General features: G+C 48.8%; 54 protein-coding genes (2 of these 54 running past the window's edge). 10 read left to right on the top strand and 44 right to left on the bottom strand.

The genetic code is table 11. The annotated features are described in order from the left end of the window. The 10 genes from AC1DF0_RS13465 to pdhA form a co-directional block, all read right to left on the bottom strand. Window positions 1–659, bottom strand: partial view of a hypothetical protein gene (locus AC1DF0_RS13465; RefSeq protein WP_477574336.1) — the 5' portion only. The gene continues 463 nt to the left of window position 1, outside the view; 659 of the gene's 1122 nt are visible here — the first part of the coding sequence; its start codon is at window positions 657–659; the stop codon falls past the left edge of the window. 50 nt (window positions 660–709) lie between these two features. Further along, window positions 710–1030 (bottom strand): hypothetical protein, encoded by a 321-nt coding sequence (locus AC1DF0_RS13460; RefSeq protein ID WP_477574335.1) that lies wholly within the window; start codon window positions 1028–1030, stop codon window positions 710–712. A gap of 107 nt (window positions 1031–1137) precedes the next feature. Then, window positions 1138–2625: a glutamate synthase subunit beta gene (locus AC1DF0_RS13455; protein WP_477574334.1), complete on the bottom strand. Its 1488-nt coding sequence runs from the start codon at window positions 2623–2625 to the stop codon at window positions 1138–1140. A 228-nt stretch (window positions 2626–2853) separates the two neighbouring features. After that, the gene (locus tag AC1DF0_RS13450) at window positions 2854–3342 is read right to left on the bottom strand and encodes a dihydrofolate reductase (protein WP_442049745.1); all 489 of its coding nucleotides are present in this window, start codon (window positions 3340–3342) and stop codon (window positions 2854–2856) included. 51 nt (window positions 3343–3393) lie between these two features. After that, window positions 3394–4350 (bottom strand): thymidylate synthase, encoded by a 957-nt coding sequence (locus tag AC1DF0_RS13445; protein ID WP_477574333.1) that lies wholly within the window; start codon window positions 4348–4350, stop codon window positions 3394–3396. Window positions 4351–4403: 53 nt separating this feature from the next. After that, window positions 4404–4847 (bottom strand): acyl-CoA thioesterase, encoded by a 444-nt coding sequence (locus AC1DF0_RS13440; protein ID WP_442049747.1) that lies wholly within the window; start codon window positions 4845–4847, stop codon window positions 4404–4406. Between the two features lie 159 nt (window positions 4848–5006). Further along, complete coding sequence (gene lpdA, locus AC1DF0_RS13435; RefSeq protein ID WP_477574332.1) at window positions 5007–6422, bottom strand: dihydrolipoyl dehydrogenase; 1416 nt, start codon at window positions 6420–6422, stop codon at window positions 5007–5009. Between the two features lie 3 nt (window positions 6423–6425). Continuing rightward, window positions 6426–7748, bottom strand: coding sequence for a dihydrolipoamide acetyltransferase family protein (locus tag AC1DF0_RS13430; RefSeq protein ID WP_477574331.1), 1323 nt, complete (start codon window positions 7746–7748; stop codon window positions 6426–6428). Between the two features lie 58 nt (window positions 7749–7806). Continuing rightward, complete coding sequence (locus AC1DF0_RS13425) at window positions 7807–8784, bottom strand: alpha-ketoacid dehydrogenase subunit beta (protein ID WP_442049750.1); 978 nt, start codon at window positions 8782–8784, stop codon at window positions 7807–7809. A gap of 20 nt (window positions 8785–8804) precedes the next feature. After that, window positions 8805–9872, bottom strand: coding sequence for a pyruvate dehydrogenase (acetyl-transferring) E1 component subunit alpha (pdhA, locus tag AC1DF0_RS13420; protein WP_442049751.1), 1068 nt, complete (start codon window positions 9870–9872; stop codon window positions 8805–8807). A 307-nt stretch (window positions 9873–10179) separates the two neighbouring features. On the opposite strand from pdhA, the gene AC1DF0_RS13415 reads away from it, so the two are divergent. Beyond that, window positions 10180–10920, top strand: coding sequence for an alpha/beta hydrolase (locus AC1DF0_RS13415; protein WP_442049752.1), 741 nt, complete (start codon window positions 10180–10182; stop codon window positions 10918–10920). 305 nt (window positions 10921–11225) lie between these two features. Here the strand turns inward: AC1DF0_RS13415 and AC1DF0_RS13410 are convergent, their stop codons facing one another. Next, complete coding sequence (locus tag AC1DF0_RS13410) at window positions 11226–11717, bottom strand: low molecular weight protein-tyrosine-phosphatase (protein WP_477574330.1); 492 nt, start codon at window positions 11715–11717, stop codon at window positions 11226–11228. Continuing rightward, window positions 11704–12342: a trimeric intracellular cation channel family protein gene (locus AC1DF0_RS13405; RefSeq protein ID WP_337101497.1), complete on the bottom strand. Its 639-nt coding sequence runs from the start codon at window positions 12340–12342 to the stop codon at window positions 11704–11706. Before AC1DF0_RS13405 ends, AC1DF0_RS13410 begins: the two co-directional genes overlap by 14 nt. Window positions 12343–12570: 228 nt before the next feature. Between AC1DF0_RS13405 and AC1DF0_RS13400 the strand changes: the two genes are divergently transcribed. The 5 genes from AC1DF0_RS13400 to AC1DF0_RS13380 all read left to right on the top strand — a co-directional run bounded on the left by AC1DF0_RS13400 (window position 12571) and on the right by AC1DF0_RS13380 (window position 17153). Next, window positions 12571–13209: a thiamine diphosphokinase gene (locus AC1DF0_RS13400; RefSeq protein WP_477574329.1), complete on the top strand. Its 639-nt coding sequence runs from the start codon at window positions 12571–12573 to the stop codon at window positions 13207–13209. A gap of 158 nt (window positions 13210–13367) precedes the next feature. Next, window positions 13368–14951, top strand: coding sequence for a plastocyanin/azurin family copper-binding protein (locus AC1DF0_RS13395; RefSeq protein ID WP_477574328.1), 1584 nt, complete (start codon window positions 13368–13370; stop codon window positions 14949–14951). A gap of 17 nt (window positions 14952–14968) precedes the next feature. Continuing rightward, window positions 14969–15655: a cupredoxin domain-containing protein gene (locus AC1DF0_RS13390; RefSeq protein WP_477574327.1), complete on the top strand. Its 687-nt coding sequence runs from the start codon at window positions 14969–14971 to the stop codon at window positions 15653–15655. A gap of 183 nt (window positions 15656–15838) precedes the next feature. Further along, a complete protein-coding gene (locus AC1DF0_RS13385) occupies window positions 15839–16417 on the top strand; it encodes a sigma-70 family RNA polymerase sigma factor (RefSeq protein ID WP_442049757.1) in 579 nt (192 codons plus the stop codon). Continuing rightward, window positions 16407–17153, top strand: a complete 747-nt coding sequence (locus tag AC1DF0_RS13380) for an anti-sigma factor (RefSeq protein ID WP_477574396.1) — start codon at window positions 16407–16409, stop codon at window positions 17151–17153. The genes AC1DF0_RS13385 and AC1DF0_RS13380 overlap by 11 nt, the downstream gene beginning before the upstream one ends. Before the next feature lie 78 nt (window positions 17154–17231). On the opposite strand, the gene AC1DF0_RS13375 is transcribed toward AC1DF0_RS13380, so the two are convergent. The 20 genes from AC1DF0_RS13375 to AC1DF0_RS13280 all read right to left on the bottom strand — a co-directional run bounded on the left by AC1DF0_RS13375 (window position 17232) and on the right by AC1DF0_RS13280 (window position 41860). Continuing rightward, window positions 17232–19217 carry an endonuclease MutS2 gene (locus tag AC1DF0_RS13375; protein ID WP_477574326.1) on the bottom strand — a complete coding sequence of 662 codons (1986 nt, stop codon included), beginning with the start codon at window positions 19215–19217 and terminating at the stop codon, window positions 17232–17234. Window positions 19218–19647: 430 nt separating this feature from the next. Beyond that, window positions 19648–20424, bottom strand: a complete 777-nt coding sequence (locus AC1DF0_RS13370; RefSeq protein ID WP_477574325.1) for an MBL fold metallo-hydrolase — start codon at window positions 20422–20424, stop codon at window positions 19648–19650. Continuing rightward, on the bottom strand, window positions 20421–21095 hold the full coding sequence (locus AC1DF0_RS13365) for a GNAT family N-acetyltransferase (protein WP_442049760.1): 675 nt from the start codon (window positions 21093–21095) through the stop codon (window positions 20421–20423). The genes AC1DF0_RS13370 and AC1DF0_RS13365 overlap by 4 nt, the downstream gene beginning before the upstream one ends. Window positions 21096–21116: 21 nt before the next feature. Beyond that, a complete protein-coding gene (locus AC1DF0_RS13360; protein ID WP_477574395.1) occupies window positions 21117–21752 on the bottom strand; it encodes a GNAT family N-acetyltransferase in 636 nt (211 codons plus the stop codon). 51 nt (window positions 21753–21803) lie between these two features. Next, on the bottom strand, window positions 21804–22664 hold the full coding sequence (locus AC1DF0_RS13355) for a carbon-nitrogen hydrolase family protein (RefSeq protein WP_477574324.1): 861 nt from the start codon (window positions 22662–22664) through the stop codon (window positions 21804–21806). Between the two features lie 73 nt (window positions 22665–22737). Continuing rightward, window positions 22738–24093 carry a sensor histidine kinase gene (locus AC1DF0_RS13350; RefSeq protein ID WP_477574323.1) on the bottom strand — a complete coding sequence of 452 codons (1356 nt, stop codon included), beginning with the start codon at window positions 24091–24093 and terminating at the stop codon, window positions 22738–22740. Beyond that, window positions 24090–24788, bottom strand: coding sequence for a response regulator transcription factor (locus AC1DF0_RS13345; protein WP_337101403.1), 699 nt, complete (start codon window positions 24786–24788; stop codon window positions 24090–24092). Before AC1DF0_RS13345 ends, AC1DF0_RS13350 begins: the two co-directional genes overlap by 4 nt. Window positions 24789–24869: 81 nt before the next feature. Beyond that, on the bottom strand, window positions 24870–26420 hold the full coding sequence (locus AC1DF0_RS13340) for an ABC-F family ATP-binding cassette domain-containing protein (protein ID WP_337101404.1): 1551 nt from the start codon (window positions 26418–26420) through the stop codon (window positions 24870–24872). Window positions 26421–26508: 88 nt separating this feature from the next. Further along, on the bottom strand, window positions 26509–28128 hold the full coding sequence (locus AC1DF0_RS13335; RefSeq protein ID WP_477574322.1) for a serine/threonine protein kinase: 1620 nt from the start codon (window positions 28126–28128) through the stop codon (window positions 26509–26511). Window positions 28129–28286: 158 nt separating this feature from the next. Then, window positions 28287–29123 carry a carbohydrate ABC transporter permease gene (locus AC1DF0_RS13330; protein ID WP_442049764.1) on the bottom strand — a complete coding sequence of 279 codons (837 nt, stop codon included), beginning with the start codon at window positions 29121–29123 and terminating at the stop codon, window positions 28287–28289. 4 nt (window positions 29124–29127) lie between these two features. Further along, a complete protein-coding gene (locus AC1DF0_RS13325; protein ID WP_442049765.1) occupies window positions 29128–30027 on the bottom strand; it encodes a carbohydrate ABC transporter permease in 900 nt (299 codons plus the stop codon). Window positions 30028–30142: 115 nt separating this feature from the next. Further along, window positions 30143–31486: an ABC transporter substrate-binding protein gene (locus AC1DF0_RS13320; protein ID WP_477574321.1), complete on the bottom strand. Its 1344-nt coding sequence runs from the start codon at window positions 31484–31486 to the stop codon at window positions 30143–30145. A 115-nt stretch (window positions 31487–31601) separates the two neighbouring features. After that, a complete protein-coding gene (locus AC1DF0_RS13315) occupies window positions 31602–33158 on the bottom strand; it encodes a response regulator transcription factor (protein WP_477574320.1) in 1557 nt (518 codons plus the stop codon). Further along, window positions 33151–34917, bottom strand: coding sequence for a sensor histidine kinase (locus tag AC1DF0_RS13310; RefSeq protein WP_477574319.1), 1767 nt, complete (start codon window positions 34915–34917; stop codon window positions 33151–33153). The genes AC1DF0_RS13315 and AC1DF0_RS13310 overlap by 8 nt, the downstream gene beginning before the upstream one ends. A gap of 78 nt (window positions 34918–34995) precedes the next feature. Further along, window positions 34996–36012 (bottom strand): SAM-dependent methyltransferase, encoded by a 1017-nt coding sequence (locus AC1DF0_RS13305; protein WP_477574318.1) that lies wholly within the window; start codon window positions 36010–36012, stop codon window positions 34996–34998. 126 nt (window positions 36013–36138) lie between these two features. Next, window positions 36139–36471, bottom strand: coding sequence for a cyclic-phosphate processing receiver domain-containing protein (locus AC1DF0_RS13300; protein WP_442049770.1), 333 nt, complete (start codon window positions 36469–36471; stop codon window positions 36139–36141). Between the two features lie 42 nt (window positions 36472–36513). After that, a complete protein-coding gene (locus AC1DF0_RS13295) occupies window positions 36514–37329 on the bottom strand; it encodes an Fpg/Nei family DNA glycosylase (RefSeq protein ID WP_477574317.1) in 816 nt (271 codons plus the stop codon). A gap of 38 nt (window positions 37330–37367) precedes the next feature. Beyond that, window positions 37368–38180: a TIGR01457 family HAD-type hydrolase gene (locus AC1DF0_RS13290; protein ID WP_477574316.1), complete on the bottom strand. Its 813-nt coding sequence runs from the start codon at window positions 38178–38180 to the stop codon at window positions 37368–37370. A 51-nt stretch (window positions 38181–38231) separates the two neighbouring features. Continuing rightward, entirely contained in the window at window positions 38232–39578 is a 1347-nt protein-coding gene (locus tag AC1DF0_RS13285; protein WP_477574315.1) for a ribonuclease H-like domain-containing protein, read from the bottom strand. Further along, window positions 39575–41860 carry a DEAD/DEAH box helicase gene (locus tag AC1DF0_RS13280; protein ID WP_477574314.1) on the bottom strand — a complete coding sequence of 762 codons (2286 nt, stop codon included), beginning with the start codon at window positions 41858–41860 and terminating at the stop codon, window positions 39575–39577. The genes AC1DF0_RS13285 and AC1DF0_RS13280 overlap by 4 nt, the downstream gene beginning before the upstream one ends. A gap of 200 nt (window positions 41861–42060) precedes the next feature. On the opposite strand from AC1DF0_RS13280, the gene AC1DF0_RS13275 reads away from it, so the two are divergent. Together AC1DF0_RS13275 and AC1DF0_RS13270 are read left to right on the top strand one after the other, a co-directional pair. Continuing rightward, window positions 42061–42339 (top strand): autorepressor SdpR family transcription factor, encoded by a 279-nt coding sequence (locus tag AC1DF0_RS13275; protein ID WP_442049775.1) that lies wholly within the window; start codon window positions 42061–42063, stop codon window positions 42337–42339. A gap of 5 nt (window positions 42340–42344) precedes the next feature. Continuing rightward, window positions 42345–42983, top strand: coding sequence for an SdpI family protein (locus AC1DF0_RS13270; RefSeq protein WP_477574313.1), 639 nt, complete (start codon window positions 42345–42347; stop codon window positions 42981–42983). 89 nt (window positions 42984–43072) lie between these two features. Here AC1DF0_RS13270 and rnz read toward each other — a convergent pair whose 3' ends face one another. Together rnz and metH are read right to left on the bottom strand one after the other, a co-directional pair. Beyond that, on the bottom strand, window positions 43073–44011 hold the full coding sequence (rnz, locus tag AC1DF0_RS13265) for a ribonuclease Z (RefSeq protein ID WP_442049777.1): 939 nt from the start codon (window positions 44009–44011) through the stop codon (window positions 43073–43075). A 115-nt stretch (window positions 44012–44126) separates the two neighbouring features. Next, complete coding sequence (gene metH / locus AC1DF0_RS13260; protein WP_477574394.1) at window positions 44127–47543, bottom strand: methionine synthase; 3417 nt, start codon at window positions 47541–47543, stop codon at window positions 44127–44129. 164 nt (window positions 47544–47707) lie between these two features. Here metH and AC1DF0_RS13255 point away from each other — a divergent pair, with 164 nt between their 5' ends. Then, window positions 47708–48256 carry a 1,2-dihydroxy-3-keto-5-methylthiopentene dioxygenase gene (locus tag AC1DF0_RS13255; protein WP_477574312.1) on the top strand — a complete coding sequence of 183 codons (549 nt, stop codon included), beginning with the start codon at window positions 47708–47710 and terminating at the stop codon, window positions 48254–48256. A 78-nt stretch (window positions 48257–48334) separates the two neighbouring features. On the opposite strand, the gene AC1DF0_RS13250 is transcribed toward AC1DF0_RS13255, so the two are convergent. The 5 genes from AC1DF0_RS13250 to AC1DF0_RS13230 all read right to left on the bottom strand — a co-directional run bounded on the left by AC1DF0_RS13250 (window position 48335) and on the right by AC1DF0_RS13230 (window position 51450). After that, a complete protein-coding gene (locus AC1DF0_RS13250; protein WP_442049780.1) occupies window positions 48335–49123 on the bottom strand; it encodes an HAD family hydrolase in 789 nt (262 codons plus the stop codon). 24 nt (window positions 49124–49147) lie between these two features. Then, complete coding sequence (locus AC1DF0_RS13245) at window positions 49148–49654, bottom strand: hypothetical protein (RefSeq protein ID WP_337101420.1); 507 nt, start codon at window positions 49652–49654, stop codon at window positions 49148–49150. A 60-nt stretch (window positions 49655–49714) separates the two neighbouring features. Next, window positions 49715–50704 carry an aldo/keto reductase gene (locus AC1DF0_RS13240; protein WP_477574311.1) on the bottom strand — a complete coding sequence of 330 codons (990 nt, stop codon included), beginning with the start codon at window positions 50702–50704 and terminating at the stop codon, window positions 49715–49717. An 89-nt stretch (window positions 50705–50793) separates the two neighbouring features. Next, entirely contained in the window at window positions 50794–50991 is a 198-nt protein-coding gene (locus AC1DF0_RS13235; RefSeq protein ID WP_477574310.1) for a DUF896 domain-containing protein, read from the bottom strand. Window positions 50992–51162: 171 nt separating this feature from the next. After that, window positions 51163–51450 carry a LysM peptidoglycan-binding domain-containing protein gene (locus tag AC1DF0_RS13230; protein WP_477574309.1) on the bottom strand — a complete coding sequence of 96 codons (288 nt, stop codon included), beginning with the start codon at window positions 51448–51450 and terminating at the stop codon, window positions 51163–51165. 246 nt (window positions 51451–51696) lie between these two features. Here AC1DF0_RS13230 and lexA point away from each other — a divergent pair, with 246 nt between their 5' ends. Then, window positions 51697–52317, top strand: a complete 621-nt coding sequence (gene lexA / locus AC1DF0_RS13225) for a transcriptional repressor LexA (RefSeq protein WP_307201327.1) — start codon at window positions 51697–51699, stop codon at window positions 52315–52317. A gap of 559 nt (window positions 52318–52876) precedes the next feature. Here the strand turns inward: lexA and glnA are convergent. The 5 genes from glnA to AC1DF0_RS13200 form a co-directional block, all read right to left on the bottom strand. Beyond that, window positions 52877–54205: a type I glutamate--ammonia ligase gene (gene glnA, locus AC1DF0_RS13220; RefSeq protein ID WP_337101423.1), complete on the bottom strand. Its 1329-nt coding sequence runs from the start codon at window positions 54203–54205 to the stop codon at window positions 52877–52879. Window positions 54206–54255: 50 nt separating this feature from the next. Continuing rightward, window positions 54256–54669, bottom strand: coding sequence for a MerR family transcriptional regulator (locus AC1DF0_RS13215; protein WP_337101424.1), 414 nt, complete (start codon window positions 54667–54669; stop codon window positions 54256–54258). Window positions 54670–54730: 61 nt separating this feature from the next. Continuing rightward, window positions 54731–56026: a methionine gamma-lyase family protein gene (locus AC1DF0_RS13210; protein ID WP_477574308.1), complete on the bottom strand. Its 1296-nt coding sequence runs from the start codon at window positions 56024–56026 to the stop codon at window positions 54731–54733. 38 nt (window positions 56027–56064) lie between these two features. Further along, window positions 56065–57360, bottom strand: coding sequence for a GTPase HflX (hflX, locus tag AC1DF0_RS13205; RefSeq protein ID WP_477574393.1), 1296 nt, complete (start codon window positions 57358–57360; stop codon window positions 56065–56067). A gap of 26 nt (window positions 57361–57386) precedes the next feature. Further along, window positions 57387–57671, bottom strand: the final stretch of a protein-coding gene (locus AC1DF0_RS13200) for an AAA family ATPase (protein WP_477574307.1). The gene runs 702 nt beyond the window's last position; the window shows 285 of its 987 coding nt (coding positions 703–987); its start codon lies beyond the right edge, outside the window; it ends in the stop codon at window positions 57387–57389.

Raw genomic sequence — 57671 nt, 5'->3', positions numbered from 1 at the left:
GAATTCGTCGCAACCGGCGGCAGCATCTGACCAACTGACGGCCTTGACAATGACCAAGCGTACAATACGGACGTTACAGCTAAAATGATACAAAGCGATAAATACATCAGATTGCGTCGTTCAATCCGTTTCTTGATCAGCTCGAACGCTGAACTCGGAAGCGAGATCACCTCAGCCGGTTCAATCGTCTCCGCAATTTGATGCTGCCTCAACGAATGCGTGGCAAGTTCGGCCCTTAACTGAGTCCATAAGCTGTCTGCGTGCGTATCGCTCTCCATGCTTGGATGAGCAAGCTTGTCCAACACACGCCCCATTACTTCCGAATCGCATTGAACGTTCAATTGATGCTCTATCCACTCGTGGAATGGCCCCGCTATGGCGGCAACGTTGCGATCCAATGCCAAGCAAGCGTCGAAAATATCATCTGCCTTAACCGGTCGTCCCTGTTCCATAACGGCGCTTCGAATCAACTCGGAAGTAATCAATCGTTTGACCGACTCTTCGAATGCAGGCAACTGCTTATGTATGATACGAGTAACGGCATCAGCAACGATCTCCGCCCGTTGCTCCTGCGGCATTGAAGAATACTTATGTTGAACATAGCTGCGAATGTTTCTAACATCAGTCGGAGAAACAACCAAAGCTTCCTCGGCCGGCATCGTTAATCGCTCCTTCGCATCAACTCATACCGATTTTACCACAACTTTCCTTACGATGGGGAGCTTAGTTTTTGAATGAGCCCTTGAATATCCGTGCGGTTTACAAAATTCGTTATTTGCTCCTTCTCCCCTACCGTGAATTGATATTCACAGTCGCAGCCTTMGTCTTGCGGTACGATCTGCGCAATAGCACCGCTATGCGTGCAGATAACCAGTGCTGTGAAATCGATCAGATCATCAGGAATAGGTGTAGTAGCTTCAAGCTCGAAGCGAAGCGTAATATCGATCCACTGATCATCCCGGCGTTCAATCATCGGCTTAATCGTATGAAAACGCAGCTCCGTCACTCGATCCAATCCATACTTAATCACATTAATTACCCCGCAATCTAACTTAATTGGCATGTCCAGCTGTTGCCCTGCAAGAGAAAAAGCGCCCGAAGGCGCTTATCTGTATACATGATATCACAAGCCTCTTATTAAGGAAGCATCGATGATCCCATCAAATATTTGTCAACCTCGCGAGCCGCTTCGCGACCCTCGTTGATTGCCCATACGACCAAGCTTTGGCCGCGGCGCATATCGCCGGCTGCGAACACTTTGTCCACATTTGTTTTGTATTTGCCGTAAGTTGCTTTCACATTCGTGCGACGGTCTTGCTCAACGCCGAGCTGCTCGATTACCGGCTTCTCTGGACCTTCGAAGCCGACTGCGATGAATACGAGATCAGCAGGCCATACTTTCTCGGTGCCAGGTATTTCGCTATATATTTTGCGGCCAGTCTCATCAACCGTACGCTCGATTTGAACCGTGTGAAGTTCTTTCAATTGGCCATTCTCGTCGCCAACGAATTTTTTCGTCAAGACGGAGAATGCGCGCGGATCTTCGCCGAACAACGCTTTCGCTTCCTCATGCGCGTAATCAAGCGTATAGACGTTCGGGAATTGCGGCCAAGGGTTATTGATCTGATCACGCTCAAGCGGAGCTTTCGCATGCGTGCCGAATTGCGTTACTGACTTGCAGCCGTGGCGAAGAGCTGTTGCTACGCAGTCTGAACCCGTGTCGCCGCCGCCAATGACGATAACGTCCTTGTCTTTGGCCGAAATGTAGTTGCCATCTTCCAGGTTCGAATCCAAGTAGCTCTTGATCGTGCCGTTCAAATAGTCCATTGCCATATGAACGCCGTTCAAATCGCGGCCTTCGATCTCAACGTCGCGAGCGCGAGTCGATCCGCCGCACAATACGACAGCATCAAAGTTCTCCACAAGCTCGTTGGCGGTAATATCTTTGCCGATCTCCGTGTTCGTTACGAATTCAACGCCTTCCGCTTCCATCAAATCAACGCGGCGTTGAACGACATGTTTCTCAAGCTTCATGGTAGGAATACCGTAAGTGAGCAATCCGCCGATGCGGTCTGCGCGCTCGTATACCGTTACGGTGTGACCCGCTTTGTTCAATTGTGCGGCAGTCGCCATACCGGCAGGGCCGGAACCAACGACAGCTACGCGTTTGCCCGTACGCATCTTCGGAGGCTGCGGTACGACCCAGCCTTCTTCGAAGCCGCGGTCAATGATAGCTTGTTCGATCGTCTTAATCGTTACAGCGTCGCCAATAAGGCCGACTGTACAGGAACCTTCGCAAGGCGCTGGACATACGCGGCCTGTGAACTCGGGGAAATTGTTCGTTTTATGCAGGCGGTCAAGCGCTTCACGCCATAGGCCACGATAAATGAGGTTATTCCATTCTGGAATGAGATTGTTAACCGGACAGCCCGATACGGAGCCCGCCAGTTCCATTCCCGTATGGCAATAAGGCGTGCCGCAATCCATGCAGCGCGAGCCTTGCGTCTTCAACTGCTCATCCGAGAAATGCTTATGAAATTCCTGCCAATCCTTGATGCGCTCCAGCGGGTCGCGATCGGCCGGCAATTCGCGTTGATATTCCATAAAACCAGTAGGTGTAGACATGATCGCATTTCCTCCATCCAAATTTCCGTTTACCATCTTAACAATTCTCTTTAAAACTATATCGGGAAATAATCAAATATTCAACTACAAACTTTTTAGTGTGCTTATATACTATTGTAAAACATCCTAGCATTTCTGTCACAAGGACGTTAATGGATTATACGCACAATCATTTGCACTATCTTACATAACGTTCGTAAAAAGTATACGTGATCCCGATAAAAATTGCTACTGCTTACGTAAATAAGTACAAAATGTGAAGTTATACGTATTGTGCTCATCCTTCTGTTTATGTTCGCCTTTGGTCATTTGCCACTCTGTTTCATCGAACGACGGGAAGTAAGCATCGGCTCCTTCGATGTCAGCTTCGACGTCCGTTAGTAGCAGCTTGTCCGCAAATGGAAGGAACTGCTCATAAATATCGGCACCGCCCATAACCATCAACTCATCGCCACGATATTTCTCAAGCGCTTCCTCGACGGAATGAACAATCTCGCAGCCTTCCTGCATATAATCGGCTTGCCTAGTCAAAATAACGTTTTTGCGGTTCTTAAGCGGTTTGCCAATCGAATCAAACGTTTTTCTGCCCATAAGTACGGTCTTGCCCGTTGTGTTGGCTGTAAAATAAGCCATCTCTGCCTTCAAGCGCCACGGCATGCGATTTTCAATGCCGATCGCACGATTGCGGTCCATGGCAGCAATTAAAGTTATAGACATCGAAGCTGCCCCTCTCTAATGAAATACGCGATCGTCTTCCTTATTAAAGCACTAGACGGCTACTGGAGCCTTAATCGTCGTGTGCGGATTGTACCCTTCTACCTTTAAGTCGGAGACTTCGAAATCAAATATCGATTTTTTGTCCGTATTCAGTATAAGCTTCGGAAGCTCTCGTGGCTCGCGGCTTAGCTGCAGTTCGATCTGCTCGATATGATTGCTGTAAATATGCGCATCGCCGAGCGTATGAATGAAATCTCCGACCTCAAGGCCGCATTCATGCGCAATCATATGGGTCAACAGCGCGTAGCTGGCGATATTGAACGGAATGCCAAGAAAAATATCCGCGCTTCGTTGGTACAGCTGGCAAGACAGCTTGCCGTCAGCTACATAGAATTGGAACATCGTGTGGCATGGCGGCAAAGCCATTGTCGGGATATCCTCCGGATTCCAAGCCGATACGATTAGCCTTCTGGAATCGGGATTGCGCTTGATCGTATCGATGACATCCTTCAACTGATCAATCGTCTCGCCCTGTGTTGTCTTCCATTGCCGCCATTGCTTGCCGTATACATCACCGAGTTCGCCGAATTCAGCAGCGAATGTTTCGTCTTCAAGCACATTGCGCTTGAAGATATCCATCTGCTCCGTATACAACATATGAAACGCTTCGTCCGTCTGCGAGCGCAAGCCGAAGTTCGTCATATCAGGTCCAATATAAGCGCTGCTCTCTATCCATCTCTTGAACGCCCATTCGTTCCAAATATTATTGTTGTTCTGAAGCAAATAACGGATGTTCGTATCACCCTTTATAAACCATAAAAGCTCGCTCGCGATTAAGCGGAACGGAACTCGTTTTGTCGTTATTAGCGGAAAGCCTTCACGTAAGTCAAAACGCATCTGATAACCGAAAGTCGAAATCGTGCCCGTTCCCGTGCGGTCTTCCTTCTTCGTGCCGCTGGAAAGAACATCCCTTAGCAGCGTCAGATAGGCTTGCTCGTTGTTGCTCATTTCGATTCGCCCCCTCTTCTCAACCCAACTGCAAAATATCATATATTATATCATTAATTGCGATCTCTGTCCTGCTTTCGTTTACGCCGCAACTGATGACGCTCTGGCGCAGAAGCATGAAGGCTAAGCTCCTCCTCAGACTCCGGAATGACAGCTGGAACGGGCGATGGTTTTCCATCTGGCCCAAGCGCAACAAAGTTGAAAAATGCGGTAACCGTCTTCCTACGCTCACCCGTATACAAATTTTCTGACTCCACAGTAACGTATATTTCCATCGAGCTGCGATGCGTCCATGTTACGAATGCTTCAACCTCTATGACCTCTCCAACCCGAATCGGCGCCAAAAAATCGAGACTATCCGTCGAAGCAGTTACTACCTGCTTGCGCGCATGGCGCATGGCGGATATCGCTGCAACCTTATCCATATATTCCATCAGCTTGCCGCCAAACATCGTCTCATGATGGTTCGTATCAAGCGGGAATATGAGCTGTGTCATGATGGTTCGCGATTCACTTGCCTTCCTAGTAGCCGGTTCCACAAACGATCCCATCCCTTCTGGCACTCGTATTGGCCTTGTAAAGCACAAAGAGGCCCCGACGGCAGAAGCTGCCGCGTGACCTCTATTATTACGAATAAGCAACGATTATATAGCTTATTATTTGATGAACGTATGGATCGGGTGACCAAGCGCCACTTCAGCAGCGTCAAGGACGATCTCGCCAAGCGTTGGATGCGCGTGAATCGTAAGCGCGATATCTTCAAGTGTAGCACCCATCTCGATGCCCAGAGCAAGCTCTGCGATCATGTTGGAAGCTTCAATACCGATAATTTGTGCGCCAAGAACAAGGCCGGAGTCCGCATCGGATACGAGCTTCACGAAACCTTCGTTAGCGTTAAGCGACATAGCGCGGCCATTGATAGCGAACGGGAATTTGCCCACTTTAACGTTATGGCCTTTGTCCTTCGCTTCTTTCTCGCTAAGTCCAACGCTTGCGCATTCTGGATCGGAGAAGCAAACAGCAGGTACGCATTTGTAATCGATGACGCTAGGCAGACCCGAGATCGCTTCAGCTGCGACGCGGCCTTCGTACATCGCTTTGTGAGCAAGTGCAGGTCCAGCGATAATATCGCCGATTGCGTAGATGTGCGGAATGCTCGTACGGCATTGTGCATCAACCTCGACAAGACCGCGATCGGACATCTTCATGTTGATCAGATCAAGACCAAGCTCGCCATCCGTGTTTGGACGACGGCCAACGGTTACGAGCAAGTAATCAGCTGTTACTTTCTCTTCTTTGTCGCCTACCGTGTAAGTGACTGTAACGTCTTTGTCTGTTTGTTCTGCGCTCTTCGCTTGTGCGCCGGTAACGATGTCGACATTCGTGCTCTTCAGCTTCTTCGCAACGATCGAGAACATATCTTTGTCGAAGCCAGGAAGGATCGCGTCAGAGCCTTCGATAACCGTAACTTTCGTGCCGAACTTGGAGTACATTTGGCCAAGCTCGATACCGATGTAGCCGCCGCCGATAACGACAAGGCTCTTCGGAATTTCTGGCAAGGACAATGCGCCTGTCGACGATACGATACGGCCGCTGAACGGGAATGCTTTCAGCTCGATCGGACGTGAACCAGTAGCGATGATGCAGTTCTTGAAACGGTAGCGCGGCGCTTCTTGATCGTTGAAGACGCGAGCTTCGTTTTCGTTGATGAACATCACTTCGCCTTGGAAATATTGAACTTTGTTCGCTTTAAGAAGCGATGCAACGCCGCCCGTCAATTTTTTGACGATGCCGTTTTTGAATTCTTGCACTTTAGTGAAGTCAACCTTCGCCTCGCCTACTTCGATACCGAAAGCGGAAGCGTGGCTGATCGACTCATATTGATGCGACGCGGAAATGAGCGCCTTCGACGGAATACAGCCTACATTCAAGCATACGCCGCCTACATATTCTTTATCCACGATTAAGACGTTTTGGCCTAGCTGAGCGGCACGAATTGCCGCTACATAACCGCCAGGACCTGCGCCGATGACTAGAGTGTCAATATCTAGGGAAGCATCTCCAACTACCATGTCTTATACCTCCATAATGAACAGTTCAGGTTGGCCCAGAAGCTGTTTGATGTAGTTCATAAAGTTTTGTGCGGTTGCGCCGTCGATGAGACGGTGGTCGAAGCTAAGCGACAATGCCATAACTGGAGCCGCTACGATCTCGCCGTTACGTACTACCGGTTTCTCGGAGATACGGCCCGTGCCAAGAATCGCAACTTCAGGGAAGTTGATTACCGGCGTGAAGAACATGCCGCCAGCCGAACCGATGTTCGAAATCGAAATGGTGCTGCCTCTAAGCTCGTTCGCGCTAAGCTTGCCGTCACGGCCGCGAACAGCCAAGTCACGAATAGCGTCAGCTACCATGAAAATATTTTTGCGGTCCGCGTCTTCGATAACAGGAACGATCAAGCCGTTGTCTGTATCTGTTGCGATACCGATGTTGTAGTACTTGCGCAGAACGATTTCTTGATTAGCTTCGTCAAGCGTAGCGTTCATAATCGGGAACTGGCGGCATGCTGCCACAAGCGCCTTCACGATGAACGGCAAGTACGTAAGCTTCGAACCTTTTTTCTCTGCATATGGCTTGTATTTTGCACGAAGCGCAACAAGCTCGGTTACGTCTACTTCATCCATGATTGTAACGTGAGGTGCTGTATATACCGATTTAACCATCGCGTTCGCGATCGCTTTGCGAATGCCTTTGAACGGTACGCGCTCTTCTGGACGGTAAGCTGTACCGGAAGCAACTGGAGCTGCTTTCGCTTCGCTCTTAGGTGCTGCTTGTTCAGCAGGTGCCGCTGCATCAGCAGTTACTGCTGCAGGAGCTGCCGCTGCGCCGCCGAATCCAGTAACGTCATCACGCGTGATACGTCCGTTTTTGCCAGAGCCGTTTACTTGTGTCAAGTCAACGCCTTGCTCACGAGCGAACTTGCGTACGCTAGGTGTTGCAAGTACAAGTCCGCCAGTCGCTTTAGGCGCTTCAGCGGATGGAGCAGCAACAGGAGCCGCTTGTACGGCTGGCGTAGGTGCAGCTGCAGGAGCTGCCGCTGGCGCCGCTTCTGCCTTAGGCGCTTCTGCTGCAGGAGCTGCTTGCTCAGGCAAGTCGCCTTCCGCGTCAATAATCGCAACAACCTCGCCAACATGGCATACTTGGCCGTCCTTCATACGAACTTCCACTACTTTGCCGTTAACCGGACAAGGCACTTCTACGATCGCCTTGTCGTTTTGGACTTCCATAATAATATCATCGTCAGTTACCGTGTCTCCGACCTTGATATGCACTTTAACGATTTCGCCCTCGTGCAATCCTTCGCCGAGCTCTGGGAAACGATATTCAAATTTAGCCACCGATCGCATCCTCCTCAATGTCAAACTCACTATGCAAGCAAGCTATATTTTACAAGTTCTAAAAGTTCAGCACTTTCTGAACGGCCGCTACGATGCGTCCCGTCGTTGGAAGCCAAGTGTCCTCGATTTGTGCGAACGGATAAACGGTATCCGGTCCTGCAACGCGAAGCACTGGCGCTTCCAGGTGCAAAATCGCTTTTTCATTGATTTGCGCAATAATCTCAGCAGCAGCGCCAGAAGTTTTCTGTGCTTCTTGTACAACGATTGCACGGTTCGTCTTCTGAATCGATGCAACGATTGTATCGATATCAAGCGGAAGCAGCGTGCGAAGATCGATAACCTCTGCCTTCACGCCTGTTTTCTCAAGCTCTTCGGCCGCTTTAACAGCTGTATGAACCATCATGCCGTAAGAAATGATCGTTACGTCGCTGCCTTCGCGTACAACGTTCGCTTTGCCGATCTCGACCGTGTATTCGCCCTCTGGAACTTCCGCTTTGAACGCACGGTACAAATTAAGATGCTCCATGAAAAATACCGGATCATTGTCGCGAATAGCCGCGATCATAAGGCCCTTCGCATCATAAGGGTTCGAAGGGATAACAACTTTGATGCCCGGCGTTTGAATCGCTAGACCTTCAAGGGAGTCGGTATGCAGCTCAGCCGCTTTAACGCCGCCGCCGAATGGCGTACGGAATACGATTGGCGAGTTGTAACGGCCGCCCGAACGGTAACGCATGCGAGCCGCTTGAATGAACATTTGATCGAGCGCTTCATAGATGAAGCCTACGAATTGAATTTCGGCGATTGGACGGAATCCTTGGATACCCATACCGACTGCCATACCTGCGATTGCGGATTCCGCGAGCGGCGTATCGAACACGCGATCTTCTCCGAATTCTTCCTGCAGTCCTTCCGTTACGCGGAATACACCGCCGACCTTACCAGCGTCCTCGCCAAAGATGAGAACGTTCGAATCACGTTTTAATTCTGTGCGCATCGCGTCGCGAATCGCTTCCAACATATTCATTTGAGCCATGGTCGTCTGATCCTCCTCTTCTATTGAAAATCGGCTTTTTGCTCTTCAAGATGCTGCGGCGTCGTTTCGAACATCGAATCGATGAGGCCTGGAACAGTCATTTTTTCAACTGCTTCCGCTTTCTTGATATGCTCGTTAACCGTTGCTTTCGCTTCTTCTTTTACGCGAGTTGTATCTTCTTCCGTCCAAAGGCCTTTTTTCTCCAAATATTTACCGAAGCGCACAAGCGGATCTTTTAGTGCCCACTCAGCTTCCTCATCCTTCGTACGGTACTTCGTCGCGTCATCCGCCAAGGAGTGCGGACGGAAACGGTACGTCAACATTTCGATTAAAGTAGCGCCTTCGCCATTGCGTCCGCGTTCAGCAGCTTCTCTAACCGCTTTGATTACGGCAAGAACGTCCATGCCGTCTACTTGCACGCCTTTGATACCGGCTGCAACCGCTTTGTGTGCAACCGACAATGCTGCCGTCTGCTTAGCGAAAGGTGTCGTAATCGCGTAACCGTTGTTTTGAACGACATAGATCGCAGGAAGCTTGTAAATACCGGCAAAGTTAAGACCTTCGTAGAAGTCGCCTTCCGACGAACCGCCGTCGCCTGTATACGTAATCGCTACGCGTTTCTCGTTCTTTTTCTTAAACGCCATTGCAACGCCAGTCGCGTGCAAAATTTGTGCGCCGATAATGATTTGCGGCATAAGAACATGCACGTCTTGCGGAATTTGTCCGCCGTGCTGATGTCCGCGGGAATATAAGAATGCTTGGTACAATGGCAAACCATGCCATACCAATTGCGGCATATCGCGGTAGCCTGGGCAAATGAAATCGTCTTTATTAAGTGCATACTCACTGCCGATCATCGAAGCTTCTTGTCCGGATACCGGAGCGTAGAAACCAAGTCTGCCTTGACGGCCTAGGTTGACGGCGCGCTCATCCCAAGTACGGGTAAATACCATGCGGTACATAATTTCTTTAAGCTGCTCATCCGTCAGGTCAGGAAGCAAGCTTTCGTCGATAACTTCTCCTTCGAGTGACAGCACGGATAGCGGCGTTACCGGTTCCGTTTGAACTTCGTATGGCAATTTGCTCATTTTGAACGCTCACCTCAATTGAAATATTTGAAAATCGTTTACCTCTGTTATAGAATTATTATAAACCTGTTTAACGAAAATGGTCAAAGCAAAAAACAAAAAAACCGTTGTTTTTTCGCTAATTATCATCATTCTGTTAAGAAATTGTATATGCTACAGATAATAATTTGGACTGTAACAGAATAATACAACAGAACGGGAATAGACGATTCACCTATGTTTACCTTACTATTGTTTACCCACATCGGCTGCATTCCATTCAAACGGTGAAACTGCCAGGCGATCAAATAAGGAGGAATTTATTACGATGACTGATGAACGTTATTTGAAGAGAACGATAGTGAAAGAAACGGTGGCAAGCCGCTACTTGCCCGAGCAAGCGCGCAATTTGCGCGTTTTTCTCCCGCCAGGCTATAACGAGCTGCTCAGCTACCCCGTCGTCTATTGCCAGGACGGCGAAGACTTCTTCAATTTCGGACGCATTGCGACAACTTCGACGCAGCTCATTCTCGATGAAGGTCTTGAACCGTTCATTATTGTAGGTGTTGATGTAGATAAGAAACAGCGCACGGAGGAATATTCGCCGGATGGCGAACGGTTCGCCGCGTACACGACATTTTTCGCAGAGGAGCTTGTCCCTTTCATCGAAGAGCGGTTCGCAGCGAGAAGAGATCGGGAAGCACGCATTCTAGCAGGCGATTCGCTTGGAGGTACGGTGTCTCTTCACTTGGCACTAAACTATCCTCATCTGTTCAATAAAGTCATTTCATTGTCCGGCGCCTATTACCCCTATTCCCAAAGCCTAATTGCGAACGAGACCGATCTTCGCGGATTATCCATATACATGATTGTCGGCCTGCAGGAAACCGCTTATGAAACGACGGATCGCGGCGTTTACGATTTCGTTGCGCTGAACCGTAATGCAAAGGCATTGTTGGAATCCAAGCAGGCATCTATCTCCTATGAGGAGAAGGACGGCAAGCATCAATGGGGATTCTGGCAGAAGGAAGTCGGTCAGGCGCTTAGTTATTTTATCGAAGTGGAATAGCGGATTGTTACGCGAAAAATGCTCGCTGTCAGTTACGACAACGAGCATTTTCTGTATCTATGAGACAGTCGATTCATTGTTGATCGTTCAATTCCCAAGTCCGAAGCACCTGAACTCTCTCCTATTGAAATAACATTTTGCCTGTATTTCATACAGTCTAATTGGTCCCATTGGTCTGTTAACCCTGATATTTTCTCGCTCCTAGATTTTTGACTGCACAAAATCCACTCATAAGGCTAGGACATCTCTAAGAGAGTGTACGATTGGGTAAGATTCGGATGACGAATGAGTGGACAGTCTATCCCTTACAATGAAAGATCAGTCTTTATTTTAGTAAGCAACTGTCGGCAGCCTGCCACCACTAATTCATAGACATAATCGAAGTTTCCGCTGTAATATGGATCAGGCACATCGGCGAAGCCGCGTTCCGGCAACAGCTCCATGAATGTGAATAACTCCTTGCGTTCTTCCCGCTTCACTTCTGAACGTTCCAGCAACGCTCTAACGTCCCGAATATTATTATTGTCCATACAGACGATATAATCGAATTGACCGAAATCGTTATCATTCACGAGTCGGGCCTTCATGCCTTCATACGAGATACGATGGGCATCCAGCTGTTTTCTCGTTCCTTCATGCGGCGGATGGCCGATATGCCAATCCCCGGTGCCGGCTGAGTCTACTTCAATCACGCCGTCCAGTCCCGCTTCCTTTACTTGATGTCTCATAACCGCTTCGGCCATTGGAGACCTGCAAATATTGCCTAAGCATACGAACAATACGTTAACCTTCGTCATAAGTTCCCTCCTCGATGATTCTTGCCTTAAGCGAACGTCGCGGCAGTTTCCACTTGAAGTATACGGATAACATTCGGAATCCAATAATTATAACGAATAAGATCAGCAGTTCGAGTGTAGACTTGAACCAGCCAAGACCTATTGCAAGGCCCGCCAGCATAGCCCATACGGCATAGATTTCATCCTTTAATACAAGCGGCTTGCGTCCTGCGAGCACGTCCCTAATGATTCCGCCGCCGATCCCTGTCATCATAGCAGCGACAAGCACTGCGCTAAGCGGATGCTTCATTTGAGTTGCATATAGCGCACCTTGAATAGCGAACGCTGACAATCCAATTGCGTCGAAAAACGCTTCGCTTTTCCGCCAATGCTGAATCCACTTAACGGGCAATAGGAAAGCAATCGTCATCGCTATGATCGCTATCTTAAGCAATGAGCCTTGATTCCATATCGCCGTAACCGGCATGCCGATCAACAGATTGCGGACAACGCCCCCTCCGAAAGCGGTCACCAATCCAAGAACGAATACGCCTAAGATGTCGTATTCCTCCTCCATCGCAACAATCGCGCCGCTGACTGCGAACGCAATCGTACCGATGATGCTGAATATGCCGAAAATATCCATATCCACTGCTATACGCCCCTCTTCCCGTCCATTGCACCGAGCCAGCTCGGTAGTTTCCTTCCCCATTTTAGCCCCGACCATTCCGTTACGCAACGACAAATTTCGCCTTTTGTCTAACTTTATGGTACAACCTATGCAATTTTGAGTAGTTTTTGCCCAGCACATAGCGATATACTGGTAAACGGGCTTATAATGTACGTATTCAGGCTTACGGAAAGGAAGAGCGAGATGAGTCATCGAATCATCATTTTTACGGGCGGCTTGCTGGGAGATTGGGCGCTTGAACATATAACTGAAGGCGATTTATTGATCGGGGCAGATAGCGGAGCCAGGTTTCTCGTTCAACACGGACTTCGACCGGATATTGCAATTGGCGATTTCGATTCCGTCAGCGATTCGGACTTAGCAGCCATTCGTGAACAAAGCGCGAAGACGATTGCTTGCGACCCGATCGACAAAGATTTCACCGACACCGAAATGGCCTTTCGACTGGCGCTTGACTTAAAGCCGCAAKAGATTGTCTTGCTTGGCGCGCTTGGCACCAGATTCGACCATTCGCTGGCGAATGTACACTTGCTGGCGCTGGCTGATGAGCTCGGCATTCATGCCTCGATTATTGATCAGCATAATATCATTTACCTTGCGTCCACGGTGACAACGGTTCATAAAAGGAACTTCGCCAATGTGTCATTGTTGCCGCTGTCGATGGAGGTAACCGGCATTACGCTTCGCGGTTTCCAATACCCGCTTGCGGAAGCGACACTTTCAATCGGCATGTCACTCGGGATTAGTAACGTGCTACTGGATGAAACCGGCATCCTTTCGTTCAGAGAGGGCAAGTTGCTCATCATACAGAGCCGTGATTAAGTACTTGGGAGATAATTATAATCCATTATCAGCTACATCTTTTCCTCAATAAAAATATCAAATAAATGAGCTGACGATCAAACCGATTTGTCTCCTCGTTCGTTATTACCTATGGAAACGACAGTATTGCGCACTTAAAAACCATAGGAGGTATATTAATGAACGCAAAAAAAATGACACTCGCTTTATTTGTTCTGATCCTATGTATGAGCTTAATTCTCGCTTTGGGCGCATCAGCCGAAGAACAAACTGCAGGAACCGTACAGACCGATGCCGATACCGCCGCTGAGCTTGGTTTGCTACTAGGTGACGGGAATGGCGTGAATGAAACGTATTTAGCCAAAAAATCAACCAGACTGCAAGCCGCCATCATATCTCTTCGCCTTCAAGGTCTATTGGATGAGGCCATGGCCTATACCGGTATCGGCAACTTCTCTGACGCAAGCCAGGTCAGCAACAAAAATCAGGCTGTACTCGCATACCTGAAGAACCATCCGGAACTCGGTTGGTCAGGTATCGGCAACGGGAAATTCGATCCGGCCGCCAGCATCAGCTCCCAACAGCTGTACAAAGTTTTGCTCGAGATCGCGGGCTTCAAGGCGCAGATGAACTTCCCTTATGCAGAGACGGAGCAATTCGCTTCAATGAAGGGCTTGCAGCAAATCGCGGGCACGGCCTCCCTCACCAATGCCCATATCGCAACCGCGCTTGTCGAGGCGCTTAACGTAACTGCGACCGGCGGAACATCGTTGTTCGCAGAATTGAAGGCCAAAGGCGTTATCGCGGCAACCGCTGCGCTGCCCGACAATCAAATTCTGCTTGAACGCAGCGATAAGCTGGGAACGTTCTTCACCGACCAGAATGGGCGTACACTTTATTTCTTTACAAAGGATGCCGAGGACCCGAACTCCTGCTTGGATCAATGCCTTGTAAACTGGCCGATATTTTACGCTGATGATCTGCAAATTCCGGGTCAATTGAATCCGGATGACTTCTCGGTACTTACCCGTTCCGATGGAGCCAAGCAAACGACTTATAAAGGATGGCCTCTCTACTACTTTGTTAAGGATTTGGCTGCAGGTGACGTGAACGGCGAAGCTGTCGGCGGTGTATGGTTCGTGGCAAAATCCGACTATGCCGTCATGCTCGGCACCTCCTCGAAGCTTGGCAATTACTTAACGGACGATGAAGGACGCACGCTGTATTACTTTGATAAAGATACGAAACAAACGAGCGCATGCGAAGGCGGTTGCATCGCGAACTGGCCTGCCTATGAGGCAACGGGAGCAAGTACGATATCAACCTTTCCCGCTTCCGATATCGGCTCCATTACCCGCCCGGACGGATCGAAGCAAACGACGTATAAAGGCTATCCGCTGTATTATTTCGTCAAGGACATCAAGCACGGCGATATGCTGGGAAAAGATGTTAACAAAGTGTGGTTTGTCGTTGACCCTGCCAAGTTTACAGGCACGACGGCACCGCAAGTAAAAACATACCGCATCGATATTAAAGAGTTTTCGTTCGGAACGGAGCCTCTGACGGTTGAAGTCGGATCCCAAATCATCTTCACAAATTTCGATGACATGAAGCATAACGCTGTTGCGCTTGACGGCATCTTCAAAACCCCGTTGCTCGCCAAAGGGGAATCCTTTACGATTAAGCTGGATAAAGCCGGAACGTACAATTATGTTTGTGAGCCGCATATGAAATTTATGACAGGCCAGATCATCGTAAAATGAGCGGAGTGAATAACAACATGCCAAAACATACCCGGGTATTAGCGCTCATCCTTCTCGGCTTGTTCAGTCTCATTCTCTTGTCTGCTTGCGGTTCGAATGAGCCTGAAGAGCAGCAAGCGAATATGGCGACCGCATCCCCTGTTATTTCTACGGAGCCGACGCCGGAAACGACGGACGAAGCAGAGCCGGAGCAGAACAGCAATACGGATGCCCCGAAGGAAACCGAGGCCCCTGCAGAAACGCAAGAAGCAACGATCGCGCCCGCTACGGAAATAGCGGCTTCGCCGAAAACCAAGCCGTCCGACGATGCCCATGAAGGCGGACACTCGTCCGGCAAGGAAGACAACGCGGACAATAACGGGACAACACCCAAGCAAACCGCAACCCCGAAGCCAAAGCCAACAGCGACACAGCCGGCGAAGGAAACGCCAACCGATAAGCCAGCAGGACAGGTGCATATCGTAGAAATCGTGAATTTCGCCTTCTCGCCCGTAGAGCTAACCGTCAAAGTGGGAGACAGCGTGAAGTTCATCAATAAGGATGAAGTCGGCCACACAGCTACGGCCGATGACAAAACCTTCGATACCGGAAAACTCGACCTGGATCAAGCCAAGGAAATTACCTTCGCCAAAGAGGGTGAGTTTTCGTATTATTGCCTGCCGCATCCGGCGATGAAGGGGACGATCATCGTCGAAGCCGAATAATTAAGCGTAAACGGCTGACACCGTCCTCTGGCGGCAAAAGCAATCGTTTCGCAGAGAATTCTAAGGCAATATAGTGGTAAGACTTATAAATTCTTAGAATTTGAGCTGAGGGAAACCGTAAACGGTTTCCCTCTATTTTGGTAAGATGAAATTTATTTAAGCCTGTTCTGGAGGCCACCTGATATGCGGAATCAATCCGATTATGAGATTATGCTGCTCATCAAGAGAAAACAGCATAAAGCGCTCGCCATCTTATACGACCGATACGCTTCACTCATCTATTCCTTCACCATGAAGGCGCTAAAAGATGAGCAGGCCGCTAGAGATATCGTCCAATCGGTGTTCATACGATTGTGGACGACCGAATCAGACTATAATCCCGATAAGGGGCGGTTTTCCAGCTGGCTGCTCACCATAACCCGGAATCTGACGATTGACTATCAGCGGAAGGAAAGGCGAGATAATGCGGGGCTTGTCCCTCTCGAGCCTGAGCAGTTGGAGCAAATACCGGACGAGTTTGCGGTATCACCGGAAGAAAACCTCATGAGAGGCTCGCAGAAGGAGCAAATTCGCAACGCTTACCGGCATTTGTCCAAGCAGCAAATTATGCTTCTTGAGCATTTTTATTGGCAGGGCTTCAGCTTAAGCGAACTGGCAAAGATTTATAATCAGCCGCTCGGAACGGTCAAGAACCGACTGCATCAGGCTTTGAAAATATTACGAAGGCATCTTCTTGCGGAAAGGGAAGGATATGATGCGTGACAACGGGCAAAAACTAATCTGCGACATGTGCCTGGATTATATATCTGGCGCGTGCACGGATGAAGATAAACGAGCATTCGAACGCCATCTTCCCAACTGTGCCGACTGCCGGGCCGAAATCGATGAACTTCGTTTAGTATGGGAGGCGTTCCCCGATAGCATGGAAAGAATCGAACCGCCGAAAGATTTGAAGAAACAAGTGATGGATGCAGCATTAGCCGCGGACGGGGATCGAAAGCCGGCAAGCAGTCGTCCCTCTGCGAAGCGTTGGATTACCCGCGCCCTTGTCTCGGTCGCCGCTCTTGTCTTTATTGCAGGCTCAGTCTGGAATTACGGCTTGTACCGGGAACGGATGGCTGCCCCGCTTACTTTGGAGCAAGCATTGGACATTCCTGCAATGCAAATTGAGCAATTGGTTTCATTGAAACCGGAGGATTCGCAGGCGGAGCGTGCTTATGGCGTCGCCTGCATCGTCAATAACGGTCAGAGCAAGCAGTTCATCGTCTATGTATTCGGAGCGCAGGCTACGGCCGGCTCGCAAGCTTATCAGGTGTGGCTGTTACAGGACGGTCAAAGGAGAAGCGCAGGCACATTCCGCGTTGATGAGCAGGGCATTGGCGTATTGGCACTGCCGATCGCGTCAGACAGCCTGACCTTCGATTCGATCGGCATCACCCTTGAACCGGACGACCGAGGCGACCAGCCCCGCGGCAACAAAAAGTTCGGCTCCATTTAAAGGATAAGCACCTAATCGAAGAAAGCAGCCCCTTCAGGTTTATGACCTTAGGGGCTGCTTCTCTTTAATCGGACCGCTCTATTCCTCTGCCTGGGTAATAATCTCAAGTCCTTCAACATGCTTGCGATTCATCTGATGTCTCGCTTTTCGATTCTCCTTCGTGTCGAACACGATATCCATATCGTATTGTTCACCTGGATACAGCTTCTCCTTCGCGATATAAAGCCGGAGTCTCTTATGATTGAAGGTATGTTTCTTCCCTTGTACCTGAACGATGACTTCTCCCTTCTCGTTCGCAGGACGGAAGACAACTCCAGCCCGCTTAAGGGGATAAATCCATACCGCGTCGCCTTGTTGGAACGGCTGCATGGAAGGTTTGCTAGACGCATCGGCATGTTTAGTCTCTTTCACTTTCTCTTTAGACGCCGCACTAGAAGCTGCACTCTGCCCTGCTGCGTCAGCTCTGTTGCTTGCTTCCATCTGCAGCTTCTCTCTTAGGCCTGGTATAAAGTCATCACCCTGCTTTTGTCTTGAAGTCTCTTTCGAAGAAAGCAGCACCTCGGCCCGTTTCATCACTTTCTCCGGCAATCCAAACCGTCTGGCAATGGCGAAGGCATGGCTGTCCCCGGACTCCCCGATTTCCAAACGATACAGCGGCTGCAGCGTTTCGGCGTCAAACGCCATCTTCCCGTTTTGGCAACCCGGCGTAACGGAAGCAAAGGTTTTGATTTCGTTAAAATGCGTCGTCGCAGCCGCAAGCGCACCACTCGCAATAAGTTCCTCCAATACGGCAATCGACAGGGCAATGCCCTCAGTCGGATCTGTCCCTGCCGCCAATTCGTCGAGCAGTAATATTGACCGCGGCGCTGCACATTTGAGCATTTCACTAAGCACCGTAATATGAGAAGAGAACGTGCTCAGCGACTGCTCTAGGCTCTGACCGTCTCCAACATCGGCCACGACGTGCCGGAAGATGCCGATCTCGCTTCCTTCCTCCGCAGGAACGAGCAGACCGGATTGAACCATTAGTACGAACAGACCGATTGTCTTCAAAGTTACGGTCTTGCCGCCGGTATTCGGTCCTGTAATAATGAGCTGCTTCCAGCCGTAGCCAAGCTCTGCGGTTAACGGTACGGAATGTGCCCCGAGCAAAGGGTGCCGAGCGCCGACAAGTCGTATAACCGGCTTATCCGCCAGCTTGATTCGCTTGCCTGCGATCGATCTGGAATGCTTCGCTCTTGCAGTAATAAAGTCAAAGGAAGCCATTGCTTCGACGTTGCGCTTAAGCTMATAAGCATAGGCTTCCGCTTGCTCCGAAAGCGCGGACAACACGATTGTCCGTTCTCTATCCTCTTCAGCCTTCCATTGTCCCAGCTCCTGCTGCAGATCGGATACATCGTTAGGCTCAACGAACAACGTCTGGCCGCTCGAAGATTCATCCCATACCGTACCCGGTACCTGCTTCCTTAATTCTCGCTTTACAGGAATGACGTAACGATCCCGTCGCTTGCTCACAATCGGTTCTTGCAGCGCCGACTTATATTTGCTCAGCGTCTGCTCCAGTTTGCGTTGGATCTTATCTTCCGCCGCATAAATATGTCTGCGAATATAAGCGAGATCTGGACTGGCCTGATCGGTCAATTGACCGTAACGAATGCAGCGAGCGAGCTCCTCTCTAAGCTCCGGACAATCGAACATGGAATCGGCATAGGCAGCAATCGTCGGTGCGATATGTCGCTTGCTGTTCATATACTTCTTCATTTGAGCAACGGAAGTGAGCCATACGGCCAATTGATCGAGCTCCGCCTCGTTATAGATTCTTCCTTTGCCCAGTAATGCCATGAAAGGCTCTATCCCTTCCATTGCCGATAGCGGAATACTGGCGCCGCTCGCTAGAAGGTCGGTTGCCTCGGCTGTCTCTTGCAGCCATGCCTCCACTTGACGCTGATCCGAGCTAGGCTTCATTCGTTCTGCCAACACCTTGCCGGCTTCGGATACCGTATAACCGATAACCGATTCCTTGATTTTGTCGTACTCTAATCTTTTCAACGTTGCTTCATTCATTGCTTGTTAGCCTCCTTATAATAAAAAAAAGACAGGAACAGAACGCGGGCGCGTTCCATTCCTGTCTCCATTGACCGACATAGCCTTCATACAGAATACGAATCAGCTAACCATCGTAACGCAAACAACGCTACGAGTGCTTATTCGTAAAAATCCGTATAAAAAAAGCCGTGCTGCTAGAGCACGGCGATTGGCACCTGTCGAATGCATTCAGGCGGAAATCCTCATGTTCTTAACTCATGGCGGCGAATGACGAAATAGAGCCTTGCGCATACAGATTTACTGATATGCGTAACAAGACTTGTCGTACATCCGACCTTATCCAATTTAGGAGTTAAGAACACCGGTAATCATTAAAATTTCCCCTTTAGGCATGTAATACTTTTACTTTACAAAAAAACTAGCTTGTCTGTCAAGCGAATCCGATTGCTCACACTTCAACCACAAGACCTGTATACGCGAATGAAGCGTTATGAGGCAACGGATATGGATGCCGCAGATCAATATCATGAGACATATGCGTGAAATAGGTTGTCCCCGGCTTCCACTTCTGGATCAGTGCCAGCGCTTCCGTTACGTCGTATACGGAACGCGTATCATAGGCGTAAGGCTCTTCGTAGAAGCTCGTTCCGAAGATGAGCAAGTCCAGCCCCAATAACGGCTCTTGCTCCTGTTCGGACAAGCCAATCGAATCCGAGCAATAGGCCCATGCAGCTTCTGATTCCTTATGATCGAATCGAAATGCATACGAATAGCCATTTTTCCCATGATTGACGCGCCAGGAACGTGCAAGCCAATTGCCGATTGTGATCGGTTCATCGAATGGCCGAAATTCAATATGGGTCGCCAACCATGGAAAACGAGCTAATATCTCCGCTATCACTTCCGACGGTGAATAGGCGACTCCCMTCTTCCCAAGCCAACGGCAGGCATCCGCCCATTCGACAAGTCCGCCAATATGATCAAAGTGCGCATGCGTAATAAGGATGGCATCCACCTGACGTGCTCCAGCCTCTTCCATCTGCCTTGCCCAGTCCGGTCCGCAATCGATCCAAACATTACCTGCAATTTCATCCACGATTTGCAGAGAAGAGCGATATCGCTTATTCACCTGCGTCGACCTCGCTTCTTCGCAAACCGGACACCCGCAGTATACGCGTGGTACGCCCATTGCATCGCCCGTACCTCTGAAGATCAGCTTCGTCATAGCGGCAGAAGCTCAACTTTGTCCGCTTCGCGCAGCTTCGCCATCATATCGAGCCACTCCTGCGGTTTATTCGGAAGAGCAACATAGTAACCTTCAAGAAATTGTGCAATTAGTGCTGCATCAAGAGATTCCAATGTCTCATCCTGCGGCATGAAGCATAGATCCAGCTCAGACACCGCTTTTCCCTCATGATCCCAAGAAGGATGTACATATGGGAAGTTAATTCGCTTATATCCGATATGCGACAGCACCTCGCGTCTAACGATCGGATTCATTGGCGACACGCCTCCGAATTCATGGATGCCTGCTCGATAAGGATCATATACCTCGGCGAACATGCCGATCGGCGTTGTGCCGGATTGGTCTGCGAGTCGCTGCAAATCCACTTCACGCTTGCGATACAAGAAACGTCCAATACCCATCGATGGACGGCCGATTATTGTGAAATCAGTCATGGCAACCCGAAGCAACGGATAGTAACGGTATTCGGTCGAGCCTACAACGTCCTCTCCATGCAAGGCTGCATAGACATGAATGGACGGATCTTCGAGCGGCTCTCGCCAAAGCTCATATTCCAAAACCTCTTCAGGCGGAAAAATCGTTTGAAGCAGCTCGTGCAGCTTCTTAAAATAGGGATCCTCTATGGAAGTAATTCGATGATAAATAAGCATAGCGACAGCAACTCTCCTTAATCAGTGAAATGGATTGCGCCACTCCATAATGGCGGCGCAGTTATGAGACTGTTCGTCCTCCAAATAATGATGTGCGACGCCAACAGGCGTTCTTCCGCAGCGAAGCAGAAACGAAATGACCGGATCATTCCAATCGCCCTGAACAACACGTTCAACATATTGCTCAGGGGATGCTTCATGCGCTTTAGCCGCATAACCCGGCATCCTGCCTCCGCCAAGCAGTCTCGTTAGACCAAGCTGTACAACCGTCTCGTACATCGATTGCATCAGCCACTTGCCAATCCCCGACTTGCGGTATTCAGGGATGACGCCTATATCAACGACATATAGGGTATCGCCGTTCGGATTATGGTTGCGTATGTAGCCGTTATCGGTAATCGTTGCCCAATCGTGATGATCACCATAACTGGTCATATCGACGATCAGCCCGGTCATCGAAGCAATAATTCGACCATCAACTTCTGCGCATAAGGCCCCGTTCGGAAACCTTGCGATATGCTCGATGAGCTGATCGTTGCTCCACAATAACTCTTCGGGAAAGGGTGGCGGGAAGCATAGTCGCTGAACTTCGATTAGCGAATCGAAGTCAGCAACCTCATAATTACGAATCGTAGCTTGTTTCGGAATGCCATTCATGAAAATGTATAATTGCTTATTCAATGTATTGCCCCCATTTACCGATAACGATTACTTCCAGTCGGGATACAAATCGGTGCGGCGATCCCGCCAAGTCGTAACAGAGCCAGCCGTTCTAACATCCTCGAGAAGCGATAGGTCAAGATCGGCAACGATGAGCATATCCGCGTTGATAACTCCTTCGGATAGAATACCTGCTGGCGGGAATTGGATATCGTTAGGCGTAATGACCGCTGCCTGACCATAATTGGCACGCATAAAGTCGACTTTGCGCAGAGAACCGACAGTACCGGCCGCTACGATATAGATTTGATTCTCAACTGCTCTCGCGTGGCAGCAGTAGCGCACGCGATAGAAGCCGTGTCGATCGTCCGTACAGGACGGGCAGAAAATAACATCCGCGCCTTTGGCACGAGCCATCCGTACAATTTCGGGAAACTCGATATCATAACAAGTAAGCATCGCAATCGTGCCAAACTTTGTCTCGAATACTTCAAGTCCCTCTCCCGGAGACATACTCCATTCACTGACCTCCGTAGGCGTTAAATGGATTTTGTGCTGGACATCGATTTTGCCGTCCGGATGGAACAGATGCGCCGCATTGCGCAGCTTGCCGCCGCCTACTTCCACAACATGCGTTCCGCCAATGATATAGACATCGTATTCCGATGCAAGTGACCGAAACAATTCGACATACATATCAGTATAGGCTGGCAGTTGCTCGATAGATTGCGGCTTCCCGTCCGCGCCTGGAATGGATAACAGCTGCGTAGTCATAAATTCGGTAAATAAGATGAACTCCGCTCCGTATTCCGATGCATTGCGCACATAATGGGTTACTTGCTCCGAGAATTGCTCGAAGCTATTAATATCCTCAAGTTGATACTGAACAGCTGCTGTTCGAAATTTCAAGCGACTCCCGCCTCCCCCTCAAGTAATTTGCGAATCCCTTCGTATAAACTTACTAATGTAAATCTGCTGCAAACTATCTACGCTGTTTGAATTGAATCGTAATCGTCGTACCGAGATCAGGCAAGCTGAATACGTCTACCTTGCCTTCATGCAAGTCGACGATCCGCTTAGCGATGGACAACCCCAGTCCAACGCCGCCCGTCGTACGGCTCCTTGCTCCGTCTACACGGTAGAAACGCTCGAACAGATGCGGTATCTCATTTTCCGGAATGCCGATGCCTTTATCCTTCACTTCGATCTTCACGATATGCTTGACGAGGGTCACCGATACATCGATCGGATCCTTCGAATATTTGATCGCATTATCAAGTAAAATAACGAGCAATTGTCTAATCTTATCCTTATCTCCGACCATACGAACGACCTTAGACAGTGCCTTAACGCGAATCGGCCTTTGGAATGTCGTTTGCAGCATCGTCGCAAGTTCGTCTACCATTTGAACGACGTCGAAATTCTCCTGCTTCAGCCAATCCTCTTGCTCAGCCTCGGCAAGCATCAGCATCGACTTCGTTAACGTTTGGAGACGATTGGCCTCCTTATCGATCGCCTCTATCGCCTCGTTGCGAACATTCTCGTCATCACGGCCCCAGCGCTTGAGCATACCCGCGTAGCTGCTAATGACAGTAAGCGGCGTCTTCAGTTCATGAGAAGCATCGGCAACGAATTGTTTCTGTCTGGCAAACGTTCGATCCAGCCGTTCAATCATTTGATTAAATGCTCTTACAAGCTGCAGAAGCTCGGCTGATTCCTCCCGATTGCTCAGCTCAATCTTCCTTAGCTTACCGCTTCGGTCGATTTCCCGCATCGTATTAACCATCTGCTGAATCGGAGCCGTCAATCTCGACGTGAACCAATACGTGCCGAAGATCGCGAACAGAATCGCACCGCCGCTCGTTACGCTAAGCGCAGCAACGAGTACTTGCAAATAGTTGTCCAGTTCATCCAATATTCGATTAACCTCAAGCATCGCAATAACCCGATTGCCATCATAGAGCGGTACGCGCATAAAGAGGATGCGCTCGCCGCCCTTAGAGATCATGCCGGTATGCGTGTACATTTCGAAGCTTGCCGGAAGCTCAAGAAGAACCTGATCGGAACCGGTAATATTAACGACGCGGTTGTTCGGCAAAATAATGCGGATCATTTCGTTCACATTATAATACTCATTAAGCAGGTCAGCCGAATTAAGTCCTCTGCCGCTCTGTATTCGGGGGTTTTCCAGCATGAGATTGACCTTGTTGGCGATCACTTCTTCTTCGCTCTCGGTCGTAATCTTAATGACATAGAAATAGACAAATATATTAAACAGAATAAGAATAAAGATTAACCAAAAAATAGTAAACAGCGTAAATCGTTTGCGCAGCGTCATGCATCGGGCTCCTTAATCATATAACCGACGCCCCGTACCGTATGAATCAGCTTGTGACGATACCCCTTGTCCAGCTTTTGCCGCAAGTAACGGATATAGACGTCAACGAGATTCGTTTCGCCGATAAAGTCGTAGCCCCATACTTCGGATAAAATATCTTCGCGTGATTTCTCTTCGTTTTTGTTCTCCACCAAATAAACGAGCAGCTCGAACTCGCGAGGTGTAAGCTCGATTACAATATCTTTACGGAACACTTTGCGAGTCCGCAGCTCAATCGTAAGATCGCCGACTTTAATCATATCGGAGCCTTCCGCTTCCTTCGGATACTGCTGGAATATACGCAAAATATTGCGCACGCGAGCCAGCAGCTCCTCCATTGCAAAAGGTTTCGTTATATAATCGTTAGCACCGTGCTCGAAGCCGCTTACTTTGTCCGGCACAGTATCACGAGCGGTAAGCAATATAATCGGTACCGGATTGCCGGCTTGTCTTACGAGCCTCAGCACTTCGATGCCGCTCATTTCGGGCAGCATGACATCAAGCAGAACAAGCTCCCATTCGCCCGATGACGCCATTTCATAGCCAGTTCGTCCATCGGCAGCCGTTCCAACCGTATAACCCTCATGTTCCAGTTCTAGCTGCAAAATACGGGCAATTCCCGCTTCGTCTTCAACGACAAGAATACGCTCTTTCATAATGTAGTTCACCTGCTTCCAGTGTTCGTTAATGAGCCTTGAAATTATCATAATGAAGCCGTTTCACAAAAGCAAGCGGCCTTAGCGCTCCATAGACCAAGCTTCGACATCCCAAGTTTTCGTTACCCAATCCTCGTAAAATTCAGGTTCATGGGATACGAGTACAACCGTTCCCTTATAAGCCTTAAGGGCACGCTTAAGCTCAGCCTTAGCTACGATGTCCAAATGGTTCGTCGGTTCATCGAACAAAATCCAGTTGCTCTCATGCATCAACAGCTTGCATAAACGAACCTTCGCCTGCTCGCCGCCGCTAAGTTGATTCAGCGCGCGCGTAATATGCTCGTTCTTAAGTCCGCATCTTGCAAGCGCAGCGCGTACTTCATGCTGATTCATGAACGAAAACTCATTCCACACATCATCGAGAGGCGTCATCGTAGGCGCCTTCGATTCCTGCTCGAAGTAGGCAGGGCTCAAGTAGTCGCCGCGATACAGCGTGCCTTCGAGCGGCTCGATCACGCCGAGAATCGTCTTCAGAAGCGTTGATTTACCGACGCCGTTACAACCGACGATCGCAATCTTGTCGCCGCGTTCAATGAGCATATCCATGCTCGGCAGAAGCGGCCGCGTATAGCCGATGACCATATTTGTCGCCTCGAAGACGACTTTGCCGCTTGTTCTTGCTTCCTTGAAGTTGAAAGTCGGCTTGCCGGCTTCCTCAGGTTTATCGATTCGTTCAATACGGTCAAGCTGCTTCTCGCGGCTCTTAGCCCGGCCCGAAGTGGACGCTCTTGCCTTATTGCGCTGAATAAAATCCTCTTGCTTCTTAATATATTCCTGCTGCTTCTCGTAAGCATCGATATGCTGCGCCTTGTTCAGATCAGCCATCTCGAGAAACTTATCGTAGTTGGCCGTATAACGCGTCAGCTTCGCAAATTCCAAATGATAAATGACATTGGTCACATTGTTCATGAAGCTTGTTTCATGAGAAATAAGAATAAAGGCGTAAGGATAGTTTCTCAAATAGTTCGTCAGCCAGCTAATATGCTCATCGTCCAAATAGTTCGTAGGCTCGTCGAGCAATAGTACCGTAGGCTTCTCGAGCAGCAGCTTCGCCAGCAGCACCTTCGTCCTTTGGCCGCCGCTTAGCGCAGCGACGTCACGATCAAGCCCGATCGCGCCAAGCCCAAGACCGTTCGCCATCTCCTCGACTTTAACGTCGATCAGATAGAAGTCGCCGAGCTCAAGCTCCTCTTGAATTTCGCCCATTCGATTAAGCAGCTGCTCAAGTGTGTCTTCGTCGGCATCCGCCATTTGCTCGGCAATTTGGTTCATCTCCTGCTCCAAGACGAGCATGGGAAGGAAGGCATCCTTCAAGACGTCACGAATCGTTTTGCCTGGGGTAAGCAGCGTATGCTGATCCAAGTAGCCATAGCGAACGCGAGGCGTCCACTCTACCTTGCCTTCGTCCTTCAGAAGCTTGCCGGTCAATATATTCATCATCGTTGACTTGCCCGTTCCGTTAGCGCCGACAAGTCCTACATGCTCGCCCGCCAGCAGTCTGAACGAAACGTTCTTGAACAACGTACGATCGCCGAAAGTATGGGATAATTGCTCTACCGTTAATAAGCTCATTTGTGTATTAACTCCATTCATGCTTGTTCGATCTTATCGGCAAACGCACTAGCCCTTGCTTCAAATAATCCGTACTAGTGTACCACAATTATCGCGATATTGCGTTATTTTCATTGGCAAGCAACTCTACAATAGGCTTCAGCGACCTTCTAAGCTGCTTGCCAATAGCCGAATGAGCGGTCATTCGCTTGCCGCTCCACATGAAATTCAGCAATGCGTCATTCGGCATTAAAGGAATCATCGCTGCCGGATATTTCGGAAACAGCCTAAGCCAGTCTTTGCGGCCATTAAACTTCGTATCCTTATTGCCAATCCATATGAGCTCATGCCCCTTATGCTCCAGCTCCTCATGGAGAAGTTCCAGTCGCCGCATGGATCCCGCTTGCCACTTCGCAACGAACGGATCTGCTATTACAATGACATATCGGGATTTCGCTAGCCAATAATTGCTATCCGCCTGCTCCCATTTGCTGGAGAAGTCGATCAGCGCAACCGACTCGTTGCTTTGCCTCAGCACATCTTCCAACGACTCTCCCGCATCTGCCTGTCCTTGTGCATCTGCGAACTCATGATTTACGGCATACCATTGTATCCCGCTACTTTCTTCCTTGCCATGCAAATATCGCTGCTGATTATGGCTGGTCAAGGTTTCGGCTGTACGCCACTCAATGCCTTCATGCAAAGTTTGACGCCACTCTGGCACAAGTCGAACATACTCGATCGCGGTAACGCCCTTCCTTTGCTTCTCATGCAGCAGCTCCGCCAGCAGAGGTGTTAGGAAGGTCGCTCCGGCTCCGGCATGCAAAGAAATAACGCTTACAAGCATCCGCTGCCGCATTCCGCCAAGCGGCAGCGCGTGAGCATCCACAGCTAAGCGCACACCGCTAGGAACAGTAAACGATTTTAACTCATATTCAACCTCGGTCATCGATGAATATCGAATTGACGGATCACTCTGCAGCATTCGCTCAAGCATATTAACAAATGGAGCAGGGCATTTGCCTGACAGACCCTTGCGGATAGAAAGGTGATGCTGCGGCGCATATATCCGGCCGCCGCTAGCCATATAATAAAGCAGCATTCCGAGTCCGTAAATATCCGTGCGCTCATCGCTTTGCTTCATCGCAAGCTGTTCCGGCGCGGCAAATTGGATTGTTCCGAGCTGTATCGTATCCTGCTGCTGACCCGCTTTGAACGTACGCGATATACCGAAGTCGATAACCTTTGCATTACCGCAGTAATCGATCATAATATTCGATGGCTTCAGATCACGGTGTATAATCGGTCGCGGTTGATTATGAAGGTAAGCAATTGCGGTGCATAGCTGAAGCCCAATTCGAATGACTTCTTCGAACGGGAAAACGGACAACGATTCTTCAAACATCTCCGATAACGTCTGTCCTTCAATAAAGTCCATGACGAATGCTTCTTCTCCTTCATCTTCAAGTCGGAAGCAATCGAAGATGACAGGCAGATGTTGATGACCCAGCTTCATCAGAGTTGCAGCTTCTTCTGTATACATCCCGTCACGAATTCCAGCTCCCTTGACCACTTTAAGCGCCCTTCTAACGCCGTTCAGCTTCCTATCCAACACGGAATAGACGACTCCCATGCCACCTTGACCAATCAACCGATCAATCTCATAACGATCGCCGATGACTTGACCTCGCTGCCACGTACGATACTGCGCTTCTGTTTGCTCCGACATCCATAATCCCCCTTTGATAAATAAAAAAGCATCCCGATCGATCCTGTTCACATACAGGAGGATCGGGATGCTTTCCCAATTTCAATTCAATATAATTACACCTAATTTAGCATAGAAGGTTACCGTTCATCAAGCGATGAGTATTCTCCAACTAATCGTTATTTAAGTCCGCTAGTGCTAATTCCTTCAACGATATACTTTTGGAAAGCGAAGAAGATCGCAAGTACAGGCAGCAAGCTTACGATTGACATGGCGAACATCGCGCCCCAGTTGGAGACGGTGTCGCTGTCGAGGAACATTTTCAGACCCATKGATACCGGATACAAGCTAGGACGATTCAAGTAAAGTACCGGACCAAGCAGATCCTCCCAGCGCCAGTAGAACGAGAAGATCGCAGCTGTAGCTAGCGCAGGCACGACTAGCGGCAGAATGATGCGGAAGAACAAACGGAACTTGCCGCAGCCGTCGATCGTTGCCGCCTCATCAAGCTCAGTCGGAATCGTCCGAATGAACTGAATAAGCAGGAAAATAAAGAACGGAATGCCGAAGTATTGCGGAACGACGATCGGTTTGATCGAGTTAAGCCAATCAATCTTAGCGAATAAAATGTATTGCGGCACAAGCACGACGTCATGCGGCAGCATCAGCGTAACCATCATAATGCCGAACCAGAACGACTTGCCGACAAAGTTCAACCGAGCAAAGCCGAAGGCAATGAATGCCGATGATAAAACGGCGCCAATCGTGGAAATGACGACAATCTTAAGCGAGTTCATGATAAAAGTTCCGAAGGATTGTCCGGCAATTCCGATCCAACCGATTTTGTAATTATCCCATATCCATGGCTGCGGAATAAGCGAATCTGCCGTTGCGAAGATCAGATTGCTTTCCTTGAAGGAGCTCATGAGCAGCCAAAGAACCGGATACACCATACCAATCGCTAACGCCGCTACAAACAGGTGATAGATCGGCCATTTCATTTTTTTGATTGTCATATTTTTAATGGCCACCTTTCGACTCGTAATGAACCCAGCGCTTAGACGTCCAGAACAGTAAACCAGTTAGGATTGCGATAATGATAAGCATAATCCATGCCATAGCGGACGCATAACCCATATCGAAGTAAACGAAAGCTTGGCGGAATAAGTACAGCGAGTAAAGCAGTGTACCGTCAAGCGGACCGCCTTCGCCCTTGGAAATAATGTAAGCTGGCACGAATGTCATGAACGCGCCGATCGTCTGCATAATCGTGTTGAACAGAATAATCGGGCTCAGCATTGGCAACGTGATTTTGAAGAAACGAATAACAGGTCCCGCACCGTCAACATTGGAAGCTTCGTACAGCTCCCCCGGGATATTTTTCAGGCCTGCCAAGAAAATAAGCATGGAAGAACCGAATTGCCATACCGACAACGTAATAAGCATCCAAAGTGCTGCTACAGGTTCTGCAAACCATCTGACGCTATCTAAACCGAGGAAATTCAGGAAATGGTTGATTACGCCTTCGTCGCCGAATAGATTGCGCCACATGATCGACACGGCTACGCTGCCGCCGATGATGGAAGGCAAATAATAAACCGTCCGATATAACCCGATTGCTTTCGAGGCTGTGTTCAGTATCATTGCAATGAATAAGGCGAATGCCAGCCGAAGCGGCACGCCGATGAATACATAAAGAAACGTAACTTTAAGCGATGCAAAAAACTTCGAATCATTGGTAAACATTTCTGTGTAATTTTCCATACCGATGAAGGATGGCGTCGATAACAGATCGTAATCCGTAACTGAGAAATATAACGAAGCAATAGCGGGCACTAAAGTGAATATCAAAAATCCGAATACGAACGGTCCGATAAAGGTATACCCGATAAGGTTATTTTTAAGTGACAGCGATTTCATAGTATCCAACTCCTATACGAAGACTTACGTACCTGACCGTGTAGAACCATGCTCCGAGAAGTAGAGAAGCGACGGCCGATCATGTCGACCAGCCATCGCTTCTACTCAGGCAATGTTACTTGTTTTTCTTAAGAATAGAGGTAGCTTCGTCTCTGAATTTCTTAGCTGCTTCTTCAGGCTTGATCTTGTTGTAGTTCATTTGCTCTGCAAGGCTAGTCAGCGATTTGAACACTTCAGCGGAACCGATCGGATCTGCTGGGTCCATTGGGGAGCTGTTCGACTCCGCCCATGCTACATAGTCGTAAACTTGGATTTGAGCTTCAGTGGATACTTCTTTTAACGCTTCTTTCACTTTCGACGATACGGGAACACCGCGATCGCCAAGGATCAATTTGTTCGCTTCGATGTCGTTAACGAAGAAGTTGATGAACTTCGCTGCTTCTTCCTTCACTTTCGAGTTCTCCGAGACGGAGAAGAACATCGACGGTTTCATGAACAAACCTTTTGCCATATCGGGGCCTACCATTGGCGCGAGCGCCAGTGGACGGTTAGCTACTTGCTGCAAGCCCACATATTGGTTGGACCATTGCCATACGCCGATTCCTTGGTTCAGAACGAGGTGGCTGTCTTCTGCGCCTTTGATCTGAGCAAGTACGTCTGGCGAAGGAACTGCGCCGTCGATTACGAGCTTGGACAACATACCGAAGAAGTCAACGAACAGTTGGTCGTCTTCGTAGCCAAGGCCTGTGCCTTCAGCGTTGAACAACGTTTTGCCAAGCGTACGGAGGTAGTAGCCGAAGAATACTTCAGGACGCATACCGTTGTCGAAGAACAATCCAGCATCCTTCGCTTTAGCAGCCATGCTTACGTAGTCGTCCCAAGTCCAGTTCTCAGGGATCGATTCGATGCCCGCTTTCTTAAGCAGCGCCGGGTCGTAGTTGAAGCCGAGTGCGTTAACGCCAAGGTTCATACCGTACAGCTTGTCCCCCAGCTTGCCGCCGTCAATCGCGTTTTGCGAGATGTCGGTAACATCGATTTGGTTGCCGATGTATGGAGTCAGATCAGCCAGTTGATTTCTTCCCGCGTATTGGGAATAGTTTTGCGTGTCGATTTGGATAATGTCTGGTAGCTCGTTCGCAGCCGCTTGAGGTGCTAGCTTCTTCCAGTAGTCATCGTAGTTCGCGTATTCCATTTCAATGGTTACGTGAGGATTTTTCGATTTGTACATTTCAATTACTTTCATTGTGTAATCGTGACGAGGCTGTCCGCCCCACCAAGCGATACGAATCGTAACCGGTTTAGCTTCTTCCGATCCATTCGCCTCTTCGCCGTTGCTTGCCGTGTTCGTAGCACCAGGCTTGTTCGTACTGTTGTTGCTCGTGTTGTTCCCGCCGCATGCGCTTACAAGTACAAGTGCGAAGGCCATGAGCAGTAGAAGCAGTTTTTTGCGAGCTTTCATTTTTGATACGCCCCTTCCAAACTCTTAATGTTGTCTACAACGTTATTATAGGTMGAATGTCGAAATGTCGGAATTTAAAAAACCGCTTTCTTTGTTAAAAAAACAGAGGTCGCCATCACGGCGACCTCTTATATTCCGATGGCGTAAAGCCGGTATGCTTCTTAAACACTTGGCTGAAATATTGCGGATTGTCGCCGAAGCCGAACTTCTCCGCGAGCTCGAACACTTTCACGTCTCCGGTCGTTTCGATTTCCTTAATCGCCAGCTCCATACGCAATCTAACGACGTAATTGGAGAACTTCTCCCCCGTCTCCTTCTTGAACAGCTTGCCGAGATAATCAGCATTCATATATAAAATCTCGCTCGATACCCAGTTCAGCGACAAATCCGGATTCGATATATGCTCTTCAATGACCTGTACCATTTTATGAATAATGGAGGAATGTTTCTTCGTATGCAGGCTATAATTGTTCATGCAAATGAGTTCAGCGTTCTCTGTCACGAAATGTTCAATCGTTCTAAGCGTGCTTAAGCTGTCGAAGCTTGCGATTTTTTGTAAAAATTCATTGATCTGGTCCGCCTGCCCTTGCCTTGTGATCGATACGTACAAAGGAATGACATACGATTTGGCTAATTGCATGTCCATACGATGCTCCGCCAACATGGCAAAGTAGTGAGTAAGCTCCTGCTTAGCTATCTCCCAATCCCCGGATTTAATGTGCATGCATAAATGCTCGTCATCATATATGAAGGTTGCCTGCGGCTTGCCTGCCGCATCAGCAATGTCATTACGCGTAATAATGCTGCCTTCCCCCAAGTAAAACTGGTAGTTCAAGCATTCCAGCGTCTCGCGATACATGCTGCGAGCTTCCGTAATACGTCCGGGAGTGCTGACTGCAATCGTAGCGTCAAGCTTGTAATAAGAAGCGAACGTTTGTTTAATCTGTTTCAGCCGATCGAACAGCTCCTCACTCTCGGAAGTGATTTTCGTTAGAAGCAGAACATGCTTGCCGATTGTTGTACTGAGCAGAACGGTTTCTTGGCTTAAGTAATCGCTTGCAATGTTCTTGATCGCAAACAGGTGCTCGAACTCGAATTTGCCTTCGATCTGGAAGAGCAACAGTTGAACGCTGTCGTTCTCGATCTCAATACGGAAAAGCTCGCCGTAATCATCCCAATCGCGCTGACCGTACGTCTTATTCGTGACGAGCTCCTTAAGGAACTGTTCCTTCGCATGCGGAAGAACCTTCTTAAGCTCTTTCTGAATGTTAGCCATGAAGTCTGCTTGCGAATGCTGTTCGTTAAGCTGTTCAATCACTTCCGTTAACGCTTGAATGATCGTATTTTCATTACAAGGCTTGAGCAGATAATGTTTGACGCCGAACTGCATAGCCGTACGAGCATAATCGAACTCACTGAAGCCTGACAGCAGTATAAATGCGATATGCGGATATAATTCATACACCTTCTCAACAAGCTGGAGTCCATCCATGCCAGGCATCTTAATATCCGAGATGATAATGTCTGGCTGATTGTCCTTAATGAAAGCAAGCGCATCAAGACCGTTGCGCGCCGTCCCTGCCAACTCCATATGGTGAGCGTTCCAATCAATGGTGCGGGAGATGCCTTCAACGATAATGCGCTCGTCATCGACGAGCAGTACTTTATACATCGGATTCCCTCATTTCATACGGAAGCCTGAGCGTAACAGTCGTGCCTCCGTTTACTTTGCTCTCCACATGGATGCCGTAAGCGTCGCCGTATAAGAGCTTGATACGGTCCTCGATATTTTTCAGTCCAAGACCGGATCCCTTCGTTTTCACTTCGCCGCTGAACAGCTTGGACACTAACTGCTCTTCCATGCCGGGGCCGTTGTCCGTAACGGAAATATATAGGTTGTCATCTTCTTCATAAGCGCGAATACGGATGCTGCAGGTATCAATCATCTGCTCCAAACCGTAATTGACTGCATTCTCGACGATCGGCTGCAGCGACAGCTTCGGCAAGGTGCAATGCAACAATCGCTCCGGTATGTCGATGTCAAAATCCAACCGCTCCTCGAAGCGGAATTTCTGAATCGTGACGTAATGGCTTACAATCTCCAGTTCCTTGCTGATTGGAATGAGCGGTTCCTTCAGATTGATTGAGGTCCGTAGCAGCGAGCCGAGCGCTTCGACCATTTGAGAAATATGCGTCTGGTTGCTCAGCTTAGCCGACCAATTGATCGATTCCAGCGTATTGTACAGAAAATGCGGATTAATTTGCGCTTGCAACGCCTTGAACTCGGTGTCTCGAATCGTTAACTGCTTCACATAATTTTCATGAATCAGCTCATTAATCCGCTCGACCATAATCCGGAAGTTGCGGTGCATCTGACCGGCTTCGTCCATCGCGAGAGCTTGCTCATTGGGCTCATCCGCATATTCGAAGTTGCCGAGCTGCACCTTCTTCATCTTCGCGTTCAAGCGCTCGATCGGCTTCGTAATCCCATTGGCAAAACGGATCGAAAACAAAATAATACATAAGAACAGAACGGCAAAAATAACGATAATCGTCTGCTTGACCTTCACAATGCGCTCGAATATATCATCAAACGGTATTAGCGTGTAGTAGGTCCAATCGGTGTACGTACTCGCGATATAAGTGACGAAATATTGTTTGCCGTTCATCTTCATCGTCTCATAGCCGCTGTTTTGCCCCATACCCGGCAGTCGAGTAATCGGTAAGTCGGTCGCTCCCTGATCCGGATAAATCAGATTATTGTCCTGCATAATAATAAGCTGCGCATCTGAGCTGTTCATCCGCATTCCTTTGGCAAAATCATTAAACAACGCCCTCATATCAATGCGAATGGCTAGCGTGCCGAGATTGTCGAGCTTAAGCTGCTCGAAGGATCGTATCTCTCGGGCTGCAACCAAAGCATGATCGTCGGAATCCGGAGCGATCCATGTATTGCCGCCCTGGTTCGGATTGGTCTCGGCTTTAATCAGGTCAAGCCGATTCTTGAACATGGTGATCGAGCTTGTCCCAACGGCATATTCATTGTCGAAAACATCGTATAGCTGAGATGAGAGCACATATTTATCGAGTGCGCCGATGTTGACCATCCGCTCGATGATTTTCGTGCGGACGACGTAATTATCGTAATCGGAACCGCCGGATTTGATCGATCTCAGATAATTTTGAAGCGTAGGATCCGTCATGATCATGAAGCTCAGCTTCTCCATCTTCTTGAGCTCGTTCTCGATGCTTAGCGAAGAAAGACTTAGCGCCTTGGAAGACTGCTGATAAACTTCTTCGTCGTAAAATTCAAAAGCGTATTGCTGAACAACGACTCCGATAACTGCAACGACACCCATGATGACCGAAATAAGCACGAACAGCTTATGCTTGATTCGCAAATTCGTATAAAGCGCTTTCAAATTAGGCATCGTTTCAAGCCTCCATCCATTACGAGTATAAGGCCCTTGCGGGAAGGGCCTTACGCTTGTCCACACTTCATAACTGCACTACTTTTTCTGCAAATACAATGTAATCTCTTCGCGGTTATGGAACAATTGCTTCGCCTTCTTAAGCTCGAACACCGATTCCAACTTAGCGATGACTTCGCGGATTGTCTGCATAGGCTTGCGATGCATAAGCTTGATCGTAATGATCGCCGTTGCTTCTTCCGCAAGCGCTGCTTCTAGATCAAGCACGAGCCGCGACATGAGCATCGGACTCCAGCTCATATCGCATACGAATAGATCGAATGATCCCGGCTTCAGCTTAATTTCCGAAGCGTTCTGCTTCAAATAGGTGAGTGCCGGATGATCAACAATCGATGGATGCAGCTCAGCCGGATCGACAGCCGTAACGCGAAGACCTCTCTCCAGCAGCAGCGACGTCCAACCGCCAGGCGCTGCGCCAACGTCTAGCGCTCTGCGGAATTGCTCATAATGCAAGCCGAATGCCCGCTCTGCTTCCAGCAGCTTAAACTTCGCGCGAGACACTTGTCCTTCCTCCCGCTGGAACCGAACCGCGCCGCCAGGCCAGTCAGAGAGCATGTCCTGCGGTGAACCGAAACCGATATACAGCGTTGATGCTGCCGCATAGATTGCAATGATCGTTTCAGGTTGCTGAACGACCGGCTCCGCTCCAACTTCCGCTAAGACTGCATCGATTACCGCTTTTGTCTCGGATGCCGAATGGATGAAAGCCGTTCCGTGCGCTCTCCGAATATGAACGGCGGTGCGCTTACCAGCGAACTGCTGCGAGGCGCTGCGCACCACTGTCGAGAGCTGCTCCATATCTTCGGCATCGCCTGTTATTTCTACCGTTCTGTCCACAGCCTGTATATGTCGCAAAAAGATCGGTTCGCGCTGATGGACAGCTTGCAACGTTTCTTCCCGTTCAAGCGGGCTATTCATGAGGAACACTTCCCCAGCCGCTAGCTGTGAGAAGGTTACGCCATCAATAATGCGGCGCAGCTCCTCTATTGCGTATGGCGAATAACTCTGATTCGCCGTTCCGATCCATTCAGTCAATGTTTGTGCCTCTATTCTTAGGTTTAGGATAAACGACCAAATGTCTGCGTATTAACAGGAGGAAATCCAGTTAATGTCGCAGACTTCGATGTGAGTCGAACTACAAATGATCTCCATTAGCCGTGCCTAACTCGTTGCCATTTGCTGTAGAAGGGAATCTGGCATGGGACCATTATGGAGCTTAGTCGTTTCAGGTGCGTTTTGATACAGCTCATGATACATTTGCAAGCGACCTGACACGCTCGACGTATGCAAATAAATGTGCTCGGGATAACGTCCGGTTGCTACGATATGTCTCACAACCTCATAGCCCGTAGGCTGCGCCCAGCCTAAGTCATAATCGAGCGACAAGATGCCGATCGGTTCCTGATCAAGCAGAAGCTTGCATTCTTCGGCATCCTTGGCAAGCACGAACCCCTTCGGACATCCGCGATAATCGTCCAAATAGACATGAATCATGAATGAATCCCCCATTCAAACATTTGATTCAGAAGCAGCTTCCTACCTATCCTTCTGGCAGGTGCCGCAATAATAGGCTTTGCGACCTGACTGTTCCAGCTTGAGAATTGCGGCGCCGCAAGTCGGACACGGCTCGCCCTCCCGATTGTACACCTTAAACTTACTTATATAGCCGCCCGTTAACTGGTCGTCCGCTGCAAACGGATAGTCGCCCGCGCCTCCGTATGAAATCGCTTCCTGTAGCACATTATGCATCGCTTCGTAGAGTCGTTCCCAAGTTTCCTTCTCCAGTAACGGAATTTTGGCATCGGGCAGTAAACCCGCTCGGAATAAGATTTCATCCGCATATGCKGATCCAATCGCATTCAATATGCTCGTATCGAGCAAAGCTTGCCGAATCGAACTTCTTTTCTTGGCGAACCTATCGATAAAACGATTCAGCGTCAGCTTCTTATCCAGCGGATCCGCGCCAAGCTCGCTGAACATCTCTTCTACTTCTCGAACAGACAACAACTTAATGGACTCGGAGCGCAAGCCAACCGCATACACAAAGCGTTCGCCGAACTTGATTTGAACCTGTGCCGTCTTATCCGGCGCATCCTCTGCCGATCCGATATACAAGTATGCCGCCTGAGTCAAATGAAGAATCAGTCGTTTGCCGTTATCCAAGTGAAACAGCAAGTGCTTTCCTCTGCGTTCAATAAACCAAACGACAGCTCCGACGATATCCTTGCGCCATTCGTCAACGTTTACTTGAAAGGTTTTGCTGTTAGTTACCTCGATACCGGTAATTGGTGCGCCTGCGAATCGATTCGTCAGCGCTCCTCGAACATGGTCTAATTCCGGCAGTTCCAACATGAAAGCTATCTTCCTTCCTGTGCCTTCGTTTGTTTCTCTTATATCCCTCTATGTGTAGAAATATACGAGCGAAGCTCATCTAATTGTTCGCAAATGACGTCCGGCTTGCAGCCGGCTTTCTCTGCATAATAGTCGTAATTATCACGATTGGTTAAGCCTGTCAGGACGAGGATCGTACCGCAGTCCGAAGCATGGCCGGCTGCAATATCGGTAGCGATATTATCGTCGATTACCCATGTTTCCTCTGCCGATTGCCCTAATCGGTTCAACGAATAGTTCATTAAAATAGGCGATGGCTTTCCTATTATGACAGGTTGCTTGCCCCCAGCGGCGGCGAGCATGGCGCCAATCGAGCCTGCTCCCGGCTGCAGCCCGTTCTCAGTAGGCAGCAGCAAATCGGGATTCGTCATAATAGATGTCGCGCCTTCCAAAATATAACGTACAGCCATTGCCAATCGAGTATAATTGAATGCCCGATCAATCCCTTGCAGCACATAATCCGGTTTGTCCTCGGTTATCGTGAGTCCAGCCTCGCTGACAGCCTCGCGAAGCCCTTTCTCTCCAATGACAAATACGGAGGCGCCGGGCGACTGCTCAGCAATATACGATGCAGCAGCTTGAGCGGAGGTGCATACATCATCCGCTTCTGCCAATATACCCATCGATCGCAGCCTATCGGCTACTTCCTCTGGCGTCGCGGACGAATTGTTCGTCACATACTTGTAAGCAAGGCCGCTGTCTCTCAATTCGGATATGAGCTTGTCAGCATGTTCAATCCGCTTCGAACCGTGATAGATTGTACCGTCCAGATCAATTAGTAGACCGCTCATCGTTCGCTGTTTGGTTGTCATTGCGGTATACCTCCTTAAGTCCTAAGAAAAAAATTGCATGTTATGCAACGGCTATTTGAGATAACCATAGCGTTCAGCCTTACCCGTCAGCCTTGATATCCGTTTGCGAAGCGCTTCCAGCTCCGCAGACTTCTTCTTATCCCTTCGCTGCAGCGGCTGGCTTCCCATATGCTCGAGCGCTTCCCGCGCATATTGCAACGCTGTTTGAAAGTCTTTCTGCTTATGCTCATAATACATGGCCAGTTCCGTGCAAGCTTCAATTGAGTAAATGCCGTATGCAAGCGATGAATGAATAATGACCTTCTGCCACAATAACACAGCGCGCCCCCAATTTCCAGCCTTCTTATCACGCGCGGCTAGCATAAGAAGCGCCGATGGCGCTGCGATTTCGGAGCGGACAACCTGCTCGAACAAGATGTCTGGCAGCTTATAGCTCCCCATTCTCTCGAGCCATAATCCTGTGCGTACCATTTCCTCCGGCTGATCGGGACGCAGGAACGTCGCAGCCTCCATATCGTCAAGCAAATGGCCGAATCGAATCGCTAAGCTCACAAGCGACAGCATATCGATCTCATTATGGCGGAATACGCCTTCCAGCGTATCGGGATCTCCCGTTGCAAGAAACTCGAAATAAAGCTGCGGAGCAAGAGAACCCGGCACATCATCTAGACGAGTAATGCCTAGCCGTTCCTCTTCGACATGGCTTAGCTTGCAAGACGCAAGCGTATTTCTCCATATCGACCTAGCCGGATGCAAAAAATCGAGATGCAACGGCTGCCACATCCCCCGATGAAATCCGTTCAAAATAAATCGATTTTGCATGACGGGCCAATCGAAGGTTTTGCCGTTATAGGTAGCCAAAAACGTATAATCGTTCAGCTTCTCTGCTAAATAAGCAAGCATGGCCCGTTCCTCAGCAGGATGCCTGATAACCGCTTGCTMTACAATGATCGAGTCTTCTCCTTGATACGCAAGTCCCACCATGAACGGAACATTGCCTGTTCCGACGCCAAGACCCGTCGTCTCCAGGTCAAGAAACATAATTTGATTCGCTTCCGCAGTCTTGTCATCGCCGGGATGAAAGGCCTTCAGCTTGCCGGCAACGAGTCCAAGCTCCGATAACGTATGTGTTCCGTGCTGATAATCAAGCGGATATACGATCTTGCGCAGCAGAAATTGTCCCGTCTCATTCGACTGCAGCTGTACGCCAAGCTTCTTCCACTTAGGCGACAGTACTTCTTCTGCCTCATCTATATGCTCTTCAGCTTCAACCATAGCTTCTGCTTCTGATACAGCTTCATTCTCGACTCGCTCGTTAACGATCTCCTCGAACATCTTCGTATCCTCGCTTGCGCTATTGCCGCGCAGCCGGTTCATCCGATCCCGAAGGCCGCTCATGGCGTACCTCCGGCTTCATTAAGAAGATCAAGCGCCTGCTGTTTGCCGAGCAGCCCTACCTCTTCAATCGGTCCTACACATGCCGGACAGCCGCTCAAGCAGGAACACGATTGAATCACTGACTTCGCCTGCTCGATCAGCGCGTCATGCACCTCGTACAATCGCTCGCTGAGGCCAATCCCGCCAGGGTACCGGTCGTAAAAGTATATCGTTGGCCGCTGCGTATGGACGGCTTTCACCTGCGGCACGACGCGAATATCGAACGGATCGCACATTAAGTAAAGCGGCGCGATATGCACGAGCACGTTCGCGATGCCGAGCAGCGCATATTGCATTTCGTTCTTGCTTTTGCGAGCCGCCGCCTCCTCGCTGAACGAGAACCAATAGCCGCTCGTATGAAGCTCCTCCTCCGGCAGATGAATCGGGCCTGAGCCGATGTTCTCATGCGTGCGAAGCTTAATCTTCTTGAAAATCGTAGCTTTCGCATTGACGGTCACCTCGCCGTACTGCCGGACGAGCTCGCCTACTTCACGTTCCTTATCGACATGGAGCACCTTAAGCTCCACAGCTAAGTTTGCATCGGTATAGTAGTCGACGTTAACCTCGCGAACATAAGCTTTTTTCTCCGGATAATCCAGCTTCTCGACTTGATATTGTACACCTTCATGAATATAAATCGCTTCCTCATGAATAAGCGTAGGAGCGCTGAACCGATCAACCTCGCCTAACACGCGGCTGCCGTTCGATATATCGATAATGACAAAATTCTCTTGCGCCGCCGAACGAAGCGAAATGTTATGAGCGGGAAACGACTGCTCCATCCAGTACCAGCGTCCGCCGGCCTTATGCAGCACCTTCTCCTCTACGAGAAATTCCATCATATCCTCAAGCGACTCGGAGCCAAACCTCTCCCCCGCCTCGAAAGGAAGCTCATATGCCGCGCATTTCACATGATCGATCAATATAAGTAAATTATCAGGATGAATGAGCGCTCGTTCAGGCGGCCGGTTGAAGAAGAAGTCCGGATTCTGAATCATGTATTGATCGAGCGGATTGCTGCTTGCGACCATGAATGTAACCGAGCTCTCTTGTCTTCTTCCTGCGCGTCCAGATTGCTGCCATGTGCTTGCGACCGTACCCGGATAACCGTTCAGCACGCATGCTTGAAGCTGACCGATGTCGATACCAAGCTCCAGCGCATTCGTGCTGACAACACCCCGAATTTCTCCTGTTCGCAATCCATGCTCGATCTCGCGCCGCAGCTTCGGCAAATAACCGCCCCGATAGCCCCGTATGGTCTTCGCTTCCAGCTTGTCTTTAATGATATCCTGCAAGTACGTGAGCAGCAGCTCTACCCTGACACGGCTGCGCGCGAAGACGATCGTCTGAACGCCTTGCTTCAATAACATGCCGGCCAGCTTCTGTGTCTCTAGCACACTGCTTCGTCGGATGCCCAATTGCTTGTTGACGACTGGCGGATTATAAAAAACAAAATGTTTCTCGCCCATCGGAGCGCCGTTATTATCGATTAACGCAACGCTTTCTCCGATCAGCCTTTCCGCGTGATCACGCGGATTGTCGATCGTCGCTGAGGCGCAAATGAATTGCGGATTAGACCCGTAAAATTTGCTGATGCGCTTCAATCTGCGAATGACGTTAGCTACATGGCTGCCGAATACGCCGCGATAAGCATGTACCTCGTCAATGACAATGAACTTCAAATTCTCGAACAGCTTCACCCATTTCGTATGGTGCGGCAGAATCGCTGAATGAAGCATATCGGGGTTCGTTACTACAATATGCCCTGCATTACGAATTGCGGTTCTTACCGTCGGCGGGGTATCGCCGTCGTACGTATGCGTCTTAATATCAACTTCCATCAGATCTGCCAGCTTCTGCAGCTCCGTCACCTGGTCTTGAGCCAGTGCTTTCGTCGGGAACAAATATAGTGCCCTTCCCTCATCGTTGTCCAGTAATGATTGAAGGACAGGCAAGTTGTAGCACAGCGTCTTGCCCGACGCTGTCGGTGTGACCGTGACGACATGTCTGCCTTCGCTGACAGCCTGGAACGATCCCGCTTGATGCGTATATATTTCATTTATTCCCCTCGCTTGCAAAGCACCCTTGAGCGCAGGATGCAGACGATCCGGGAGAGGTACTGTTCGTGCTTGTTTCGGTTCAATGGTGCGCCAATGCGTCACATTGCCCATAATCTCGTCGTTTTGTCGTATATGCTGAAGCCATTCCTCAAGGCTTGATGCTCTGCCTGTCCAACGGTTCATGACCGTTCACTCCTCGTTAACCCCATGTTGCTTATTATTTTACAGAATACATGTTCGTGCTGCAATTCTATTTTTTGACAAATGGAACTTGAATCCGCTTGATCTTAGCCGTGTCATCTGCTATCATTCGATTAAACATTTAGATAATCATCTAAATATATACACCTATCATTTGTTTTCTTAAAGAGAAGAGGAAAGCGATGTCCATCAATCATGCATTCAAAGCTTTATCCGACCCCACTCGCCGCAAAATATTGGATCTGCTCCGCGAACGCGATATGACCGCAGGCGAGATTGCCGACCACTTCCAAATGACGAAGCCCAGCATCTCGCATCATCTAAGCTTGCTGAAGCAAGCGGAACTAGTATGGGATGAACGACAGGGGCAACATATTTATTATTCGCTGAATACGACCGTTTTCCATGAGTTAATGAAATGGATCGTTTCGTTTCAATCATCCAAACCAGAAGGGAAGTAATGCTGATGAACACCAAACGCTTTACGTGGTTAATTATTATCATCGCCCTCGTTGCAAGTGCCGTCGTCTATAGAGATATGCCAGATCAAATGCCGATCCACTGGAATGCCAAACATGAAATCGACAATTACGCCCATAAAGCAATTGCCCTATTTCTACTGCCTGCCGTTATGGTGCTCGTGAACGCATTCCAATCCATCTTGCCAAACATCGATCCGAGAAGGCGTAATTATGCGCAATTTGAATCAAGCCTCAATCTCATTCGTTTAATTATGACGATCGGATTATTGGCGATTCATGGCTATACCATAGCTATTGGATATGGCTATAGTTTCAGCATCGCGTATGTCATTCTCCMGTTTCTAGGCATTCTCTTAATGGTCATAGGCAACTATATGCMAAGATTCCAATACAACAGCTATGTCGGCATTAAGACTACGCACACACTCGCGAATGAGGAAGTATGGCGCAAGACGCATCAATCAGGGGCTAAAATATTCGTCATAGCAGGCCTTGCCATTTTGGCTTCTATGATGATTCCGACTCCGTTACAAAGCTATACCATTGCAGCGATCATTTTAGCAATGGTCGTCGTCACATATAGTCTCGGCTTCTATTATTCCCGAAGTTCGCTTAAGCAGTGAGTTCCCAACTATGCGCAACATACAAAAGACATACAGGCGAGCTGCCTATATGTCTTTTCTCACGGGATGCCATCACCTGCGGTCTGCGGCTATACCCGTCTCTTAATCTCTATGCACTTAAGATCAGTAGCTGCAACAATTTCCCCATCAAACAACCGCTTAGCTTCTTCTTCCAGCTTCGACAAATCTTCATTGTGATAGCGGCCGCTGAAATGAGTCATGACCAGCATGCTAGCTCCTGCCTCGGTAGCCGTACTTGCAGCCTCAATCGTCGTGCTATGGCCGAATAAATGAGCCTTTTCCTCGAGCCCTTCGGAGAAAGTAGCCTCGTGAACGAGAAGATCAGCGCCCATTGCCAGCTCGAGAGCATTCGGAGATGGCGTCGTGTCACCAAGTATAGTTACAATTCTACCGGGTAAAGCAGGCGCCGTAACTTCCTTCGCGTAAATAGTCGTTCCATCTTGCAGCGTAATATCATGCCCTTGCTTAAGCAATCCATATTGCGGACCGGCTGCAACGCCTAGCCGCACAAGCTTATCAACGAGCAGCTTCCCAGGCTGATCGTGCTCGACAACGCGATAGCCAAAGCATGGAACACGATGAATCAACGTAGATGCCACAACAGTGAATCGTTCATCTTCATAGACAAGCTGGCCGTCCTCTTCATCCAGCTCTATAAATTGCAGATCGTAGTCGAGTGTCGTTCCGCTAATCTCGAACACCGTCTCGATGTAACGTCTTAACCCGCGAGGCCCAATCAAACGAAGCGGAGTGATTCCTCCATCAAACGAGCGTGTGCTTATCAAGCCTGGCAATCCATAAATATGATCGCCATGAAGATGAGTTACGAAGATGGTAGTCAGCTTGCTTAATTTAAGCGGCGTCTTCATTAATTGATGCTGTGTAGCCTCGCCTGCATCGAACAGCCACCAATCACAGCACGGCTCAGGCAACTGCAGCGCTATCGAGCTAACATTACGATGCTTGTTAGGACGGCCTGCGCCAGTCCCAAGAAACCATATGTGCACTGCCAATTCACCTCGCTGCATAGCTTATGTATATTCGTTAATGCCTATGAATGAAGCCCGACAGATCGGTTATCGAACCGTTGCAGGGCTTCATTGCTGCTTATAAAGTTATCGTTTATACTTTCTCGACATTGAAGTATTGCGCCTCTGGATGAGCGAATACCATTGCAGATACCGATGCTTCAGGCTCCATCATGAAACCTTCCGTTAGCTGTACACCGATGTCCTCAGGCTTCATAAGATCAAATAATGGCTCTTGATCCTCCAAATTCGGACAAGCCGGATAACCGAACGATACCCGGATACCTTGATAGCGTGCGCCGTGGCGCTGCTTCATCGTCATCTCTGCAGGATCCGGATAGCCGCAAATGTCGCGCATCATATGATGGACGCGTTCAGCCATTCCTTCCGCTACTTCAAGCGCTACGGATTGCAACGCATGGGAACGCAAGTAGTCGCCGTTATCCTTCCACTCATTCGCAAGATCTCGTATGCCTTCGCCAGCCGTAACGACGAGGAAGCCTACATAATCCATTACGCCGCTCTCAACCGACTTCAAGTAATCAGACAAGCAAAGGAACGGTTCAACCTGCTGACGCGGGAATGTGAAACGCTTAATCTCTTGCGTCTGATCCTCGGGATTATAAATAATAATATCGTTGCCCGACGATTGCGCTGGGAAGAAGCGGTACATGCCATGCGTGCGAATGATTCCTTCAGCGCTGCCTCGGCGTAAAATCTCGTCAACAGTAGCCTTCAGCTGTACAGCCTTCTCATTTCCTTCGGCAAGCAGATTGTCGACATTGCCTTTCAATCCAAGGTGATGGCCGAGCAGCATCTGCATGTTCACGTACGGAATAACATGCGGAATTGGCACATCACGCAATACATGACGTTCAAGATCAGGCGGAGCAAATACAGGAGCATCCGGCGATATTTTGGAACGAACCGCACGCGTAAGCTCAGGCATCTTTTTCTTCTCTTCTTCTACTTCGCCGCCCGAAGCTTTATATGCAGCCATCTCCTCTTCCATACGCGTACGATGCGTAGGGTCCATGAGCTTGTTCGCAATATCGAGCCCGTCCATTGCATCCTTCGCATAGAGAACAAGTCCGTCATACTCAGGACCGATTCTTGTTTTCGTAAATTTACGCGTGAGCGCGGCGCCGCCGACCAGAATCGGAGCATCGATGCCCGCATTGCGCAAATCTTGCGCTGTAATGACCATTTGCTGAGCCGACTTTACGAGCAGACCGGATAAGCCGATAGCATCGACCTTCTCATTGCGGTAAGCTTCGATAAGCTGTTCCGGCGGTACTTTAATGCCGAGATTTATAATTTTGTAGCCGTTATTCGATAAAATAATTTCAACGAGGTTTTTGCCGATATCATGAACATCGCCCTTAACCGTTGCAAGAATGATCTTGCCTTTCACGGACGACTCGTTTTTCTCCATGAATTGCTCAAGGAAACTGACGGACGCCTTCATGACTTCAGCGCTCTGGAGCACCTCGGCCACAATGAGCTCATTGTTGTTGAAGAGACGGCCAACTTCCTCCATCCCTCTCATGAGAGGTCCATTGATAACGTCCATTGCCGAATATTTCTGCAGTGCTAATTCTAGGTCAGGAATTAAACCTTCCTTCGTCCCTTCAATTACGTATGAGCCAAGACGCTCTTCGAGGGAAAGATTCGATATTTTCTCCTTCTTCTCGACCTTCTTGTCACGGAAAGCAGCTACGAACGAAGCTAACGTCTCATCATTCGTATTATAGATCAGCTCTTCGGCTAAGCGGCGCTCTTCATCAGGAATAGAAGCGTAACGCTCCAGCTTCTCCGTATTCACGATGGCATAGTCAAGACCTGCCTTCGTCGCATGATACAAGTAAACCGAATTAAGTACTTCACGACCTGCATCCGGCAAGCCGAATGAGATGTTGCTTAGTCCCAGGATCGTTTTCGTATGAGGATACTTTTCTTTGATCAGCCGAATGCCTTCGAGCGTCTCAACAGCAGAGCCGATATATTGCGGGTCACCAGAGCCAACCGGGAACATGTTCGGGTCAAAAATAATATCAGCAGGATTCATGCCGTATTTATTAACGAGCAAATCATACGAACGATCCGCCACTTCGAGCTTCGCTTCACGCGAAACAGCTTGTCCTCTTTCATCGATAAGAATCATGACGACAGCAGCGCCGTAACGGTGAATTAGCGGCAATATTTTCTCGAATTTGGACTCGCCGTCCTCTAAGTTAATCGAGTTAATGATGGCTTTGCCTTGCGAATATTTCAAGCCGAGCTCAATAATATGGTCATAGGTGGAATCGAGCATTAGCGGCGCTTTAATTTTCTTGACGACCTGCGGCAAAAACTGATGTACGGCATAAGCCTCATCAATATCCGTGTCCTGCAAGTTGATATCAATAACATGCGCTCCGCCCTTTACTTGCGCTCTTGCAATTTCGGAAGCTTCATCGAACTTCTCTTCTTTAAGAAGCCGTTTGAACTTGCGGGAACCGGAAATATTCGTACGCTCGCCGATCATAATCGGACGGTTATCCGCTTCGATAAACACGGTGTCGATACCCGATACCGCATCCGGGTGCTCGCCCATCTTCGTGCGCGGCGTATAGTTTGCCATTGTCTCCGTCAAAGCTCGAATATGCGCAGGCGTCGTGCCGCAGCAGCCGCCAGCAATATTAAGCCAGCCTTGTTCTGCAAATGCCGACATCTTCTTGGCAAGCGATTCCGGCGATTCATGATAATGGCCGTTCTCATCCGGTAATCCAGCGTTCGGATAACAGCTAATTGCAGCATTCGCGATTTCACTCAGCGTTCGGAGATGGTCACGCATAAATTCAGGTCCTGTCGCACAGTTTAAGCCAATCGAGATTGGCTTCAAGTGCTCCAAGGAAATATAGAACGACTCAATCGTTTGACCCGCGAGTGTCGTTCCCATTGGTTCGATCGTACCCGAGATCATAATTGGCAGCTCAACGCCAAGCGTATCAAACGCGTTACGTATGCCGATGCTTCCAGCCTTAACGTTAAGCGTATCCTGTGATGTCTCTAGAAGCAGAGCATCAACCTGTCCTTCGATAAGAGCTACCGCTTGCTCGTAATAGCTCTCTACCAGTTCATCGAACGTAACGCCGCCCGTAACGGAAAGCGTCTTCGTCGTTGGTCCGAGCGCTCCTGCAACATAACGCGGCTTGTCGGGCGTACTATACTTGTCTGCCGCATCGCGTGCCAGCTTAGCCGCAGCGAGGTTGATTTCTCTAGCTTTCTCCGGTATATCGTAATCGGCAAGCACGACGCTAGTCGCGCCGAACGTATTCGTCTCCAGAATGTCAGCTCCAGCCTCGAGGTATTGCTCGTGAATCAACTGAATCACGTCCGGACGAGTTAGAACGAGCATTTCGTTACAGCCATCTAGCTCTGGACCGCCAAAATCATTTTCATTCAGGTCTGCTTGTTGAATCATTGTACCCATAGCGCCATCCAAAATAAGTATGCGCTCTTGCAGCATTTGTTGTATGGTTGGTTTAGACAATTCGTACACCCTTCCCAAAATCATTAACAATTAGTTTATCAGAATCGCTTAGGACTGAAAAGCAAATCCATCGACATCCGTCATCATTTGTTTTATAATTATTATATCATTTAATTTCTATTGGAAAAGAGGGAATGATCATGGCTGAAATTAGAATTCGCAATACCGAACAACGTATCTCCGGCGAAGAAAACGTCCGTGCATTTCTAGAGCAACAGGAAGTTCTATATGAACATTGGAATACAAGCAAGCTTGCTCCCGAGCTGCAAGAAAAGTTCATTCTTTCTGATGAAGAGAAGCAGCAAGTGCTTGCTACTTATGCTGATGAAATTAAAGATCTCGCTGAACGCCGCGGGTACAAAACTTGGGACATCATTACATTGTCCGAAGCAACGCCTAATCTGGATGAGCTTCTGAAGAAATTCGAGAACGTCCATACACATACCGAAGATGAAGTTCGCGCGATTACAGCTGGCAAAGGCATATTCATCATCAAAGGCACTGACGATGTTGGTTACTTTGATGTTGAGCTTGAAGCAGGCGATGTCATTTCCGTACCGGAATACAAGCCGCATTTCTTCACGCTAATGGATAACCGTCAAATCGTGGCTGTTCGTTTGTTCATCGAAACAGAAGGCTGGATCGCTCATCCATTCGCTGATCCGGTATTCGAAACGGACAAAGCGTAACGGATCGAATTCAATAATGCAAGCCCCTCATGCTGCAGCTTTGCCGTAGCCGAGGGGCTTATTTTATTGCTTATTCTTTTATTGCTCGAGAATTTGCAGCAGCTCTTCCAGATGCTTAATTTCACAAGTAGGAATAATATCGTCATTCCGAACCATATCGTGGCGATTAATCCATACGGATGTCATGCCAATCGTATTTGCTCCAAGAATATCGGTCGTAAGCTTGTCACCAACCATAATACCATGCTCCGGCTCGATGCCAAGACGCTCAAGGGCATGCTTGAAGATCGATGCGGCCGGCTTGCCTTCACCGAACTCACCCGAAATAATAATATGATCAAAATAGGGAACGAGCTGAGGAACGCCTGCCAGCTTCTCGCGTTGCAAATCCGGCGAGCCGTTCGTTAGCAGCAGCAACTTATATTTCCCTTTTAGCGAGTCCAGCACACGGAAAGTCTCATCATAAACGATCGGACGCGACCGACGTTCAGCCGGGAACTTCTCAGCTAGCTCAGCGCCAAGCTTCGGATCATCTATACCAAGCGCTAGCAGCCCCTTCGTCCATGCTTCTCTGCGATAGCCTGGCGCAAGACTTTCCAGCTTGCGGAATTCCTCTTGCTCTCCCTCACGGAAGTTCGCCCACAAGCCTTCGAAAGGATTGATGCCAATCATCTTCGTGAATGGGTACGTCTCATACGATTCGTACAGCGCCCGTGCTTCGCGGCGAACCGATTCTTCAAGTGCGTTAACGTCTACACCCGTTAGGTCAGCAGCTGCCTGGCAGGTTGCTTCGAATGCTTCTTTCACACTGCGGTCATCCCACAGCAAAGTGTCGTCTAAGTCAAATAATACAGCTTGCTTTGCCATAATAATCATTACTCTCCCATGCCTTTATTTTTGCTGAAATGAAATACCGTTCGCTTGCGCGAACAATTTAAGCTTCTCATTAATTTCATCCGTAGGGTAACGGTTAATCAAACGCGAGAACACCCAATTACCGCCTTTTTGCGGCTCAATAACAACATAACCAGGCTGCGTGCTGATGCCTTTAATGGAAGAAGCCGTCAGACGCTTGTCCCCCATCATTCTACGCGTCTGTACATAGTCCTTACCGATTTGGATATAAGGACGTCTTAAGAAGAATAGACCTGCTAAAACGACATAACATGCAATGGTTACATAAAACATCGTATCGATCTGATAGTCCTTCTGGCTCTGGATCAGAATAACGTACAATCCGATGAACAGGAGCAGTAGAATCGGCGCAATATAATTGCGGCCGACGATTTTTACCGCTTTCTCGCCGTTTAGTACGATAGAACCTTCACCATGTTTTTTGCGTTGTTTGTTAACTTGACTCATGTTTTTGCGCACCTTGCGCTCCCAAGAACGTGACAAGCTTATTCCTCCTACTTCGGCCTACATCCGCAAGCCTGTCTATTATGCGAACAATCTCAATTATCCTAGTGAACGCTGGAACTTCGTAATGAACCGGTTCGGATAATCATCAGGCAATGCGCTTATTTCGTTCAACTTGTCCCAAATATCGACAGGCATCTCCCAGTCCGCCGCGCCCATATTTTCCTCGAATTGCTCTAAGGAACGAGCGCCGAATATTGGAGAAGTAATACCTTCCTTCTGCAGCAGCCAGCGTAATGACACCTCGGCTGGCGCTTTGTCCAATAGCTTCGCAGCCTCAACCACGGCATCTAGAATAGCAAAGTTATGGTCAGATGCACGGTTCACCCATGCGCTTTCGCCAACCTTCGAGGTCAGACGACCCTCCGTCGGTATGTCGCGATTGTATCGTCCTGTCAGGAAACCGCCACCGAGAGGCGCCCAAGGGATGATCGCTACCTTCTCTTCTAGACATAACGATAACATTTCCCTATCCATCTGCCTGCTTACTAGACTGTACTGAGGCTGAATAGAGACGAAGCGTACGTATCGATTCACATCGCTAAGAGCAAGCGACTTCATCAATTGCCAAGCAAAAAAATTAGAACAGCCTATGTATCGTACTTTGCCCGACGTAACAAGATCGTCAAGCGCCCGAAGCGTCTCTTCAATTGGCGTAGCCTGATCCCACACATGGACCTGATAAAGATCAATGTAATCGGTCTGAAGACGCTTCACGCTCGCCTCTATGCCGTCCATAATATGTTTGCGGGATAGTCCTACCCCATTAATGTCGCCAGAAGTCGCCATTCTTACTTTCGTTGCAAGTACCGTCTCCGAACGTTTGCCGCGTATTGCCTTACCCACAATCTCTTCCGATCGACCACTAACATAAACATCTGCCGTGTCGATAAAATTTCCGCCTTTGTCATAGAAACGGCCGATCATTTCAATCGAATCCTGTTCGCTTGTCGTGTTACCGAACGTCATCGTTCCTAGACATAATTCAGAGACGGCAAGCCCGCTTCTGCCAAGCAACCGATACTTCATAGATGAATTCCCCCATTGCTTCAGAAATGGTTCTCGTACACAAGACTTTATGGAAGAAAGGCCAAGCGGAACTCGGCCATAACAGACGCTTAATGCTTAACGTTATCCTGGTCCTCGTCCTCAACATACTTAATCGTATCGAGCTGCTGTCTGAAGTTGCTCTTAAAGTTGTTCAAATACTGCCTTCGAAGCTCATCACGCTCGGACGTTTCCTCGTCGGTCAAGCCTACCGTTTTATTTTTCCGAGAAAGCTCGTTGATCCGAGCTATTAACTTATCCATATCCATATTGAACGTTAAACTCCCCTCATGCTGTAAATGTTCTATCCTTTACTTTGACATTTTCAAAGCGTAATTGTCAAGGCGGCACTTAGATTATGTCCGCAAAAAGTTAAGCTGAAATAACGAAAAAAAGCATCAAACCGTCTCCGGTTCAGATGCTCTCTGCGTACAAGTTCATTATATAGAAGGAATAACAAGCTTCTGCCCCGGATACAGGTCCGTCGACTMTAATCCGTTACGCTCCTTAATCAAATAGATGACGTAGCGAATATCTTCCTTCTCACTGGCAAAACGATTAGCGATCCCCCACAATGTATCGCCTGTAAATACGGTCACAAGTTCCTCGTTGACCGCAGCAACAGCGTTCTTGCTGCCAGATGCCTTCGTACCGATCAATAGAAAGCTCGTAAACAAAAGTACGAACAGCATTGCGCATACGATCAGCTTAAGTGCATGACGTCTCACTGCAACCGTATATCGTTTATATATAGGACTAACCTTCATCTCTGGTTGCGTATGTATTGTTCTGTAAAAACTTGGACTCATCATCATCTCTCAGCACCCCAAACGTTTGTTCTATTCTGAGAATAACACGAACAAACGTTTGTAGTCAACACAAAAATACGAACCTTTGTGCTTAAGAACTTATGTTTGTGCGAACCCGAGTTCTGTGCTATACTTTTGTACAAACATACTAATGGAGTGATCGCAGTGTCGAAGATTTCCAGCCGACAACAATCTATTCTTGATTTCATTAAGAATGAGGTCCGGGAGAAAGGCTACCCGCCTTCCGTCAGGGAAATCGGCGAAGCCGTCGGATTATTATCCAGCTCGACTGTACACGGTCACCTCGACCGTTTAGAGAAGAAGGGCCTTATCCGCCGCGACCCTACCAAACCTCGCGCTATTGAAATTTTGGATACGGAAGGCGTGGACGGTATTATCCCGCTTGCCGTCGCTAAAGTGCCAATCGTCGGTAAAGTAACAGCAGGCGTGCCGATTACAGCTACTGAGAATATTGAGGACTACTTCCCTCTTCCATCACATTTTGTTGGCGACAGCAGCGTCTTCATCCTGAACGTTGAGGGAGAGAGCATGATCGAAGCCGGCATTCACGACGGAGACTACGTCATCGTTCGCCAGCAGCGTACTGCCAACAATGGCGATATCGTCGTAGCCATGAACGAGGATGATGAAGCTACCGTTAAGACGTTCTACAAGGAGAAGAACTACATACGTCTCCAACCGGAGAATTCCTCCATGCAGCCTATTCTACTCCAGAACGTGACGATCCTCGGTAAAGTCATTGGATTGTTCAGAGATATTCACTAATCATTGAGCTACGAACAAGAAGAGGAAGAACGATAGCCTAGCGCATCGTTCCTCCTCTTCTTTATATTGATTTACTGATATTAGAAAGTTGCATTTCAACCCACAGAAGTCCTCCCCCCGTCCATCTGACTGCATAAGTTCCTATCAAAGACTACTATTGTCTCATTATTAGTCTTTTGACTGTAAGAAAGCGGCAGTCGATTAATTGTGACTAACTAATAGTTATACGATTTATCGTATAACCAACCTTACAGAGAGGCCAAATCAAGGGTTTTGATCGAAAAATCGTACAAAATCATCGGCTGCGTGGATGAATTAACCACTTTTGTATGATAAATCGTATAAGTATTTTCAGTTTATGTCTTGTTTTACTAACGTTGTGTGAAAAATCATATAAATTGAAATCATATCTAAATTGGTAAACAGTTAATCGACAGTCTCAGAAATCCAATTAATAATTCTAAATTCATCTTTATAAAGATCCAAAATATTTACAGAAAAACCCGCTAAGATTTCTGCATTCGCAGAAGCCTTAGCGGGTTATAGTTGATCCTATTGATTAGTAAAGCGTCAAGTACTGATCGCGTTCCCATTGGTGAACTTGCGTGCGGTACATGTCCCACTCGATTTCTTTGAGCTCGTAGAAGTGAGCAAGCGCGTGCTCGCCTAGCGCGTCGCATACGACATCGCTGCGAAGCATTTCGTCAAGCGCTTCCTTCAGATCGCCTGGCAAGCTCGGTATACCCGCGTCCAGACGCTCTTCCTCTGTCATAATGTAGATGTTACGGTCTGTCGGAGGAGGAAGCTCCGTTCTGTTGTTAATACCGTCAAGGCCCGCTTTCAGCATTACCGCAAGTACGAGGTAAGGGTTAGCCGCAGGATCTGGGTTACGTACTTCAACGCGTGTGCTGAGACCGCGCGAAGCCGGAATACGGATCATTGGCGAACGGTTGCTCGCCGACCATGCTACGTATACTGGAGCTTCATAGCCCGGTACGAGACGTTTGTAAGAGTTAACTGTTGGGTTCGTAATCGCAGCCATTGCTCGCGCATGCTGCAGGACGCCTGCCATATAATAACGAGCAGTTGCGCTTAGACCAAGCTTGTCCTTCTCATCATAAAATACGTTCGTATTCCCTTGGAACAACGATTGGTGACAGTGCATGCCGGAACCGTTAACGCCGAACAGCGGTTTTGGCATAAAGGATGCATGAAGACCATGCTCGCGTGCAATCGTCTTAACGACGAGCTTGAAGGTTTGGATTTGATCCGCTGCGCGAATCGCATCCGCGTATTTGAAGTCGATCTCATGTTGTCCTGGAGCAACCTCATGGTGAGAAGCTTCGATCTCGAAGCCCATCTCTTCAAGCGTCAATACGATTTCACGGCGGCAGTTCTCGCCCATATCCATTGGCGCAAGATCGAAATAACCGCCTTGGTCGTTCAATTCCGTTGTAGGCTCGCCTTTTTCATCGGTTTTGAATAAGAAAAATTCCGGTTCAGGACCAACATTCATTGCCGTGTAGCCCATTTCTTCCGCTTCTTTAAGCGCACGCTTCAAAATACCGCGCGGGTCGCCTGCGAACGGCGTGCCGTCAGGCATATAGATATCACAAATCAGACGAGCAACACGGTCTTGTGTCACCCATGGGAAAATAACCCATGTGTCCAGATCCGGGTAAAGATACATGTCAGATTCCTCAATACGAACATAACCTTCAATGGAAGATCCATCGAACATCATTTTATTATCGAGCGCTTTCTCAAGCTGGCTTACCGGAATTTCGACATTCTTGATCGTTCCAAGCAAATCGGTAAATTGCAAACGGATGAAACGTACATTCTGTTCTTTGGCAATTGCTTTGATGTCCTCTTTAGTGTAACCCACACTATCATCTCCTTTGTTTGCGTTTCAGTATGCTTGTTATTGTAGCAAGACTATCGCTTGTTTAAGAAGCGAGTCAGTTGTCCTTGGATCAATGACGCTTGACCGCCCGGTCTCTTCTCAAGCAACTGCTGCTTGAGCATGCGGTGAAGCTGCGCGTCCGAAAGCTCGCGCCGCTTGACCTCGGATTGCTCGCTTACGATTGTTGCATCGTCCGATTCCTTTGAAACCGGATTCATGACTTGCTTAATGCCGGCGATGTTAACGCCCTTCTCGATCAATGATTTAATTTCTAGTAGCCTCTCAACGTCATTAAATGAAAACAATCGTTGATTCCCTGCTGTTCTTGCAGGCACGATCAGTTCATGCTGCTCGTAATAGCGGATTTGGCGGGCCGTTAAATCCGTAAGCTTCATTACGATGCCAATCGGAAATAATGCCATATTTCTGCGAATATCATCAGCCATGTCGCATCAACCTTCCAGTCGCTCTTTTATATGTTCATTTTAACGTTGCACCCGAAACGTGTCAAGTTATGTAAGGTTTAATCACAATTAATCCTTTCGAAACAAGTTGTTTCAATGCGGTTAAAACGCCGTATTTGGCATGGGCATAAGTAAGTCCCCCCTGCATGTAGGCAATATACGGGTCACGTATCGGAGCGTCTGCGGATAACTCAAGGCTGCCGCCTTGAATGAATGTACCGGCCGCCATGATGACGGCATTCTCGTAGCCCGGCATATCCCAAGGCTCTGGTACGACATGCGAGTCAACTGCCGCTGCTTGTTGAATACCCTGAACGAATGAGATCAAATGCTCGGCTTGTCCGAATCGAACCGCTTGGATCAGATCGGTACGCGGTTCGTCCCAGCGAGGTTTCGTCTCGAAGCCTAGTTGTTCGAATAAGGCTGCCGCCAGAACACTGCCCTTCACAGCTTGTCCGACCAAATGAGGCGCTAGGAATAAACCTTGATACATAGGACGCAGCGTGCCTAACGTTGCTCCGACTTCGCCTCCAATACCTGGGGCAGTTAACCGGAAAGAAGCAGCTTCTACGGCTGCTGCCGTACCCGCAATATATCCGCCGGTTTCGGCCAGCCCTCCGCCGGGATTTTTGATTAGCGAGCCTGCCATCAGATCAACGCCGACTTGGGTCGGTTCCAGCAGCTCGGTAAATTCGCCGTAGCAGTTATCGACAAATACGAGCAGGTCGCTCTTAAGCGCTTTTACTCGGCTAACGATATCCCCTATTTCGGACACCGTAAAAGAAGCTCGCCAGCTATATCCGCGCGAGCGCTGTATACCGATTACTTTCGTCTCGGGCTTGATCGCCGCTTCAATCGCCGGCCAATCCAGCCCGCCATTCTCTAGCAGCGCCACCTCATTATAGATGACTCCCCAATCCTGCAGCGAGCCCTTGCCGTCTCCCGGCTTGCCAATGACTTTGTGCAGCGTATCATAAGGCTTGCCTGTAACGTAAAGCAACTCATCGCCAGGCCGAAGCACTCCGAATAAGGCACAGCTTATCGTATGCGTGCCCGATACAAAGTGAGGTCGTACCAGCGCCGCTTCAGCGCCTAGCACATCGGCGTAGACAAGATCAAGCACTTCCCTGCCGCGATCGTTATAACCATATCCGGTCGATCCGTTAAAATGAAAATCGCTCACTTTATGGCGCTGGAAGGCTTGAATAACTTTCCACTGATTTTGCTCAGCTATTCGCTCGATTCGGCGAAAGGCGGAATTTGCGTTAAGCTCCGCCGCCTCCGCAAGCTCTTCAAGCTGCTTCCAAACTTTTTGTTCATCCTGATGCTCTTGAACCACTGCTATCTTCTCCTCTTCCACTTACAACCTAATTTTCGTTACTTCACATATGCCTTGAGCGGCTGTCCGTGAAGCGAGTATTGCTGTCTGCTTACTTGAACAGTCAGACTTAAGCTGTCTTCCCCAACCTGCTTATCCACAACCTCGCCGCTGCGGTAAGCAAGAGCAATCAAATCCCCTCGCTCAGCCGGTAATACGAAGACTAGCGTATCGCCCGTCAGCTTATCTTGGATTGCCTGCCGCAGCAGCGCAAGATCATCTGCCTCATAGGCGCTTATTACAATATTATCGCCGGATGTACGCGGCAGAGCATGAATAATATTGTTATTATCTGCAAGAAATAAATCTCTTTTGTTATACAATCTAATCTGCGGCTTGCCAGCAGAGCCCAGCTCCTCTAGTATACGATCAACGACAGCAATCTGCTCATCACGCATAGGCGAGTTGCTGTCTATTACATGCAGGACGAGATCAGCTTCATTGACCTCCTCCAATGTAGCACGGAACGCAGCAACAAGATCATGCGGCAAGTTTTGAATAAAACCTACCGTGTCGGTCAATATAACCTCTCGCCCATTCGGCAGACCAAGTATACGCGATGTAGGATCGAGAGTTGCGAACAGCTGATTCTCGACGTAGACATCCGCATTCGTTAGCTCTCGCAACAAAGTCGACTTGCCTGCGTTCGTATAACCGACGAGGGCTACTTGCGTTACGCCAGCCTTCTTGCGACGCTCGCGGTGCAGCTTGCGATGGCGCACGACTTCCTCCAGCTGTGCCTTCAAATCTGCGATTCGTCCCCGAATATGCCTGCGGTCCATCTCCAGCTTCGATTCACCCGGTCCACGCGTGCCAATGCCTCCGCCTAGTCTCGACAGATTGCGGCCATGGCCGGACAACCGAGGCAACAAATAACTGAGCTGCGCCAGCTCCACTTGAATGATGCCTTCTCTGGTCTTCGCCCGTCCGGCAAAAATATCAAGAATAAGCTGCGTACGGTCTACGATCTTGAGGTCAAGCGACTCTTCGAGATTCCGCACCTGAGCGCCGGACAGCTCTTGGTCGAAGATGGCGGTAGTAGCCCCAAGCTCTTCTGCGGCCGCCTTTACCTCTTGCACTTTGCCTTTGCCGATAAACCATCTGGAATCGGCACTATCTTTATTTTGTTTAATCGTCGTCAGTACTTCTACGCCAGCTGTCTCCGCTAATTGGATGAGCTCCTGCAAGGAATGCTCCGGATCGCCGCCGGATCGTTCACCTTCTGAGGTGACGAGCGTAATTAGGATCGCTTTTTCATGCAAGCCGGTGTTCGTATCATAGGTTTTTTCGCTCATATCGTGCTCCTCTTGGGAATCGTCGCTTACGCTTTCGTCTCCCATCTCAGATCCTCTGGACGTATGGTCATTAATTCCTGCTTGCCGGGAATAGAGTTGGCATATTGACTAAGAAGCCGCACCGCCTGATAGCGAATCGCCTTCTCGATCGTATTGCGCACATATCTCGCGTTGCTGAACGAAAACATGGCATTCAGCTTCTCTTGCATGAGATGCTGGCGGAGCTTGAATATTGACTGAGGCTGCATCACATAATCCCGATCCTTAGCCATCATTTCGGCTATCTGAACGAGTTGATCGATCGTATAGTC

The organism is Paenibacillus sp. 05T425 (genome assembly GCF_056396205.1).
The sequence above is the reverse complement of the archived record's forward strand: the minus strand, read 5'-3'. Positions and strand labels throughout refer to the sequence as shown.

Coding starts and splice junctions, on each gene's coding strand:
- AC1DF0_RS13290 (WP_477574316.1), bottom strand. CDS start 38,180: ATGACAACCAAACAGCGAACGATGAGCGGTCTACTAATTGATCTGGAC.
- AC1DF0_RS13335 (WP_477574322.1), bottom strand. CDS start 28,128: ATGTCGGAGCAAACAGAAGCGCAGTATCGTACGTGGCAGCGAGGTCAA.
- AC1DF0_RS13450 (WP_442049745.1), bottom strand. CDS start 3,342: ATGTCTATAACTTTAATTGCTGCCATGGACCGCAATCGTGCGATCGGC.
- AC1DF0_RS13240 (WP_477574311.1), bottom strand. CDS start 50,704: ATGAAGTATCGGTTGCTTGGCAGAAGCGGGCTTGCCGTCTCTGAATTA.
- AC1DF0_RS13415 (WP_442049752.1), top strand. CDS start 10,180: ATGACTGATGAACGTTATTTGAAGAGAACGATAGTGAAAGAAACGGTG.
- AC1DF0_RS13395 (WP_477574328.1), top strand. CDS start 13,368: ATGAACGCAAAAAAAATGACACTCGCTTTATTTGTTCTGATCCTATGT.
- AC1DF0_RS13390 (WP_477574327.1), top strand. CDS start 14,969: ATGCCAAAACATACCCGGGTATTAGCGCTCATCCTTCTCGGCTTGTTC.
- AC1DF0_RS13425 (WP_442049750.1), bottom strand. CDS start 8,784: ATGGCTCAAATGAATATGTTGGAAGCGATTCGCGACGCGATGCGCACA.
- AC1DF0_RS13350 (WP_477574323.1), bottom strand. CDS start 24,093: ATGACGCTGCGCAAACGATTTACGCTGTTTACTATTTTTTGGTTAATC.
- AC1DF0_RS13455 (WP_477574334.1), bottom strand. CDS start 2,625: ATGTCTACACCTACTGGTTTTATGGAATATCAACGCGAATTGCCGGCC.
- AC1DF0_RS13380 (WP_477574396.1), top strand. CDS start 16,407: ATGATGCGTGACAACGGGCAAAAACTAATCTGCGACATGTGCCTGGAT.
- AC1DF0_RS13385 (WP_442049757.1), top strand. CDS start 15,839: ATGCGGAATCAATCCGATTATGAGATTATGCTGCTCATCAAGAGAAAA.
- AC1DF0_RS13410 (WP_477574330.1), bottom strand. CDS start 11,717: ATGACGAAGGTTAACGTATTGTTCGTATGCTTAGGCAATATTTGCAGG.
- AC1DF0_RS13405 (WP_337101497.1), bottom strand. CDS start 12,342: ATGGATATTTTCGGCATATTCAGCATCATCGGTACGATTGCGTTCGCA.
- AC1DF0_RS13325 (WP_442049765.1), bottom strand. CDS start 30,027: ATGAAATCGCTGTCACTTAAAAATAACCTTATCGGGTATACCTTTATC.
- AC1DF0_RS13310 (WP_477574319.1), bottom strand. CDS start 34,917: ATGCCTAATTTGAAAGCGCTTTATACGAATTTGCGAATCAAGCATAAG.
- lpdA (WP_477574332.1), bottom strand. CDS start 6,422: ATGGTAGTTGGAGATGCTTCCCTAGATATTGACACTCTAGTCATCGGC.
- AC1DF0_RS13215 (WP_337101424.1), bottom strand. CDS start 54,669: ATGGCTGATGATATTCGCAGAAATATGGCATTATTTCCGATTGGCATC.
- metH (WP_477574394.1), bottom strand. CDS start 47,543: ATGCTGCAAGAGCGCATACTTATTTTGGATGGCGCTATGGGTACAATG.
- pdhA (WP_442049751.1), bottom strand. CDS start 9,872: ATGAGCAAATTGCCATACGAAGTTCAAACGGAACCGGTAACGCCGCTA.
- AC1DF0_RS13235 (WP_477574310.1), bottom strand. CDS start 50,991: ATGGATATGGATAAGTTAATAGCTCGGATCAACGAGCTTTCTCGGAAA.
- AC1DF0_RS13365 (WP_442049760.1), bottom strand. CDS start 21,095: ATGCTTATTTATCATCGAATTACTTCCATAGAGGATCCCTATTTTAAG.
- AC1DF0_RS13255 (WP_477574312.1), top strand. CDS start 47,708: ATGGCTGAAATTAGAATTCGCAATACCGAACAACGTATCTCCGGCGAA.
- AC1DF0_RS13280 (WP_477574314.1), bottom strand. CDS start 41,860: ATGAACCGTTGGACAGGCAGAGCATCAAGCCTTGAGGAATGGCTTCAG.
- hflX (WP_477574393.1), bottom strand. CDS start 57,360: ATGAGCGAAAAAACCTATGATACGAACACCGGCTTGCATGAAAAAGCG.
- AC1DF0_RS13340 (WP_337101404.1), bottom strand. CDS start 26,420: ATGAGCTTATTAACGGTAGAGCAATTATCCCATACTTTCGGCGATCGT.
- AC1DF0_RS13320 (WP_477574321.1), bottom strand. CDS start 31,486: ATGAAAGCTCGCAAAAAACTGCTTCTACTGCTCATGGCCTTCGCACTT.
- AC1DF0_RS13300 (WP_442049770.1), bottom strand. CDS start 36,471: ATGATTCATGTCTATTTGGACGATTATCGCGGATGTCCGAAGGGGTTC.
- AC1DF0_RS13315 (WP_477574320.1), bottom strand. CDS start 33,158: ATGTATAAAGTACTGCTCGTCGATGACGAGCGCATTATCGTTGAAGGC.
- AC1DF0_RS13275 (WP_442049775.1), top strand. CDS start 42,061: ATGTCCATCAATCATGCATTCAAAGCTTTATCCGACCCCACTCGCCGC.
- AC1DF0_RS13445 (WP_477574333.1), bottom strand. CDS start 4,350: ATGAGCAACAACGAGCAAGCCTATCTGACGCTGCTAAGGGATGTTCTT.
- AC1DF0_RS13250 (WP_442049780.1), bottom strand. CDS start 49,123: ATGGCAAAGCAAGCTGTATTATTTGACTTAGACGACACTTTGCTGTGG.
- AC1DF0_RS13360 (WP_477574395.1), bottom strand. CDS start 21,752: ATGAATGGCATTCCGAAACAAGCTACGATTCGTAATTATGAGGTTGCT.
- AC1DF0_RS13345 (WP_337101403.1), bottom strand. CDS start 24,788: ATGAAAGAGCGTATTCTTGTCGTTGAAGACGAAGCGGGAATTGCCCGT.
- AC1DF0_RS13440 (WP_442049747.1), bottom strand. CDS start 4,847: ATGACACAGCTCATATTCCCGCTTGATACGAACCATCATGAGACGATG.